The 57,671-nt window shown below is 58.1% G+C and carries 40 protein-coding genes (2 of these 40 cut by a window edge); 25 read left to right on the forward strand and 15 right to left on the reverse strand.

Annotation, left to right across the window (positions count from 1 at the left end; translation table 11 throughout):
* Both ACJ8HH_RS21220 and ACJ8HH_RS21225 read left to right on the forward strand, forming a co-directional pair.
* Positions 1–349 carry the 3' portion of a fimbrial protein gene (locus ACJ8HH_RS21220; RefSeq protein WP_086556970.1) on the forward strand. It extends 191 nt beyond the left edge of the window, so only the last 349 of its 540 coding nucleotides appear in the window; its start codon lies off the left edge, out of view; its stop codon occupies positions 347–349.
* A 109-nt stretch (positions 350–458) separates the two neighbouring features.
* The gene (locus ACJ8HH_RS21225; RefSeq protein ID WP_060452082.1) at positions 459–1,082 is read left to right on the forward strand and encodes a helix-turn-helix transcriptional regulator; all 624 of its coding nucleotides are present in this window, start codon (positions 459–461) and stop codon (positions 1,080–1,082) included.
* A gap of 663 nt (positions 1,083–1,745) precedes the next feature.
* Here ACJ8HH_RS21225 and ACJ8HH_RS21230 read toward each other — a convergent pair.
* From ACJ8HH_RS21230 to ACJ8HH_RS21265, 8 genes are all read right to left on the reverse strand, one after another.
* A complete protein-coding gene (locus ACJ8HH_RS21230) occupies positions 1,746–2,753 on the reverse strand; it encodes an HlyD family secretion protein (protein WP_033638614.1) in 1,008 nt (335 codons plus the stop codon).
* Between the two features lie 92 nt (positions 2,754–2,845).
* Positions 2,846–3,865, reverse strand: a complete 1,020-nt coding sequence (locus ACJ8HH_RS21235) for an NADP-dependent oxidoreductase (RefSeq protein WP_033636362.1) — start codon at positions 3,863–3,865, stop codon at positions 2,846–2,848.
* Positions 3,866–3,936: 71 nt separating this feature from the next.
* The gene (locus tag ACJ8HH_RS21240; RefSeq protein WP_033636363.1) at positions 3,937–4,560 is read right to left on the reverse strand and encodes a hypothetical protein; all 624 of its coding nucleotides are present in this window, start codon (positions 4,558–4,560) and stop codon (positions 3,937–3,939) included.
* Positions 4,557–6,152, reverse strand: a complete 1,596-nt coding sequence (locus tag ACJ8HH_RS21245; RefSeq protein WP_065424452.1) for an MDR family MFS transporter — start codon at positions 6,150–6,152, stop codon at positions 4,557–4,559. The genes ACJ8HH_RS21240 and ACJ8HH_RS21245 overlap by 4 nt, the downstream gene beginning before the upstream one ends.
* Positions 6,149–10,222, reverse strand: a complete 4,074-nt coding sequence (locus tag ACJ8HH_RS21250; protein WP_060452095.1) for a non-ribosomal peptide synthetase — start codon at positions 10,220–10,222, stop codon at positions 6,149–6,151. The genes ACJ8HH_RS21245 and ACJ8HH_RS21250 overlap by 4 nt, the downstream gene beginning before the upstream one ends.
* 77 nt (positions 10,223–10,299) lie before the next feature.
* A complete protein-coding gene (locus tag ACJ8HH_RS21255) occupies positions 10,300–15,795 on the reverse strand; it encodes a type I polyketide synthase (protein WP_033649367.1) in 5,496 nt (1,831 codons plus the stop codon).
* 39 nt (positions 15,796–15,834) lie between these two features.
* Positions 15,835–17,634, reverse strand: coding sequence for a non-ribosomal peptide synthetase (locus tag ACJ8HH_RS21260; protein ID WP_033649369.1), 1,800 nt, complete (start codon positions 17,632–17,634; stop codon positions 15,835–15,837).
* Positions 17,635–17,696: 62 nt separating this feature from the next.
* On the reverse strand, positions 17,697–20,771 hold the full coding sequence (locus tag ACJ8HH_RS21265) for an AMP-binding protein (protein ID WP_060452081.1): 3,075 nt from the start codon (positions 20,769–20,771) through the stop codon (positions 17,697–17,699).
* Positions 20,772–21,863: 1,092 nt separating this feature from the next.
* On the opposite strand from ACJ8HH_RS21265, the gene pdxR reads away from it, so the two are divergent.
* Positions 21,864–23,357 (forward strand): MocR-like pyridoxine biosynthesis transcription factor PdxR, encoded by a 1,494-nt coding sequence (gene pdxR, locus ACJ8HH_RS21270; protein ID WP_060452080.1) that lies wholly within the window; start codon positions 21,864–21,866, stop codon positions 23,355–23,357.
* Here pdxR and ACJ8HH_RS21275 read toward each other — a convergent pair.
* The gene (locus ACJ8HH_RS21275; protein ID WP_060452079.1) at positions 23,354–24,271 is read right to left on the reverse strand and encodes a DMT family transporter; all 918 of its coding nucleotides are present in this window, start codon (positions 24,269–24,271) and stop codon (positions 23,354–23,356) included. The two genes, pdxR and ACJ8HH_RS21275, sit on opposite strands and share 4 nt — an antisense overlap.
* 283 nt (positions 24,272–24,554) lie before the next feature.
* Between ACJ8HH_RS21275 and ACJ8HH_RS21280 the strand changes: the two genes are divergently transcribed.
* The 4 genes from ACJ8HH_RS21280 (at position 24,555) to ACJ8HH_RS21295 (ending at position 31,423) form a co-directional block, all read left to right on the forward strand.
* Positions 24,555–25,793, forward strand: coding sequence for an SrfA family protein (locus ACJ8HH_RS21280; RefSeq protein WP_033649373.1), 1,239 nt, complete (start codon positions 24,555–24,557; stop codon positions 25,791–25,793).
* Positions 25,793–28,738: a virulence factor SrfB gene (locus ACJ8HH_RS21285; RefSeq protein WP_033654509.1), complete on the forward strand. Its 2,946-nt coding sequence runs from the start codon at positions 25,793–25,795 to the stop codon at positions 28,736–28,738. Before ACJ8HH_RS21280 ends, ACJ8HH_RS21285 begins: the two co-directional genes overlap by 1 nt.
* Positions 28,735–30,915 carry a virulence factor SrfC family protein gene (locus ACJ8HH_RS21290; protein WP_033649374.1) on the forward strand — a complete coding sequence of 727 codons (2,181 nt, stop codon included), beginning with the start codon at positions 28,735–28,737 and terminating at the stop codon, positions 30,913–30,915. Before ACJ8HH_RS21285 ends, ACJ8HH_RS21290 begins: the two co-directional genes overlap by 4 nt.
* A gap of 94 nt (positions 30,916–31,009) precedes the next feature.
* Positions 31,010–31,423: a VOC family protein gene (locus tag ACJ8HH_RS21295; RefSeq protein ID WP_033649375.1), complete on the forward strand. Its 414-nt coding sequence runs from the start codon at positions 31,010–31,012 to the stop codon at positions 31,421–31,423.
* 77 nt (positions 31,424–31,500) lie between these two features.
* Here ACJ8HH_RS21295 and ACJ8HH_RS21300 read toward each other — a convergent pair whose 3' ends face one another.
* Complete coding sequence (locus ACJ8HH_RS21300) at positions 31,501–32,700, reverse strand: NAD(P)/FAD-dependent oxidoreductase (protein ID WP_033649376.1); 1,200 nt, start codon at positions 32,698–32,700, stop codon at positions 31,501–31,503.
* Positions 32,701–33,000: 300 nt separating this feature from the next.
* On the opposite strand from ACJ8HH_RS21300, the gene pitA reads away from it, so the two are divergent.
* Positions 33,001–34,503 (forward strand): inorganic phosphate transporter PitA, encoded by a 1,503-nt coding sequence (pitA, locus tag ACJ8HH_RS21305; protein ID WP_033636373.1) that lies wholly within the window; start codon positions 33,001–33,003, stop codon positions 34,501–34,503.
* A gap of 73 nt (positions 34,504–34,576) precedes the next feature.
* Here the strand turns inward: pitA and uspB are convergent, their stop codons facing one another.
* Entirely contained in the window at positions 34,577–34,912 is a 336-nt protein-coding gene (uspB, locus tag ACJ8HH_RS21310) for a universal stress protein UspB (RefSeq protein ID WP_016930435.1), read from the reverse strand.
* Between the two features lie 431 nt (positions 34,913–35,343).
* Here uspB and ACJ8HH_RS21315 point away from each other — a divergent pair, with 431 nt between their 5' ends.
* The 13 genes from ACJ8HH_RS21315 (at position 35,344) to ACJ8HH_RS21375 (ending at position 49,106) form a co-directional block, all read left to right on the forward strand.
* On the forward strand, positions 35,344–36,117 hold the full coding sequence (locus tag ACJ8HH_RS21315; RefSeq protein WP_043148361.1) for an SDR family oxidoreductase: 774 nt from the start codon (positions 35,344–35,346) through the stop codon (positions 36,115–36,117).
* A gap of 72 nt (positions 36,118–36,189) precedes the next feature.
* Positions 36,190–36,453, forward strand: a complete 264-nt coding sequence (locus ACJ8HH_RS21320; RefSeq protein WP_223182202.1) for a hypothetical protein — start codon at positions 36,190–36,192, stop codon at positions 36,451–36,453.
* A complete protein-coding gene (locus ACJ8HH_RS21325; protein WP_043148360.1) occupies positions 36,446–38,200 on the forward strand; it encodes a monovalent cation:proton antiporter-2 (CPA2) family protein in 1,755 nt (584 codons plus the stop codon). The genes ACJ8HH_RS21320 and ACJ8HH_RS21325 overlap by 8 nt, the downstream gene beginning before the upstream one ends.
* A gap of 5 nt (positions 38,201–38,205) precedes the next feature.
* The gene (locus tag ACJ8HH_RS21330; protein WP_050498749.1) at positions 38,206–38,787 is read left to right on the forward strand and encodes a DUF924 family protein; all 582 of its coding nucleotides are present in this window, start codon (positions 38,206–38,208) and stop codon (positions 38,785–38,787) included.
* Between the two features lie 58 nt (positions 38,788–38,845).
* The gene (locus ACJ8HH_RS21335; protein WP_060452078.1) at positions 38,846–39,754 is read left to right on the forward strand and encodes a LysR family transcriptional regulator; all 909 of its coding nucleotides are present in this window, start codon (positions 38,846–38,848) and stop codon (positions 39,752–39,754) included.
* A gap of 266 nt (positions 39,755–40,020) precedes the next feature.
* Complete coding sequence (gene uspA, locus ACJ8HH_RS21340) at positions 40,021–40,458, forward strand: universal stress protein UspA (RefSeq protein ID WP_004930988.1); 438 nt, start codon at positions 40,021–40,023, stop codon at positions 40,456–40,458.
* A gap of 200 nt (positions 40,459–40,658) precedes the next feature.
* On the forward strand, positions 40,659–42,002 hold the full coding sequence (gdhA, locus tag ACJ8HH_RS21345; RefSeq protein WP_033649380.1) for an NADP-specific glutamate dehydrogenase: 1,344 nt from the start codon (positions 40,659–40,661) through the stop codon (positions 42,000–42,002).
* Between the two features lie 329 nt (positions 42,003–42,331).
* Complete coding sequence (locus ACJ8HH_RS21350) at positions 42,332–43,318, forward strand: autoinducer 2 ABC transporter substrate-binding protein (protein ID WP_033649381.1); 987 nt, start codon at positions 42,332–42,334, stop codon at positions 43,316–43,318.
* Positions 43,319–43,422: 104 nt separating this feature from the next.
* Positions 43,423–44,922 carry a sugar ABC transporter ATP-binding protein gene (locus ACJ8HH_RS21355; RefSeq protein ID WP_033654478.1) on the forward strand — a complete coding sequence of 500 codons (1,500 nt, stop codon included), beginning with the start codon at positions 43,423–43,425 and terminating at the stop codon, positions 44,920–44,922.
* Positions 44,915–45,904: an ABC transporter permease gene (locus tag ACJ8HH_RS21360; protein ID WP_049213714.1), complete on the forward strand. Its 990-nt coding sequence runs from the start codon at positions 44,915–44,917 to the stop codon at positions 45,902–45,904. Before ACJ8HH_RS21355 ends, ACJ8HH_RS21360 begins: the two co-directional genes overlap by 8 nt.
* A 1-nt stretch (position 45,905) precedes the next feature.
* The gene (locus ACJ8HH_RS21365; protein WP_060452077.1) at positions 45,906–46,859 is read left to right on the forward strand and encodes an ABC transporter permease; all 954 of its coding nucleotides are present in this window, start codon (positions 45,906–45,908) and stop codon (positions 46,857–46,859) included.
* Positions 46,860–46,869: 10 nt separating this feature from the next.
* On the forward strand, positions 46,870–48,507 hold the full coding sequence (locus ACJ8HH_RS21370) for an FGGY-family carbohydrate kinase (RefSeq protein ID WP_038873847.1): 1,638 nt from the start codon (positions 46,870–46,872) through the stop codon (positions 48,505–48,507).
* Positions 48,507–49,106, forward strand: a complete 600-nt coding sequence (locus ACJ8HH_RS21375; protein ID WP_039569018.1) for a KpsF/GutQ family sugar-phosphate isomerase — start codon at positions 48,507–48,509, stop codon at positions 49,104–49,106. The genes ACJ8HH_RS21370 and ACJ8HH_RS21375 overlap by 1 nt, the downstream gene beginning before the upstream one ends.
* Before the next feature lie 28 nt (positions 49,107–49,134).
* Here ACJ8HH_RS21375 and rsmJ read toward each other — a convergent pair whose 3' ends face one another.
* The 4 genes from rsmJ to ACJ8HH_RS21395 all read right to left on the reverse strand — a co-directional run bounded on the left by rsmJ (position 49,135) and on the right by ACJ8HH_RS21395 (position 52,932).
* Complete coding sequence (rsmJ, locus tag ACJ8HH_RS21380) at positions 49,135–49,881, reverse strand: 16S rRNA (guanine(1516)-N(2))-methyltransferase RsmJ (protein WP_060452076.1); 747 nt, start codon at positions 49,879–49,881, stop codon at positions 49,135–49,137.
* A gap of 8 nt (positions 49,882–49,889) precedes the next feature.
* On the reverse strand, positions 49,890–51,932 hold the full coding sequence (gene prlC, locus ACJ8HH_RS21385) for an oligopeptidase A (RefSeq protein WP_060437069.1): 2,043 nt from the start codon (positions 51,930–51,932) through the stop codon (positions 49,890–49,892).
* A gap of 117 nt (positions 51,933–52,049) precedes the next feature.
* Positions 52,050–52,511, reverse strand: coding sequence for an HIT family protein (locus tag ACJ8HH_RS21390; RefSeq protein ID WP_033654482.1), 462 nt, complete (start codon positions 52,509–52,511; stop codon positions 52,050–52,052).
* A gap of 16 nt (positions 52,512–52,527) precedes the next feature.
* On the reverse strand, positions 52,528–52,932 hold the full coding sequence (locus ACJ8HH_RS21395) for an ASCH domain-containing protein (protein WP_060452075.1): 405 nt from the start codon (positions 52,930–52,932) through the stop codon (positions 52,528–52,530).
* Positions 52,933–53,067: 135 nt separating this feature from the next.
* On the opposite strand from ACJ8HH_RS21395, the gene ACJ8HH_RS21400 reads away from it, so the two are divergent.
* From ACJ8HH_RS21400 to ACJ8HH_RS21415, 4 genes are all read left to right on the forward strand, one after another.
* Entirely contained in the window at positions 53,068–53,910 is an 843-nt protein-coding gene (locus ACJ8HH_RS21400; protein WP_004931012.1) for a 23S rRNA (adenine(2030)-N(6))-methyltransferase RlmJ, read from the forward strand.
* 130 nt (positions 53,911–54,040) lie between these two features.
* Positions 54,041–55,393 carry a glutathione-disulfide reductase gene (gene gorA / locus ACJ8HH_RS21405; RefSeq protein WP_025304617.1) on the forward strand — a complete coding sequence of 451 codons (1,353 nt, stop codon included), beginning with the start codon at positions 54,041–54,043 and terminating at the stop codon, positions 55,391–55,393.
* Between the two features lie 156 nt (positions 55,394–55,549).
* Positions 55,550–56,044, forward strand: a complete 495-nt coding sequence (locus ACJ8HH_RS21410; protein ID WP_033636391.1) for a molybdopterin-dependent oxidoreductase — start codon at positions 55,550–55,552, stop codon at positions 56,042–56,044.
* A protein-coding gene (locus tag ACJ8HH_RS21415) for an ATP-binding response regulator (protein ID WP_033636392.1) crosses the window boundary here: on the forward strand, positions 56,041–57,671 show its 5' portion. It continues 154 nt past the right edge of the window; only the first 1,631 of its 1,785 coding nucleotides appear in the window; its start codon is at positions 56,041–56,043; its stop codon lies off the right edge, out of view. The genes ACJ8HH_RS21410 and ACJ8HH_RS21415 overlap by 4 nt, the downstream gene beginning before the upstream one ends.

Raw genomic sequence — 57,671 nt, forward strand, 5'->3', positions numbered from 1 at the left:
GTACCGCTACGGCCACACCAACCCCGTGTCATTTTCCATTCGCTTAACCGACTGTAAAACCGCCGTTTTCAAATCGGTCACCGCCACCTTTACCGGCACCGAAGATGCCGAACTGCCGGGCAAGCTGGCGATCAACAATGGCGCCAACGGCGCCGCTATCGCGCTGTTTGACGGTGCTGGCAAAGCGATTGATCTGGGCACGCCGACCGATGCGGTGACATTGCAAGACGGCCCCAACGCCCTGAGGTTCAGCGCCTATGTCCAGGCCCGGCCGAGCGCGATGAAAGATAAAAGCCTTACCGAAGGCGAATTCAGTTCCGTCGCCAATTTTGTGCTGGCGTACCAATAAGCCCCGCACCGCCCCAGGGAAATCAGTAAAACGACCGGCGCGCGAACGCCGGCGATTGGCCGTCACCGTTCGCTCCGGCGCGGCGCCGCGGCCTTTTAAGGAGCCACCCATGCCAGATATTCGCTTCACGCTGTTCGACAGCGATAACTTCTACCAGCAGGGGCTACGCCTGCTGCTGCAGGACTATCTGCACTCCCTGAACGAATGCCAACGCCTGTACCCGCAGTTCTCGCCGTTGGCGCTGCAGGCGTTGGATAACATCGAAATCGTGTTCCGCACGCCGGAAGAGCGCTGGGGCTGCGCCTGCTGCTACCGGAGCCCCTACGGCATCCCGCGCCAGCGGCAGCTGACCTTGCTGATCCTCGACGACACGGCCCAGCAACAGATGAAAAACCTGTCTCCGCTGTTCAGCATCCACCGGCGCGACTCGGTTTACGCCATTCGCCTCAAGCTGCAGATGGCGCTGGAAAAATTCATTCAGCAGCCGTGGATGGCGCTGCACGCCGCCGACATATGGAAATGCCAGGCCTGCCGCCTCGCCGCGCTGAGCCACTGTGAGAAAAAGGTGCTGGGCCTGATGAGCAGCGGCATGTCCGCCTGCAGCATCGCCGGCCTGCTGCAGCGCAGCCAGAAAACCATCAGCGCCCACAAACGTTCGGCGATGCGCAAGCTGAACGTGCGCAAAAACAGCGAGTTGAATCGGGTGCTGCTGAATCAGCGGGAGTTGAATTAAGCGGTATGCGCGATAAGCGAATGAGAATCATCGGGCTGCGCCTAAACGCAGCCCATAACAGATTAACCAGCCATTCTCTTTTCAATGAAAGAGCCTAAACGTCAGCCATAAATCAAAGATTCGTGCATTGGCCTGTAATATCACTGCGCCAGGATTTACCTTTGTCCTTAACCTTGCAGTTATGGGCATCCCGGTGGCTAAGCACCTTCCCGGAACAGTTCTTTGCGCTATAACATGTGCCTGCGGCCGCAGACGCAGTCAGAGGTAGCAGTAAGCATGAAGCGAGAGTAATAACAATCGATAGACTTTTCATAACATATATCCTTATTCGTTCATATTTAAGTTTCATCGTTGTACATATCGCAGAATAAATCTGCTTACGTCTTTCTATCCTCAACCTATTTTGTTTAATACGCCTCCTTACCTCTCTATCAAAACTTCAACAATGAACGACGCCGTTCTATCGAACAACGCCCCAGGTAAATGCATTGATAATCACGCTCGTCCAGCGGCGATAAACACGCGGCGCCTTTTTACCGATATAAGAACTACCAGCCAATGAATGAACAGGCTATGGTGATGACTATTATAACTTTGCCGTCATTCCGGCACAGACCGCGTTGCGACATCCCTTGTCGAGGCGGATTTCCATATTTCCCGGCGCTATCCCCGCGTATCTACCGTAACAGAGGCCGAAAGGCCGCTGTCTATTTGTTGCGGAGAGTCAAAAACAATTTTTACTGGGACGCGCTGGACAATTTTGGTGAAGTTCCCTGTCGCATTGTCTGGTGGTAATAAAGCAAAAGTTGCTCCTGTAGCCGGTGAGATACTATCCACCCTGGCATGAAATATTTTCCCTGGATACGCATCAACTTTCACCTCCACAGGCAATCCTTTACGCATACGTGCTTTCTGCGTTTCCTTAAAATTGGCGCTTATCCATGGGGCCGCTCCGGAGACGATACTGGCAATGGACTGCCCAGCCTGAACCATCATACCCACTTGCAAACTACGGTTGCTGATTACCCCATCAATAGGCGCAATAATCCGCGTGTAACTCAATGTCAATTTCGCCTGTTCCAGGTTTGCCTGAGCCTGTTCAACATTAGCCTGGCTTTGCTCAATTTCGCTTTGCAAGACTTGGAGTTTATCGCTTTGCGTTTTCAAGCTCGCTTGCGTTTGGTGGTATTTTGCCTCTGCGACGCGATAACTGGATGTGGCGTTATCCATGTCTCCCTTGGAAACATAATTCTTTTTCTGCAAAATTTGAAAACGGAGATACTGCTGATGCGCATACTGCAGAGTGGCTGCAGCAGAATTCACATCGCTGCGAAACTCGTCAATAGCACTTTTTTGCATTTGATAACTTGCCTGGGCATTCGTTAACGCCGCCCGACTTTGCGCCAGAGTCGCCTCTGCTTTCTGCAACGCGACAACAAACTCCCTGTCGTCCAACTGAGCCAATAAGTCGCCCTTATTCACCCGATGATTGTCCCGAATCATAGAGTTAACCACCACCGCGCTGATGCGGGCGCTGACGTTTGTAATGTCTGCTTGCACGTAAGCATTGTCGGTGGTTTGAAAGTAGCGCCAATAAAGCAACCAATAAAGAAACCCTGACAAAACCAGTAACACGAGCAGAAGGAAACCTATTTTTTTAGAATGTTTCATGATGAATTCCAACAACCTGAATGATGTACGCTTAATACCCACCATCCAGGTTGAAAATATTTTCATATTATGCGCAACAGTAGAGCCTATCGTTAGCACATCCGTATCAATTGTTTGCCGAAATGTTTTCCATTAAGTGAATCAATAAAAGCCTGAGGCGCATTTTCCAGCCCATCGACTATTGTTTCTCGGTATTTCAACACACCGTTCTCTGCCGCATTTAACAAGAATGCATCTGATTCGGCGTAGTCTTTGAACCATTCGGTTACCAAAAAGAAACGATTTAAAGGCGCATCCGGCAGGGCAGAGAAAAAGTCCGCCGGGCCGGATGCATCAACATCAGTGCCTTTATTGTAATTGGCCGCATTACCGCAGATAGGCACCCTTGCCCCCTCATTCAGCAACTTGGCGACAAACAGTGATACGCGGCCGCCCACGTTCTCAAAATAGATATCGATACCCTGGGGGCACGCGGCGCGCAAATCCCGGTTAAGGTCGGCAGTCTTGTAGTTAAGGCAACTGTCAAAACCCAGCTCCTCCACGACATACCGGCATTTATCCTCGCTGCCGGCCAATCCCACAACGCGGCATCCCGCCAGTTTACCCAATTGTCCAACGACGGAGCCAACCGAGCCCGAGGCGGCAGAAACGACCAATGTTTCACCCGGTTTTGGCTTCGCGATTTTGTTTAAACCGAAATAGGCCGATCGGCCCGGCGTCCCAACCGCACCGAGAAAAATAGAAGGTGGTAATGTTGTCTCCGGCAAACGATGAACAGTGAAGTTTTGAGCATCACCGATATAATACTTTTGCCAACCGGAGAAGGTGAATACGCGATCGCCAACGTTAAACAAAGGATTACGCGAAGCCACGATTTCCCCAATAGCCTCTCCCTGAATCACTTCCCCCAGCTTTATCGGGCTCACGTATTTGGTGCTTTTATTGAGCCGTGGCCGGAGATAGAGATCGATCGATAACCATTTGTTCTCAACCAGAAACTCTCCTGGATCCAATGGCCTCAACGAGCTGGTCTCCAATCTGAAGTTTTCCAGCGTAGCGGCGCCATCAGGGTGGCTGTTCAATACGATCGATGCATTCTCAAATTGACTCATGTTCTTCCCCCTCTTAACTACGTAGATACATGTTTACGGCATCAGCAACCGCCAGCCCTGTGGGCCAGGATTTAACGGCCTTTTTTACGCAAATGTGACGTCCAACGATATTTCGGCCAATAAAAACTGAACAACACCATCAACAAAGTCAGTGGCCAACCACAGATAAAAATAATCGTGTCAACGGGCAGATCCTCGCGCATTGACAGGCCATATACACCGACGGCTTTCAGAAGGAAAACCAAGATCCACGCCAATGATACTTCGTGCCACACTTTTGCGTATTGAGCGGTACCGTAAACGGGAATATCTTTCAACCTTGGCATCGCCTGTTCTGCCAGCGTACGTATCATTGGCTTGCCTACCAGAGAATAGAAGCCGAATACCACCACCACTGAAGATGCTCCGCTGACCGCGAGAAACACATTTTCTTTCTTGATTGCGAACGGAGCATAGCCGCGTAAATACAAATAGTGACTAACGCCTGAAACCAGAATCAATGCGATCACCGACAATGAACCGCTACGCTTGTTAAATATTTCCACTGCGCCTGAATAAATAGCCGTCAGCAGTAATGCGAAACCCGCGCCTCCCCACCAAAAGGCGATGTTATAAAGCACGATCGGGGTAATGATAGTAATGCAAGCATCGCGCGACATCAGGTAGTGCCATATCGTCATAGAGCGCTGACTCATTCCTTACCCTCTTTTTTGACATGCAAACGAAAATCGCGAGAAGAGAACATCACAAGCAACGCGGTTGCCAACATCATTCCGCCCATAATCAGAAACAGATCGTTAAATGCCATGATTTCCGACTGACGGGCGATTCTTTTGCCAAGTATCGCGAAAGCCGTACTTTTTATACTCATGACGTCAACGGCCAAACCGCGCGCGATCATCAGACTTTTAACGTCATTGAGATACCCGGCAAAGGCATTGCTGCCGGAGACCAACGACGTCTTAACGACGTCGACATGGGTATAAATGCGCGTGATGAAAAAGGTGCTTAAGATGGCAGTGCCGCAGGAGCCTCCCAGACTGCGGAATATATTGATCAACACCGCCGAAGAGGCACTGTCTTTTTGCTGAATATTGCGGGTAGCCAGCAAGGAAAGCGGCACCATGATAAAGGGCTGGCCTAATGCGCGGATCAACATGGACCAGGCCATCTGTGGGCCGGCAAAGTCGCCGTCCATCGCACAGTCCATAAAGGCACTGATGGCCAGACCAACAAACCCTATGCAAATTAGATACTTCTGGTTATATCGTTGAATAAGCAACGGGATAAAAGGCAGGATGATTAACTGAGGAAACCCCATCCAGATCACCACCGTACCGATATCAGAAGCATTGTAGTCATGTACCATCGTCAGGTAATACGGCACCAAGAATAACGTACCGTAGATAGCGACGCCCAACATGGCAAAAACCAAGATGGCGCACGAGAAATTGTAGTCCCGGAATAAGCGAATATTGATAAGCGGCTGGGCATGCGTCAATTGGGCATACATAAATATTAAGAAACTAACAGCGGAAATGACCGCCAACACGCATATCATATTCGATTCTAGCCAGTTTTCTTCACCGCCCTTTTCTAAAATCACCTCAAGCGCGCCCAAACACAGCATGACCGAAATGATGCCGACAAAGTCCCCGCGACGAATAATATTCCAGTCGATAACAGGGTGTTTTAAAGCATAGTGAATCAACCCCCAGGACAACAAAGCGGGTATCGCGTTGATATAAAATATGGCGTGCCAAGAGAAATTATCCGTCAACCAGCCTCCCAATGCCGGCCCTACCGCCGGCGCGAAAGTCCCTATAATGCTAAACAGCGACATGCCCAACGGCCGTTTTTTTAATGGCAGGATCTCAATAATCAAGCGAAATGAAATGGGAATTAGCGCCCCGCCACTGAACCCTTGAAGCGCCCTAAACACGATCATGGAACTCAGATTCCATGCGGCAGAACACAGCAGCGATGCCCCCAAAAAGCCGGCAATGCACCACAGCGCATAACGCCCGGTCCCCAGAGCCTGACAAAGCCAACCACAAAGCGGAATTGCCACTATCTCTGCGGTAAAATAAGACGTCATCAGCCAGGAACTGTCATTCAGCGTCGCAGAAAGCGCGCCTTGAATCACTTTCATGGATGAATTGGCGATTTGGATATCCAAAATCGCCATAAAACCGCCGATTAATCCTCCGAGAATAGCGCACCATTCACGCCTGGAGACCCTGGTGTCCTCGGCTGGCACCGCGGCCGTTGTCAAAACGGCGCTCATGACAATATCTTCCGCAGCTGGCTGGCCGTATGGCTTATCTGAGGCGGATTCATCATCGAGATGTGATTGCCAGGCGCGCTTATTATCGTCATCCCCCCGCGAGCCAGACGAGCCCAACCCAGTCCGGGTATCTCTTGTGCAATGCGGTCCGGCAGAATCTCCTCCGCCTCCGCAACCACGATCCTGCCGTCATATTCTTTGCCCTGATAGCTATCTGTCGCAGCGATATGCGCCTGTAGAATCGTCAGAAAATGCTGGAACTGCGTTGCGCTAATATTGTCAGGAACCAATTTTGCGCGCTTGAATTCCTGCAGGAACAACAATGAACGCTGCGCTTCGGACATCTCTGCCAGCGCAGGTGCGGCGATTGCAAATGACGCACCGGTAAAACGCTCCACCTTGCGGGCGAAATATGCAAGCCGTTCAAATTCATTCATCTGTGCGGCGCGATCAATCTGTATCTGAGGAGCAGGTTGATCGAGTATCAGCACCGTTGGCGTTCGCCCGTCGGCATGCTGCAGTTGGCGCGCCATTTCGAACGCGATTGTCGCCCCCAGGGACCATCCGCCCAGCACCAGATTTCGCCGTTGCGCAATATCCTGCGCCTGCTGCAGATAGCATGCGGCCAGCACCTCTATATCGTGGTTGTAGGCCTGATCTTCACCGAAGTTCGCCACCTGCAGGCCATAGATCGGATAGTCGGCCCCCAACTCACGCGCCAATGGGTAATAACACAAGATGTTTCCGCCTGCCGGATGAATCATCAAGAGCGTCGGTTTATCTTCCTCGACCCCGGTATTCAGCATCACCAACGGCGATAATACTTGCCGTTCAGCCTGCGTCAGAAAGGCCGACAACTCGCCGACACTGCCGTGCTCAAACAACTGCCCTAAAGACAGGGTTGTGCCAAAATGCTGATTTATTTCGATCACCAACTTCAATGCGGTAATCGAATTTCCCCCCAGCGCGAAAAAGTCATCCCGCGTATCCAATCGCTCGCGTTGCAGCACGCGGCAATAAATGGCATATAAGCGTTGTTCGACGTCCCCTTCCGGCTCTCGCACCGATTGAGGTATGGCATCGTTCATGCGCGGCAAAGCACCATAGTCCACCTTGCCACCGGCCGTTAACGGCAAGCTGTCCAGCCAAACCCACTGATCCGGCTGCATGTAATGAGGGACCTTGCTTTGCAAAAACGCACGCACTTCCGCGCTGCGAGCCTTTCCTTCGCCGCAACAATACGCCACCAGCCAGCTCTCGCCCGCACCGTTCAGCCACTGTTTTACCGCGGCTTGAGCGATCGCCGGTTGCTGCTGCAATACGTGCTCGATTTCCGCCAGTTCCACACGATAGCCCCGCACTTTCACCTGGCGATCCAAACGCCCTAAAAACTCGAGGTTTCCGTCCGGCAGCCAGCGCCCTTTGTCGCCAGTGCGATAAAGGCGTTCACCCGCCAAATAAGGATGCGGGATGAAATTCGCCCGATTCTGCTCCTCTAAGCCGATATAGCCTGCAGCCACATGCTCGCCGCCAAGATAAATCTCACCAGGAAGGCCGATAGAGACTAACTGTTGATAAGGATCCAATACCAACACGTGGCTGTCGGCCAAGGGCTTGCCGACCGGCAAATAGTCGCCCATCTCATCCGGCAAACCGTCCGGCAAGGTATAGGTCGCCACACCGACGGTACACTCCGTAGGGCCGTAGTGATTGACCACACGGCAGTCAGCCTGCAGTTGACGTATGCGTTTGACTAACGCCGTCGGGACTCTTTCTCCGCCCAAGACTAAAAGACGACGTGGCAATAGCGCACCCGCATGGGGTGACATGAGCAATGCGGTCAGGTGCGTTGGCGTGATCTTCATGCAGTCCAAGGGATGCCTCTCCAGATAGGAGAACAATGCCTGCGGATCATTAAGCTGCTGAGTGCTTATCACCTCCAGTTGTCCCTGGTAGATCAGCGCCGGGAACAGCATGGTATGCGCCAAGTCGGTAGTGAAGGCGGAAAACATGCCATATCGCGCCCCGGCAGGTTGATCCAGGACAGAGGCGATGACCTGGCAATATCGGCTTAGCTGAACATGATTGACCCTGACGCCTTTTGGCCTACCGGTGCTGCCTGAGGTATAAATGATGTAAGCGGGAGCGTCTGTCGGCATTGTCAGTAATTGGGGATTCGTGCTCAGCGCGGCGCCGTGGCACTGGTCAATCGAGATTGTCGGCTGTGAAACCGCCGGCGATCCGGCATCCACCACAACGAAGCGCGCCTGTGCGTCCCGCAGAATAAAGTCGACCTGTTCCATCGGCAAAGTGATATCGACAGGCACATAGCATCCCCCTGCTTTTAATATTGCCAGCAGAGCCACGACACAGCGTTCGCTTTTGGCCATAAACAGCGCCACTGACTGCCCCGGCAACAGGCCATGTTCCAGCAAACAGTGCGCGAGACGGTTAGCCTGCTCGTTCAGTTGTCGATAGCTCAAAAGACGGCCATCGCAACGTACAGCCACCGAATCGGCACCCAAAGCATCGGCCTGACGCTCAAACTGCCGATGAACCGCCATGGGAACGGCGTCAAGCAAGCGTCTACACCCGCTCAGCAAGTGGCGATGTTCCTCGCGAGTCACCAATGAAAGATCGCGCACGGTTATTTGAGGCCGTTCGATGAGCGTTTCCAACACCGTGCGCAGATCGCTCAACATACGCGTTATCGTACTGCGGTTAAACAAATCGGGATTGTAGTTTAAGGTAAACAGTAAACTACCGCGGCTTTCTTCAACCCACAGGTTTAGATCCAGTTTGGATACGCCATAATCGATTTTAAGCGGTTTATAGGTAAACAACGTGTTGTTATGAAAATGAGGAAATACCTGATACGTCAGCGCCGCCTGAAAAAGCGGATTAACCTGCGGATTTCGGATATGGCCAATTTCATCAAGAATATCATTGAGGGGAATAGCCTGGTGCAGCTGAGCTTGCTCACTCTCTGAGCGAACGTCGCCAATAATTTCTCGTAACGTCGCCTCTGGAACGATATCCAGTTTCAGGGGTAAGGTATTCATAAACAACCCCAGCATATTCTGAGTCTCGGGTTGGTTACGATTGGCAAAAGGACAACCGATAATGATTTGCTGCTGGTTGCTGTATTTGTGCAACAAGAGCATATAGGCCGAAAGAATCATGTGGAAAGGCGTCGCGCCCAGCTGTGCAGCCTGCATCTGCAAACGCTGGGTGAAATCCCGATCAAAAGTGTGGCTTGCCATACTGCCTTTGGTGCTCATTTTAGCTGGCCGTGGGCGATCGGTCGTTATCTCAAGCAGGCCTTGCGCGTCATCAAACTTTTTAGCCCAATACGCCAAACCCTTTTGATATTCTGCCGTGGCATACCACTGTTCTTCTGCCAATGCATAGTCGGAGAATTGCAGAAAATCGTTTGTACGCGGTGTCTCGCCATGGAGGATTTGGAAATACATCTCCATGAACTCTTTAAAGAACAAGCTGACCGTCCAGCCATCTGAGATAATATGGTGAAACGTCAGCAACAATACATATTCATGTCGATTGGTTTTAATCATGCGCCAATAGGAAAGTGGCCCACAAGTCAAATCGAAAGAACGCTGTCCTTCCTGACGCGCAACGTTTTCTACCCATTCGTCACGCTCGTACTCAGGAAGAGACAAAATATCGTCATAGTGGAAATTGAACAGGACTTCATCACTCACGCACTGGCAGAGTTCGCCCTCCACCACGTTGAATGTGGTGCGAAGAATGCCATGCTTTTTCGTCAGAAAGGTCAGCGCCTTTTTCACTACCTCCATGTCGATGTCATGCTCGACGCGGCAAGTGACGGCATAAGGATTGTTGTACGCCTTACCGTCGTCAAGGTACTGATCCAATACCCAAATACTGCGTTGTGAACCGGTCACAGGGAAGTGCCGCCTGGCCGAGTCAGCTTGTTTTCTGATGATTTTACCGGAAGCCAACACCACTTGCGTTTTCTTCTCCCTGGCAATTTTTTTCAACTCATCCAAACTCAACGATTTGAGCATGGCGCTACTGATTTTAGTCATCATCAAATCCCGCTTTTGCCTGATTGGCATGTTTGCCTACGTGGTTTCCCCCAGGCTCGCACCTGGGGGGAGCCGGGTTATTCGCCTTGCAGCAATACTTCCAACTCAGCAAGGATCAGTTTTGACAATCCTTTAACGGTCTGCTCCTGGTAAAACAGATCGACGCGAATATCAATTTCAAAAATACCTGATACCGTCGACACAACCTGAACCGCCAACAGTGAATTACCGCCGAGTTCAGTGAAATTATCGTTCACGCCAATCCCAGAAATACCGAGGATGGACTGCCAAACTTTGACGATTTCCTTCTCGATGTCGTTTTCGGGCGCCATATATTCCACAGACAACGCGGGCCGCACATGGCCATCAGCGGCTTTTTCCTCCTCATTCTCCAATAAGGTTTCATTTTGAGCCGGGATAGACTCATCGATCAGTTGCCCAAGGTCGCTGGTGACAATAACCAATTGTTCAAATTCCAAATGCGCCAGCTGGCGTTTCAGCGCATCGAGCCCTTCATTGAACAAAATATCCTTGTCCGCAAGATTGACTTTCACCGCCGCGGGCGCCGCCTTCTCGTCCGACTCCACCACCTGATTGACTTGGGTCATTTTAATCAGAGTGTAATTTTCCAACGTCAATAACGGCACGCCGGCATGTGACAGGAAGACAATATCCATCGTAATGGCATTGTCCGTATGCTGATACGGCCCCTTCAGTTTGAGGTGCGCATAGCAATCCGTTTCCAGCGGCGCGTGGTAGGTTATTTTGCCGTAACTGATCGGCAGGAAGTTTTCCTGGGTGATATAAGTCAGGCAGCGGATCGCCGTGGCGTCGATCATCGCCGGGTGGAATGGATAGCGCGCAAAATCGTCATGGAAATCGGAACCGATAACTTTATGCATCAACCATTCGTTTTCCCCTTGCAAAATGTCTTGGTGGTTGTCCCACCGCGGGCTCAGCGAAAGGAAGACATCGCCAGTATTGGCGTTGCCCAGCTCGCACTCCAGCGGCTCGTACGCCAATGCTTTCGTACAGCGCTGGCGAAGAGACTCAAGCGATGCCGGTTCATCCTCTGACTCAGCCACTTTTGAGCTGACTAAACCCAGCGCATGCTCCTGCCAGGCCAGATCCAACAGGCCTCTGCTTCGCAGGCTAAACTTGTAACCATGACTCTCTGCGGTGACCAGCAACTGCATGTTGCGCGGCCAGGCATGATGATAAATGACGGGTTGCGTCAACAGCAGATTCTTAACCTGCAATCTCTCTTGAGGTTTAAAATGGCTCATCCATTCGTACAGCATCGATAATATCGTCGCGCCGACCAATGACGGCTGATGCGTCAAGCGATGCTCATCAATGACCCAGTCTTTTTGCACCGCCAGGTTGACCCGATAACGCTCTTGCATTCCCTCACGGCCAATCAACGTCAACAAATCGCCCTCTACTTCTTCAAACTGTGCGGATTTACTATTTTTTTGCTCAATCAGATGATTGCTCCAACGCACCGCCATACCGATATCCCCCCACTTACCCCAGTTGAGAGAAACCGTATGCCCAGAACGTTGCTGGTTGCGGTAATGGGCGAAAGCGTCCATAAACGCATTGCCCGCGCAATAATCGATGCGCGCCTCATCGCCGACAATCGAAGTGATCGAAGAGAAAAGAATGAAGAAATCAGGCTGTTTATCTTTAAGCAGCTCGTCCAAAATCAAACTGCCGTTCACTTTGGGATTCAACACGCCAGCACAATCGGCGTCATTTTTCAGCGGAATAATTCCGCCGCCGGCAATCCCCGCGGTATGGAAAACGCCATCTATGCGGGTAAACCCGGCCAGCACATCGCGCATACCGGCATAATCGCAGACATCAACCTGCGCAAGATGCACGGTGTTTCCACGTTCTTCCAGCCGTAAAACCCCCGCGATTTTCTCACTCACCGAATCGTCCACCGAATGCTGCTGCAGCCACGCTTGCCATTGATCGCGCGGCGGCAGCTCAGTGCGATAAGTCAGGATCAAAGTCGCATTGCTGACCTCTGACACATGGCCCGCAACCAACATGCCCAGTCCGCCCAAACCACCGGTAATGAGGTAGACACCCTCATCCTTCAGCTCCGCAGCAATTCCCGTATCATCTTGCTTCAGATGAACGGCCTGATAATCTTCCTCCCACCGGTTGCGCCCGCGATAAGCCACCAGATTGCCATGCGTATCGATATGGCTTTCGTCAATCAATTGCTGTGCTAAATCATGGGGCGCCGTGTAGCCGAATAAATCCACATCCACAACGTGGCACCGCACTTCGGGATACTCGTGATAAAAGACGCGCGCAGGCCCAACGACCAACGCTTTTTGCGGTGAATACAGCCGTTCCTCCGTCACATTGAAAATATTGTTGGTCACAAACAAGAGGTGCAGGTTTTCCAGCAGGTTTTCACTGACCAATGCCTGCTGCAAATAAAGAGGGCTGTAAAATGCGTCGACCTGCAGCGCATAGCCATCACCATGGCACTGCGGTGCGCCGTTATCGGCAGAAAGGTTCCACATATTAATGATGCGAGTGGGACGCAGCGCCAGGTTCTTCACACTTTTCAGCAGGCGAACGTAGTCTTCGCGTTTGGAGGGATCGATAACGTAACACCCGTTCGCCGCATCCTCCTCATAGTGAGTGCCGCGCCAGACGGTCAATACGCGCTGTGCGCTTTCCGCCAGCTGCCTTTGAATATGTTCGGCGATAACCATGGCGTCCACGAACAGCAGCCAACATTCCGAGTCTGGATCGATGCGGCTACCTGCCATGAACCTGGCGGGAATGGTGCGTTTCCAGGCCGGCATGTGAAACCATTCGCCAATATCCGCTTTTTTGCGTTTGAGAGCGCTGACGGAACTGGCGCTCTGTCCTCCTTCGGCTCCTCGCTTCAGCGCCGGCAGCTTGAATTCCTTACGTTCGAAAGGATAGCCCGGCAATGGCAACCGGCGGCGATGTTCATCACCGTAAAATTGAGCCCAGGAGATTGTTACACCGCTGGCCCACAGGCATCCCAGCGAGGTAAGTAAATATTCTCCCGTCAATTCCACATCCTTCGCGGTAGGCAGCGAAGAGTAAATCAACGCGCTTTCATCCGCCTTGAAATGCTGCTTCGCGGCCGATTCAAGAGAACGGCCTGGCCCCACTTCCAGGAAGATATAATGCTGATGTTCTTCAGACATCAACGTTTTGAATGCGTGAGAGAACAGCACTGGATTGCGCACATGTCTCACCCAATAATCGCTGTCAGTAGCTAGCGCATCGGTTATCCAATCGCCACTCACCGTAGAGACGAATGGGATTTTTGGGGCGTGCAATTCAATGCCGTCGATGACCTCTTTAAAAGCTGGCAATGCCGGTTCCATCATGTATGAATGGAAGCCATGGGAGGTATCCAGATGCTTGCAAAACACATTGTTGTCTTCAAGCTGCCGTTGAAATACCTCAATCTCATCCAAATCGCCGGCGACCACGCAGAGCCCCGGGTAATTGACGGCGGCAATCTCCAATTTGTCGCCCTGTAACCGCTGACGCAGCGACTCTTCATCCATCAGCACGGCAAGCATTGCGCCAGCCGGCAGCGCTTGTACCAGTTTGCCGCGTAACGCCACCGCGCGCAGCGCATCTTCCAGGGAGAACACGCCGGCAATACACGCTGCGACATATTCGCCAACGCTGTGGCCTATCATGGCATCGGGTTTGATCCCCCACGACATCCATAATTGCGCCAGACTGTATTCGACAATAAATAGCGCAGGCTGCGTAAACTGGGTTTCATTAATACGGTTTTTTCTTAATCCTTCGTCGCCTTGGAAAATTATCGACAATAAATTTACGCCCAAGATCGGGTCCAAATAGCGACAGCAGCGATCCATCACTTCGCGGAATTTCGGGTAAGTGGCGTACAGCTCACGGGCCATATTGATGTATTGGTTGCCCTGGCCGGGGAACATAAACACCACGGCCTTATCGCCTTTCGTCAACGTTGAAATATTGGCGGACGGCTGGTTCAATTTCTCCAGTAACGTTTCACGATCCTGCCCTACGACGACCGTGCTGTGCGCAAACGGCTGGCGGCCCACCTGTAGCGTGTAGGCGACATCGCCAAGATTGACGTCCTTGTTTTCAACCAAGAAATCGTGCATACGTTGTTTCATCGCTTCCAACGCAGTTCGGCTCTTCGCCGAGAATGGCAGCATAACCAAGCCATCATGGCGAGTGCTTGGCTCCGTTCGCGGCGGAGCCTCAAGAATGACACAGGCGTTCGTCCCCCCTACGCCAAACGAATTCACCAATGCACGATGCGGTTCGTCAGAACTCGCCAGTTTGCTCAATTCGGTATTCATCACAAACGGGCTGGTTTCAAATGCAATATTGGGATTTGGCGAAATATAATGCAGTGAAGCAGGAAGGTCCCCTTTCTCCAATGCCAATGACGCCTTAATTAAGCTCGCCATGCCGGAAGCAGCATCCGTATGCCCGATATTCGTTTTTACCGAACCCAGCCGGCAATATTGTTTTCTGTCGGTAAATTCACTGAACGTCTGGCTGAGCGAAGTGAACTCGATAGGATCCCCCAACGCAGTCGCGGTGCCATGCGCCTCGACGAAACTGATGGTATCCGGATGAACCTGCGCGTTGTCGAACGCCTGTTTCGCCACCGAAATCTGGCCTTCGATACTTGGCGCGGTATAGCCCGCCTTCAGATTGCCGTCATTATTAATCGCCCCGCCTTTCAATACCGCATAGACATGGTCGCCATCACGCAATGCGTCACTCAAGCGCTTCAATATGACAACGCCGGCTCCGCGACTGAATACGGTGCCATTGGCACGAGAATCAAAAGCATAACAACGCCCATCCGCGGACTCCATTCCGCCTTGCATGTATTGGTAGCCACGGCGTTCAGGGGTATCGAGGGAAACGCCACCGGCGACTATCAGATCGCTTTCCCCATTCAACAGACTATTAATACCCATCACCACGGCGACCATCGCGGTAGAACACGCCGTTTGCACATTAACGCTGGGCCCTTTTAAATTCAGCTTGTACGACACCCTGGTGGTAACATAATCCTTATCGTTATTGGTCACCACTGAAGCACCGCTCACGTACTTTTGCACATCAGGATGCGTATTGACTTTATTCAAATGCCACGCAGTACCGGTTCCGCCAAAGACGCCGACTTTACCGGGATAGGTACTGGGTACATAACCCGCATCTTCAAATGCATGCCAGCTGCATTCCAAAAATACCCGATGTTGAGGATCCATAATTTCCGCATCACGAGGTGTGATATCGAAGAAATTGGCGTCAAAATATTGCGCATTACCCAAGATGCCTCTGCGACGAATATAGTTTGACGAGGCGATCATTTCCTCTTCAATGCCGCTGGCTCTAAGCTCCTCTTCAGTGAACGTACTGATCGTTTCTACACCATCTAGCAGATTTTTCCAGAACATTGCCTTATCTTCTGCACCCGGGAAGCGCGCAGACATTCCCACGATAGCGATATCCCTATCACGGCACGTTGTTTGATATTTCATCTTTACCTCACCATGTGTAGCACAATTAAAATTAATAAATTATTTGTTTTTTCCTAATAGCTCAGCATTTTTCTCTGCAATGCGTTGACTTAGCATCTGTACGGTTGGGTATTGGAATAAATCCATAATGGTAATGGGCGTGGAAAACTTATCTTTTATTTCCCTGTGTACTTTAGACATCAATAACGAATTACCTCCAGCGTCAAAGAAATTATCTTTCGTTGACAGCTCCTTGTTTTTTAAAATCGTTCTCCATACAGAAATGATTTGCGCTTCTATATCAGAACTCATCTTGCTTTTTATATCAACCATCTCTCTCTCTCCTTTATTTTCATGCGAACTAAGGTTAGATTTATCGACTTTGCCATTTGGATGAATCGGCATCTTATCCAATGAAATAAATCTGGAAGGCAGCATAAAGAAGGGCAGAGACTTCGCCAAAGCGCTCTTTACCTCCTGAACATTAATAGGCTGTTGATGACGAGAAACATAAAATGCAGATAGCGTTGGTATTTTATTATTTTGGTTGAACTCTACAATAACGGCGGCATGCGATATCTGGGGCAAAGCCTGCAAATGCATTTCGATTTCAGCCAGTTCAATCCGATGCCCACGAACTTTTACCTGATCATCAACCCTGCCGATAAATTCCAAGACATTGTCATCAAGGCATTTGACCAAGTCGCCGGTTCGGTACATTTTATGATTTTCGCCCGGGATAAAAGGATCTTTGACGAAACGCTCGAGGGTCAACGTTTCAGCATGCAGGTACCCCTTGGCCAGAATGTCGCCGCCCAAATAAAGCTCACCGCAGTTTCCGGGCTGAACAGGTTTAAGCGCGTTGTCCAACACATAGGCGCGCGCATGGGGAATCGGCCGTCCTATGGGAACCATGCCCTCTCCCTGCTCTGGCAAGCACGGCCAATGGCAGGCAAAAATAGTCGCTTCCGTCGGCCCATACAGATTGTGGATCTGCCCGGAGAACTGACGGCTCAAATCGTCGACCAAACTCTGCGGCAGCGCTTCGCCACCGGCGAAAATATGCGTTAAAGTTCGACAATCGCCCACCACATCGGCATCAACGATAATGCGTAACGCAGTGGGTACAAATTGGGCAACGGTAACCCGGTGGCGGCGAATGAAATTTGCCATTAGCAGGGGATCATATTTCATTTCCTCATCGATCAGCGCGCAGCTTGCGCCAGTCATCAAAGGCCAAAATATTTCCCAGACAGAAACATCGAAACTGAAGCTGGATTGGTTCAGTACCACATCATGCTGGCACAGATTGAACGCAGCCTGCATCCATTTCAAATACTGTACAACCGTGCGATGACTGACCATCACCCCCTTCGGCTTACCGGTTGATCCGGACGTATACATGACATAACAGAGATTGGACCCACTGACTTTCGGCAAAGCCGATGCCAAAGGTAAAGTGAGGTCCAGGCGCGTGATGTCCAACCATTCGCAACGCTGGGAGGCGTCTTTCAACGCCTGATCCAGAACACCGCTCGTAATGACCAGTCTCGTACCAGCATGGTCAATCATGTATGCCAGACGGTTAACAGGATAATATGGGTCCAATGGCAAATAGCAGGCGCCTGCCTTGAGTATTCCTAATAAACTGATAACCAGATCCATTCCCTTATTAAGGTAAACGCCGACGATATCCCCTGGTTTTATCCCATGACTAATTAATCGCTCCGCCAATGCATCCGTATATTGGTCCAGTTTTTGATAGGTCAGCGCGTTATTATCACATCGCAACGCCACCAAATCCGGCGTAGCATTACTCTGCCATTTAAATCTAGCATGAATAATATCTTCAGATACCATGATCTGAACCTCTAATTTATATTGTATTGTTTGAAAGTAGATTTCTTAAAAAACAGGATGCATCAAAGAGTCATTCTTTCAATTATCCCGATATATTCTTTTGACAGCCGTATCACTTCATCTTTTTTTAGCGCTGCCATATGATAGTTAAAGCAAACATTTAGACATTCTCCTTCATGAATAGACAATGTCATATCGACTTTTGCGAAGTCGCTTTCTACCGCTTTGACGTCAATATCAACTCCACCACAATTGACCGGTGATGGCATCGCACTTAAATAGTTAAAACAGACCGGCGCATACAAGAGATCCATCCAGCCATGCGCGCGAATGTCACTATTCAAAATATCATAAGGTATCGTTTGATTTTCCAATAACCCATACACTCTTTTTCGACAACGATCTAAAAGCGATCCGATATCATCTTCAGGACTGTACTTATCGTAATAAGTCACTCTATTTACGAAACAACCCAACAGCGAGGTTTCTTCATAAAGCATGCGATTGGAGACAGGGATGCCAATTGGCACATGGCGATAACGCGTAAAAGTATTTAGCAACACATTGAATGCCGTCAGCATACAAACAAAAACTGTGGTTTGGTGGCTTCTCGCAAAGGCCATGAGCGATTGCGTCAACGCTTTCGAGATCGTAAACCACACATTTTTTCCCTCCAACGTATCTCGGGGGGAGAACAGGGAAGCATCTGCGCCGGTATGTACGTAATGAGCAAAAGTTTCCAGCCAAAATTCTCTTTCCTGCGGGTAGCGCGTCGGCTGGATGCACTGCTGTTGCCAGCAACGATAGTGCTGATACCCCTTGCCTTGGCCTAGCTCAAAGCCACGATCGCCCGCGCGGTAGGCCTGAAAATAAGCAATGAATTGCTTGAAGAATAAACCGATAGAGTCATGGTCAAAAACGGTGTGGTGGACCTGTAGCAAGAGAATGTGCCAGCTCGCCGGTAGGGACATGAACCGGATATGAATGAGCGGCATGAGTTCAAGATCCATCTCGGGTACGCCGGCGGCGGCCAACAGCCCTTCGTCGCTCAGCTCATCGAAAGTGCAGATCTCCGCCGCGCACTCCTGGCGCACGATCTTCAAATCCGACGCGGGATAGTCTCCCTCACTGCAACTAACGTTGTTTAGATTAAAGCGACTGCGCAATACTGGATTATTCTTCAAGATCTGCTGAATACTCCACTCCATGGCGGAAATATCCAGCGGCCCACCGAAGGCCAACCTAAACGCAATCTGATAAGCGCCAGGCGCCGGGCTGATTTGATCTAAAGTTAAAAAATAGCGCTGTTCACTAGAGATAGACGGGAGCCTAAAATCATTTTCAAGCACAACCGGGTCAGTATCATTGACATAGTAAGGCACGATAAACGATAGCAGATGAGGCGTTGCATTATCGAAAAACAAGGTGTAATCAATATCGCTAAATAATCGGCGCTTAATTAATTGCCTTATCTGAATCACCTGCAACGAACCGCCACCCAGATCAAAGAAATTATCATCTGCGCCTAAGTCACAGAAACCTAATGCCTCCTGGAATATATCAATGAGTTCTTGTTCCAATTCGTTGGCGGCGGGACGAAAAGCATAACTCAGCGCAGGGCGTGATGGAACGGGTTGGGGCAATCGCTGGAGGTCCAGTTTTCCGTTAGGAAGTTTTGGCATGGTTTCGACAAAAATAAAGTGCGAAGGAATCATGGCTGCCGGTAACGTCAAACGCAAAAAATTCCTGATTTCGTTTGCCGAAATAGTCCCCTCAGATTCCGGAACCAGGTAAGCGATCAATCGTATGCCCCCCGTGCTTTCCTCTGTCTTCCGCACCAAGGCGTGTCTAATTCTGTGATCTTCACGTAAGGCGATTTCAATCTCTTCCGGATCGATTCGCACTCCATTTATCTTGATCTGGCGGTCGATGCGACCCAGATAGACAATCTCGCCATGCGAATTGAATTTTCCCAAATCACCGGTTCGATGGCCACGATAGCACGCATGATCGATTTCCTGCGTAAAGAAACGTTGGTGAGTTAATGTATCGCGATTGAGGTAACCGCGCGCCACGCCTTTCCCAACAATACAGATTTCCCCACACCGATCGCCGCTGACAGGTGAACAGTCATCATCAACAATCAGTATTTTACTGCCTCGCAATGCCTTACCCAGAGTGACCGCCTTCCCTTTTTCCAAACGAGCGAAAGAGCCGTTTGCCGTCGTTTCCGTAGGGCCGTATAGGTTATACACCGTTGCGTCTGGACATTGCGCAAAGGTTCGCTCTTTTAGATCAAAGGGAACCGGCTCACCGGAAAGAAATACGGTTGTTGGTAAACGCGACGCGCCGTCTGCTTGACGATCGTAGCGCAGCAACGCATCCCATACCGTCGGCACACAATAAAGCGCTCCTGAAGGATGTTGTTCGTACCAAGTCAGCAATTTTTCAGGCTCATGCAAAATATTGGCAGGTAAAATATGCAACGTATCGCCACGCAGCAAAGGGGCATAAAGTTGCGTAACCGCAGCAGCAAAACTCAAGGTTGAAGTCAGCGGTAATACTGCCTGAGTTTCAGGCCAAAGTGCTTGGTTGAACCAATCCAGGTAATAACTCAAATTCCCGTGCTCAATGACAACCCCTTTTGGTAACCCGGTAGAGCCTGAGGTATACAGCACATAAGCGATATCCGTTTTCTGTACCACGGGCAGGCTTATCGTAGCCGGCATATCTGCATAGGCGATATCCTCTAACGCCAGCGTAGAAGGGAAATTTTTTCCTATCCCCGTTTTACGCATGATGGAAACCGTGGTCAGCAACAAAAAGGCTGCAGCGTCATCGAGAATTTTTAATACTCTCTCGTTAGGCAAAAAATCTGATAAGGGAATATAGGTGTAGCCCGCTTTGAGAATTGCCAACAGCACCACAGGCATCATTAGACCTGGCTCCAGATAGACAGCAATTCTTCCTCGTGGATGCATCGGATATTTTGATAATAAATAGCGCGCTAGTAGATTGGACTGGTATTCAAGCTGGGCATAACTCAACGTTTGCTCGCCAAAAACGACTGCACGCTTAGCCGGTCGTTGGGTTGACCACGTCGAAATGGGTTCAAAAATAGGCTTTCTGTCATTCATAACAGCTCCTTCCATATTTTCCGCCTAAACTCAACAGTAAAATCCAAAGAAACTCAGGTTCAAACCTCGGTATGTTTTTTGATCAAAAAAATGCCCGAAGGTTGGCCATCAGATTCTTAATAAAGCTGGCGTTTTTTTTGCAATCAAAAGACAGTCATTACGACAACTGACATATGCAGAGGAAAGCATGATCGCGCAGTCTTGCCACGATTCATCTGAAATTTAAAATAACCTAGCCTATTTAATATCTCTAAATAGTTATAATTATGGATAATTCCTACTGAATGATTACGTCAAGTAATTAGTTAGGAATAATAATACCATGAGAATGATACTCAAAGACCAAAATGATTCAATTTGTAAAATATAAAAATTTTCGCATGCTTTATCTGATTAAAATTTAACCGATATAACCGCAATAAGTTGATTTTAAAAAAAATAAAAAAACAACTTAATCAGAAAGCATTTGTTACACATGATATTTACTTTTGATTTTTTTGGCATTTGACAGAAGATAAAGTTAAACAAACTTAAACAAATTGCGGTATGAAACTCACTTTTAGAATAGGGGTATAAATATAAAACCGTGATGCAATCGACATTTTATCAAATCGTCTAAACAATTATTTTTGTAATTATTAACATATCAATATCTGGGTATCGAGATAAAATCGTCGCATATATTCTCACTGTTAATGCATAACCATGTTACTGACGGGTGATAATTCAACGTTCCCTTTGTATTACCCCTTTCCTTGTCGCTACATGATCAATCCTGCTTCAATGCTCACTTCACAGGACGTGACAGCGTTTGCGCTCAAAACCACCCCACGGATGGCCATGCCCTTATGGCCGCTAATGCTTACTTATTCCCGCAGGAGATTCCCGTTATTTACTCCGTATATTACGAATAAATATCCAAAATCTGGCGGCAGGTTTTAAAACATTTTAGAACGTTTCATCACGCTCATTCAGGTGTAGCCAACGCTGAACTTAACAACAGCGAACAAATGATAAAAGATATCCGCTATTAACACCGAAAATGGTCTACTCTGAGCGTTAATTTTCCCTATAGATTGCGAGCCGGAATGCATGCCCAGAACAGCCAAAGCCGTTGACGTCCCCGCCCTCGGCGAGCTCGATCGTCAGGCGGGTCAACTTAGCCACCAGCTGGCGCAGGCCCTGCGCCAGGCCATCCACCGGGGCGATCTGAAAGCGGGCGATCTGCTGCCCTCGACGCGCCGGCTGTCGGCGGCGCTGAATCTGGCGCGCGGCACGGTATTGGAGGCGTTCGCTCAGCTAACGGCGGAAGGTTTTCTCGAACCGCAGCCCGGCTCCGGCACCCGGGTCGCCCACTATCAGGCGTCGCGTCGCACGCCACACGCCACGGTGCAGGCCGCTCCGTCCACAGCCGTGCCGCTTTCCGCACAGGCGCAGCATCTGGCGCGCTTTGCCGCCCAGGCGCGGGCGTTGCCGCCGGTGCCGTTCACCGTCTCGGTGCCGATCGGCGATACCGCGCCCGACGATATCTGGCGGCGGCTCGGCAACCGCATCCGGGCGCGCGGCCCCGGCGCCCCGTCAGGCTACGGCGATCCGCTGGGCGCGTTGCCGCTGCGCGAAGCCATCTGCGACTATGTGCGCCGTTCCCGCTCGGTAAACTGCACGCCGCAGCAAATCCTCATCACCTCCGGCACGCAACAAGGGCTCTATTTGGCCGCACAGATCCTGCTGGACGCCGGCGACAGCGCCTGGGTGGAAGACCCCGCCTACGCCGGCATCACCGCCATTTTCGACAGCCTGTTTCGCGATCGGCGCATGATTAGGGTGCCCGTCGCCGCCGACGGCATCGACGTCGCCGCCGGTATCCGCCTGGCCGCCGACGCCCGCGCCGCCTTTGTCACGCCGTCGCATCAATATCCGCTGGGCATGCCGATGAGCATGGCGAAAAGAAGCGCCCTGTTGGGCTGGGCCAAAGAGCGGCAGGCCTGGATCGTGGAAGACGACTACGACAGCGAGATGCGCTACGCCGGCCACCCGTTCCCTTCGCTGCAGGGGCTGGCGCCCGAGCGAACGCTCTATCTCGGCACCTTCAGCAAGGTGCTGTTCCCTTCGCTGCGGCTGGGTTACGCCATCGTGCCGCCACCGCTGGTCGACGCCTTTTGCGGCGCCAGGATCCTGATGGATCGCCATCCGCCCAGCGCGGATCAACACGTGCTGGCCGCCTTTATCGCCGAAGGGTATCTCGACCGGCATATCCGCAAAATGCGCGGCGTCTACGCCGAGAAACGCCGGGTGCTGATCGAGGCGATCAACACGCACATCCCCGCTGAGCTGGCGATAGTGCAGCCCTGCGATCAGGGCATGCACATGGTGCTGTGGCTGAGGAAAGATCTCGATGACGTGCGGGTCGCCCAATGCGCCAACGAAGCCGGATTGGCGCTGCGGGCGGTGTCGCCGATGTATGCGCCCGGCCACGGTGAGCCGGGTCTGGTGCTGGGATTGGGCGGTTACGCCGACCGCCAGGTGCAACAGGCGGTGGAACGGCTCGGCGAGGTGATCCTGGCCTGCGCCGGCAACGGCGCCTAGCGGGAAAAGCGCTTGGCGCCGAACACGCAAACCACCACGCCGGCCATCACGGCGATCATCATCGGCTGGACGGTTTCCTGCAGCAGCCAGCCCGCCAGCGCCAGGCCGAAGAACGGCTGCAGCAGCTGCAGCTGCCCGACGGCGGCGATGCCGCCCTGCGCCAGGCCGCGATACCAGAAAATAAACCCAATCCACATGCTGAACACCGAGACGTAAACCAGCGACAGCCAGGCGGCGCCGCTGACGGCAGGCCAACCGGCCGGCGCCGCCAGCCAAGTGGCCGCCAGCGTCAACGGCAACGCCGCCACCAGCGCCCAGGAGATCACCTGCCAGCCGCCGATCCGGCGCGACAGCACCGCCCCTTCGGCATAACCCAGGCCGCACAGCAGCACCGCACCGATCATCAGCGCATCCCCCTGCCAGCCGCCGCCGCTCCCCTGGCTTAGCGCGAAAGCGCCCACCAGCACGGCACCGACGCCTGAAAAAGCCCAAAAAGCGGGCTTGGGCCGTTCTCCGCCGCGCAAAACGCCAAAACCGGCGGTCGCCAGCGGCAGCAGGCCGATGTACACCAGCGAATGCGCCGAGGTGGTGTGCTGCAGCGCCAGCGCCGTCAGCAGCGGAAAACCGATGACCACGCCGAGCGCCACAAACAGCAGCGGCGGCAAATCGGCCCGCGTCGGCCGCGCCTGGCGGGTGATCAGCAGCGCACACAGCGCCAGCAAGGCGGCGATCGCCGCCCTGACCGCCGTCAGAAACAGCGGATCGAGCTCCAGCACCGCCACCCGCGTGGCGGGCAGCGAGCCGCTGAAAATAATCATGCCGAGGAAGCCGTTCATCCAGCCCTGGGGCGAATGCCCGGCGGCGGGATGCGCAGGGGGAACAACGAGAGTTTTTTCAGACTGACTGTCCGTCATGTGAACGCTCCGCACGCCTGAGGCATACCGAAATCGGCAACCCGCGAGGCGATGTCATAGTGAAAGAGAACATCGTTCCCCGGCGTCACTTGCCGGGGCCAGGTTCTATTTTTCAGATAAAGCGGTTCACGGACAGGTCCGGATAGCGAGATTTTCACTGTGCCGGTTCCGCTAACGCCAAAGAAGGGCGTTTTTCGGGCTGTCCTTGGCCGTTTGGCGGCTCTGCCTGCGGGGTATCATGGACTTTTATGCGTTTTTGCAGAACAGGACAAGGTGCGGTGCCGTGGTGAAACCCTTCTTACGCAGTGGCAGTTTGGATGATGTGCTGGCTTTAGGCGAAAACGGGCAACCGATCTACGCCTGCGCGCAGCAGCTGCGGGAAACCCTGCGTCTTCGCCGGCAGCAGCAGGCCGCCGACTGTCTGGCGATCCCCCAGCCGAACGAAAGCGGCACCCGCATCGACTGGTATGCGCCCTTCCCCGGCAAGGTCACCTCCTGGCTGGCGGCGAGCGATGCCCAGCGCGCGCAGGCGGTGCGCCACCTGGAACACTGCCTGACGATCTTCCGCAGCCTGACGGAACAGGCCCAGGCGACCGATCACCCCAGCCATCGCCTGTTCGGCGCGCTGCTGGCCAAAGCGATGCACATGCCCGACCCCAACCACGTTTACCTGGTGGACGATCGGCCGGTGCTGACCTTCTGGGGCTTTATCAAGCCGCAGGCGCAGAGCCCGGACGATCCGCTGGCCTGCCTGCGCCCGATCGAATCGGAAGTGGAAAAACCGGCACCGATCGCCGCCGCACCGCGCAAGACGGCCGTTGTCGAACCGGTAAAACCGGCCCCGGCCGCCGAGCCTGAACCGGCGCCCGCCCCGGCAGCGCCTATCGAATCCTCTGCCGCCGTTCGCCCGCGCCGGCGCTACGCTCTCTGGCTGTTGCCCGTACTGTTGCTGGGCAGTGCGGCGCTGGCCGCCTGGCTGCACCGCTCGCCGCCGCCGCAACCGGCGATGCCGGCGGAGGTCCAGCATCCGGCGCCGCCGGAAAAAACCGCCGCGCCGTTGCCCAAGCTGCGCTTACCGCTGGCGCACGCGACGCTGATGCCGCCGCCCCCGGCGCCGGTCATCCCGCCGCCGCTGGACAAACATGCGCTGGTGCTGCCGCCCGAGGCGGTGAAGGCCGGCTCCACCCGTTTCCTTAATGGCAAATGGCGCGCCACCGTGGCGCTGAAAGACCCGATTACCGGCAAGCGCCCCAGCCTGCAATATCGTCTGAACGGCGGCAAAGGCATCGCCGTCATCGCCTACGGCGACGGCGTCAGCTGCCGGGTGGCGGTCGAAGCCGGGCTGATGCAGTCCGGCAATCTGGTGATCAACAGCCGCACCAAGGCACGCTGCAGCGACGGCAGCCGCTACCAGATCCCGGAGATCGTCTGCCGCCAGGGCGACACCGGCGCGGCGGAGTGCACCGGCCGCTACGATGCGGACACCACCTATCCCATGACGTTCAAGCGCGAGAGTAAATGATGCTGGCACCCCTTACGGACTACAAACACGGCATTACGCTGATTCAGGACAGCGGCATTCAGTTTCTGGACTTTGCCCTGACGCCGCTGCTGGACGCCGAGTTTCCCGGCAAATTCGTGCGCAAGACCGCCAGCGGCCCGCTGCTGCGCCTGCAATGGGAGGCCGAGAGCGGCAAATACCAGCTGCCGGCCGTGGGCGACCAGGCCGCCGAAGTGGTGCGGCCGGAGTTCAGCTATCCGCTGCAGCAGTCGCTGCACCTGCTGGATAAGCTCTGGTTGCCGCTGCCCTGCTTGCGCCACACCCCGGCGGGCCTGTTCTTGTCGGGCCCGGACAACTGGGCGCGCCTGCAGGTGGTGCAGTTGGATGAACCGGATCAGGACGGCAACCTGCTGCGCGTGGTGCTGGCCTTCGACACCCGCGCCGCGGCGCCCGGCCAGGAGGCGCTGGCGCCGGGCGAAAGCGATCTCGGCACCGATCTCCGTTTCGCGCTGGCGCACCGCAACCACGAGCTGGGCGAGTTCCTCGATCTGACCTGGGTGGACGGCTGGCTGCGCGAGGCGTTCAGCCAGCGCGCCGCCGAGCGGGAGCAGCGTGCCGAAGTAGAGATCAACGCCGGGCTGAAAACCTTCGAGTATCAGGCGCACTACCTCAATTTGTTGCACATGCTTGGCCATCAGCTGGCGGTGCCGCAGATAAAGATGGTGGCGGCGACGCTGCAGCAACCGGCGATCGACGTCGATCTGGTGCTGGACGTCGGCAACTCGCACACCTGCGGCGTGCTGGTCGAGGATCATCCGGAGGAGAGCAACGGCCTGAAGCAAACCTACGAACTGCAGCTGCGTTCGCTGTCCGAGCCGCACCGCGTCTACAACGAACTGTTCGAGAGCCGGGTGGAGTTTTCTCGGGCCGGCTTCGGCAAGCCGCATCTGTCGTTCCAGAGCGGGCGCGACGACGCCTTCCAGTGGCCGTCCATCACCCGCGTCGGCCGCGAAGCCGCACAGCTGGCGCAGCGGCGAACGGGCCATGAAGGCACTACCGGCATTTCCAGCCCGCGCCGCTACCTGTGGGACGAGGAGCGCTATGCGCCCGGCTGGCGCTTCAACGAGCAGCACGAGCCGATGGCCGCCGCCGCGCCGTTGACCACCCTGATCAACGACGAAGGCGTGCCGCTGTCCGCCCTGCCGACGGCGCAACGGCTGCCGGTGTTCGCCGCCCATTACAGCCGCAGCGCGGTGATGACGCTGATGCTGAGCGAGCTGCTGGCGCAGGCGCTGATGCAGATCAACAGCATCGCCCAGCGCAGCCGCATGCCGAACGCCGCCGCGCCGCGCCGTTTGCGCGCCATCATTCTGACGCTGCCTTCGGCGATGCCGAAACCGGAGCGCGAGATCTTCCGCCGCCGCATGCAGGAGGCGATCGGGCTGGTGTGGAAGGCCCTCGACTGGCACCCGCAGGATGCGCCGTTCGACGGCGCGCACGCCCGCTTCCCGGCGCCGCAGGTGCAGATGGAGTGGGACGAGGCCACCTGCGGCCAGATGGTCTATCTGTACAATGAAACCCAGGTGAACTTCGCCGGCCGCACCGACGCCTTTTTCGCCGCCATGGCCCGGCCCGACCGGCCGCTGGCGCCGGATGAGCAGGCGGGCAAAACGCTGCGCATCGCCTCCATCGACATCGGCGGCGGCACCACCGATCTGGCGATCACGCACTATTCGCTCGACGACGGCGTGGGCAACAACATCAAAATCAACCCGCGCCTGCTGTTCCGCGAGGGCTTTAAAGTCGCCGGCGACGATATCCTGCTGGACGCCATCCAGCAGTTTATCCTGCCCGCCGTGCAGCAGGCGTTCGAAGCCGCCGGCGTAAGCGCCGCCCCGGCGTTGATGGACAGGCTGTTCGGCAACGAAGGGCGTATGGACGGGCTTTCCACCCTGCGCCAGCAGGCCGCGCTGCAGATTTTCATGCCCGCCGGGCGCGCGCTGCTCGGCGCCTATGAAGAATACGACCCGCTGGACAGCCGGGCGGAAATCGCCGCCAGCCTGGGCGATTTGCTGCCGCAGCCGCCGACGCCGCAGGTGCTGGCGTTTATCAACGGCGAGGTGCAGCGCGAAGCCGACAGCGACGCCTTCGAGATTCTGCACACCCCGCTGGTGATCCGCCTGGCCGATCTGCACGCCGCCTTCTTGTCCGATCGCATCGGCATCGGTCGCTGCCTACGCCTGCTGGCCGAGGTGGTGGCGCTGTATACCTGCGACGTGCTGCTGTTGACCGGCCGCCCGGCGCGTTTCCCCGGCGTGCAGGCGCTGCTGCGCCACCTGCAGCCGCTGCCTGCCAGCCGCATTCTGCCGCTCGAGGGCTACCACACCCGCAGCTGGTACCCGTTCAACAAACGCGGCCGCATCGACAACCCGAAATCCACCGCCGCGGTGGGCGCCATGTTGTGCCTGTTAGCGATCGACCTGCGGCTGGAGAGCTTTTACTTCAACGTCGGCGATTTCCAGCCTTACTCCACCATTCGCCACCTGGGCATGCTGGACGGCAACAACATGCTGGCGGACGATAACGTCTATTACCGCGACATCGATCTGGATCGCGCCGACTTCGCGCTCGACCCCGCCGGCAGCTTCCAGCTGCGCGGCCCGCTGCGCCTGGGCTTCCGCCAACTGGACAACGAACGCTGGCCGGCCTCGCCGCTCTATACGCTGACCATCAATGACGCCCAGCTGGCGCGCAAACTGGCCGGCGACGCGGTGATCACCCTGCGGCTGGCCATTACCGCCAGCGCCGAACAGGGCGCGGAAAGCGTCAGGATCGCGCAGGCGTTGCTGGCCGACGGCAGCCCCGTCCCGGCGCACCATCTGCAACTGAAACTCAATACCCTGGCTGCCAGCGCCTCCGGCGCGACCCACTACTGGATAGACAGCGGGAGCATTTACCCACGATGAAAGCTATCACTACCGCCCAATCGGCCCCGAACCACGCACTCAGCGCCGGCATTCTGCAGGCGATCGCCTGGGTGAGCGCCGCGCGCCGGCAGTCCGCCCGTTTGGAACGGGAAGCCGATCGCCTGACGCTGCGCCTGCGCCGTTGCCATAACCGCGCACTGCAATTGGCGAAGGCGCAACCTGAGCAGGTCGCTATCGGCCTGTACGGCCACAACGCCGCCGCCAAGGCCCACCTACTGGCGGCGCTGGCCCCCGGCGCAGAAAGGCTGCACGGCGACGCCGCGCTGGCGGTGCGTTACTGCGCCACCGCGCCGACGCCGTCCACCGAGTATCCTCTCGCCCTCACGCTGCTCGATGAAGCGCAGTGGCTGGCCATCACGCTCGATGCCGCCGCGATGGGCGGCTTCCGGCTGGACTGGGACGCCCGCGCGATCGCCGGCCATCTGCAAGCGTTGGCGCGTCACCGCCAAGCCGTCGCCCTCGACGGCCTCAGCGACAGCGATGTGCTGGCGCTGTGGGATAGCCAACGCCGCCACGGCGACAAGGGGCAACAGACGCTGGACAGGCATTTCTGGCCGCAGGCCGTGGCGCTGGCGCCGCAGCTGAGCATCGACGATCGCGCGCGCCTGTTTGCGCCGCTGTGGGGAGAGGAAACGACGCTGACAGCGCATTATCGCCAGCTGGCGCACACGCTGCATGCCCTCGGTGGCAGCCGACAGGTTCATGCTCCGCACCGCGCCTTACCGCTGCTGACCGCGAGCGCCGCAGCGGAAAACGCCGCGATCGTCGTGATGGCCGAACACGGCGGTGAACGGAAGATCGCGTTGAGCGATCTGACCTGGCTGACCGCCGAAGTCACCACCGTTCTGCCGCAGACGGCGCAGGCGGGCCTGCCCGCCGACGTGGCGCTGGTCGACCTGCCCGGCAGCCGCGCCTGCCCGCAGGCGGAACCGACGCAGCGGCTGCAACAGGCGAAACGCGCCCATTTGCTGACCCGCTGCGCAGACGGCCTGCACGCCAACCTGCTGCTGGTGGCCGATGCCGCCGCCACGCCGCAGGACGCCGCCCGCGTCGGCCAGGCGCTCGCCAACTGGGTCAACCAGACTCAGGGAGAAACCCCGGCGCTGCGCCAGCGCCGCAAACCCGGCCTGATCTGGGCGATCACGCCGTTCGATCAACGCGGGGAAGGCAAAGCGCGCCCCGACGACGCCGTACAGCGCCAGGTCGGCGAGCCCGGCGACAGCTGGGCCACGCTGCTGGCGCTGGATGAACAGGATTGCCGCCGCATGGTAAGTTACCTGGCCACCCAGGCGCGCCCGGCCCAGAAGCAAGCGCGCCTGCTCGAACAGCGCGAAGAGTTGCAGCGTGAGCTGACGGAAAGCCTGCTCGGCAACTGGCTCACCGCCGCCGCTCCGCACGCGGCGCAGCAACGCGGCCAACAGCTGCTGCGCGCGCTGCAGGCGCAGGCCGGCCGCCACGGCGAACTGCTGGAACGGCTGTTGCCGCAGCGCGATACGTTGCGCCAGCTTTATCAGCAACAGCAGCACGCCGCGCCGGCCCCGACGACGACGCCTGTACCGTTCGGGCTCGACATCGATCTGTTCGGCGCGCCGGAAACCCCGGCATCCGGCGAGCCCTCCGCGTCGCCCTTTGCCGCGCGGGTATTCGCGGATTGGATCAACCATCTGCGCAGCCTGCCGGACAGCCGCCGGTTGCTGGAGCTGCTCGGCGTCGAAAAGCCGCATCTGGAACTGCTGGTCGATGCGCTGATCGGCGCCGCCTGTCGCCTGCGGCTCGATGATGAGCTGGAACGCGCGCTGTGCGCCGGGGGCCTGCCGGAACAGAGTGAAGATCGGCAAATCAGCCAGGCGCTGGCGATACTGGGCGACTTCGTCGCCTGGCTCGGCTTCCAGCGGCGCGATGCGGCAACGCGCCCCGAGAGCCGCGTCAACCCCGGCCAGCCGATCTTTACCCCGCCGCCGCAGCCGGCGGTGGACTGGAGCAGCCAGCAGCGGTTAACCCGGCTGGCGCCGACGCCGACCAAAAACACCGCGTTTTATATCTATGACTGGCTGATCGGCCTGCAAACCCTGCTGGCGGAGAATGCGGCGACGGAAAGCGCGCTCGGCGAGGCGCAGCGCGCGGCGTTGGAAGAGATCGTGGCGACTCTGCGATAAGCGGCGGCTCTGGCAGCAATAGGGGGCGAAAACAGGATAAATCGGGCGTTGCCGATTATGCTGATGAGTAACGCAGCGATTCTGGGAGAAAATCATGCCCCCTTTCAGCCTGAAGACTATCGATCATGTGGTTCTGCGCGTGCGCGATGCGGAAAAAAGCCTGCGGTTCTATACCCAGACGCTGGGTTGCGACATCGCCAAACGGCGGCCCGATTTGGGGCTGGTGCACCTGCGCGCCGGAACGGCCATGATTGATCTGGTCGACGTGAACGGCCAGCTTGGAAAAAAAGGCGGCGACGCGCCCGATCCTCACCGGCAAAATGTCGATCACCTCTGCCTGCGCATCGATCCTTTCAACGAAGACGAACTGCTGGCCTATCTGCGATCGCAGGGGATCGCCGTCGAGCCCGCTGAATCGCGCTACGGCGCGGAAGGCGACGGGCCATCGGTTTACTTTAGCGATCCGGACGGCAATCGCATAGAGCTTAAGGGGCCGGCGGCCGATTAAATCACGGTGTGTTCCGGATGTCGGATAATCATAAAATAGCCTTCTAAATCGGCCTAGCCCCTTCACGCTGCTGAACGTTAACGCCCCTGCGCCGCCAACGCCTGGGCGCAGGCCCAGGCCGAGCTCCACGCCCACTGGAAGTTGTAGCCGCCCAACCACCCGGTCACGTCCACCACTTCGCCGATAAAATAGAGCCCCGGCGCCTTGTGGGCTTCCATCGTCTTGGAGGAAAGTTCGTTGGTGTCGACGCCGCCGAGCGTCACTTCCGCCGTGCGGTAGCCTTCGGTGCCGTTCGGCTGCACGCGCCAGTTCTGCAACAGCTCCACCAGCGCCGCCTGCTGCGGCGCATTCAGCTGCTTCAGCGTGGCCTCCGGCAGTTGTCCCAGGGTTTGCAAGCACTCCACCAACCGCTTCGGCAATTGCAGCGCCAGGGTGTTTTTCAGGCTTTGGTTCGGGTGCTGGCGGCGTTGATCATCCAGGAAGGCCGCCAAATCCAGCTCAGGAAGTAAGTTAACGCTCACATACTCACCCGGTTGCCAGTAGCTGGACAGCTGCAGCACCGCCGGGCCGGACAGGCCGCGATGGGTAAACAGGATGCTTTCACGGAAGCTGACGCCGTTCTCGGCGGTGATCACCGCCGGCACCGAGACGCCGGACAGCGTCTGCACATGCTCCAGCAGCGGCTTATGCAGGGTAAAAGGCACCAGCCCGGCGCGCGTCGGCAGCACCCTGAGGCCGAACTGCTCCGCCAGCTTGTAACCGAACGGCGAAGCGCCCAGCCCCGGCATGGACAAACCGCCGCTGGCCACCACAAGTGAGCGAGCACTCACTTTTTCACCATTCAGCGCCAGCACGTAACCATGTTCGGTTTTCTCCACGCCCAGCACTTCGCTGCGCAGGCGCACCGTCACCTGGCCCAGCTCGCACTCTTTGACCAGCAGATCCACCACCTGCTGCGCCGAGTCGTCGCAGAACAGCTGCCCCAGCGTTTTTTCATGGTAGGCGATGCCGTAGCGGTTGATCAGATCGATGAAGTCCCACTGGGTGTAGCGCGCCAGCGCCGACTTGCAAAAGTGCGGGTTGTTCGACAGGTAGGCCGCCGGTTCGGCGTACATGTTGGTAAAGTTGCAGCGCCCGCCGCCGGACATCAGGATCTTGCGGCCCGGTTTTTTGCCGTTGTCGAGCAGCAACACGCGGCAACCGAGTTGCCCCGCCTGCGCGGCGCAAAACATGCCGGCGGCGCCCGCCCCAATCACTACGACATCAAACTGTTCCACCTGAGCCTCTCTTATCAAAACCACAATCGCGACAAAAGGGCGCCATATTACGCTGTTTCGCCGCCGGTCACCGCCAAATTCACGGCTGCAGATTGTAAAGCCCCGGCGCCGCCAACGCCATAGTAAGAAAATATTACAGAGGTCAGAGGAGAATAACGCATTGATATTCCATATTTTTGTTATAGGCGCGTCATCGTTTCGTCATGTCCAAATCAAAAAAACGTCATATTTTCCTTTTCCCCGGCCCCGGTTGTCACTGATAATGCGCGGCGTTCATGTCCACAAACTGGCGTAACGCTTATGCTGCATTTGTTCGCTGGCCTGGATTTCCATACCGGCCTGATGTTAATTCTCGCATTGTTGTTCGTGTTGTTTTATGAAGCCATCAACGGTTTTCATGATACGGCCAATGCGGTCGCTACAGTTATTTATACCCGCGCCATGCGCTCGCAACTTGCGGTCGTGATGGCAGGTTTGTTCAACTTTCTTGGCGTAATGCTCGGCGGTTTGAGTGTTGCTTACGCCATCGTCCACTTGCTGCCTACCGATCTGTTGTTGAACGTCAGTTCAGCACACGGATTAGCCATGGTCTTCTCCATGCTGTTGGCGGCAATCATCTGGAACCTCGGCACCTGGTATTTCGGTCTGCCGGCCTCCAGTTCCCATACGCTGATAGGCGCAATCATCGGTGTCGGTTTAACCAACGCCCTGATGACCCACACTTCGGTGGTGGATGCGCTTAACGTCCCGAAAATGATTGGCATTTTCCTTTCTCTGCTGTTCTCGCCGCTGGTCGGCATGATGGTGGCGGGAGTGATGGTGTTCGCCTTGCGCCGCTATTGGAGTGGCACCAAGAAACGCCAGCGTATCCACATGACCCCTGCGGAACGTGAAAAGGTCGACGGCAAACGCAAGCCGCCGTTCTGGACCCGTATCGCGCTGATCCTGTCGGCGATTGGCGTCAGCTTCTCGCACGGCGCCAACGACGGGCAGAAAGGCATCGGCCTTATCATGCTGGTGCTGATCGGCGTTGCGCCGGCCGGCTTCGTGGTCAATATGAATGCAACCGGTTATGACATCACCCGTACGCGTGACGCCGTGACCCACCTGCAGCAATATTACCAGCAGCACGGCGACGCGCTATCGCATGCGGTGTCGTTGACGCCGCTGGTGCCAAGCCCGGATGACGAAGCTGCGCCGAACAAGCCGGCCGAGTTCCACTGCGACAGTTCGCGCGCCATGCCGGCGATCGAGCTGGCTCAGGGCATGCTGACCAACCTGCAAAGCTACGATCAGCTGACGGTTGAGCAGCGCAGCCACCTGCGCCGCCTGCTGATGTGCGTGACCGACACGGCGGATAAAGTCGCCAAGCTGCCGGAAACCTCATCCGCCGACCAGCGCTTCCTGAAGAACCTGCGTCAGGATCTGCTGCAGACCGTCGAGTACGCGCCGATGTGGATCATCGTCGCCGTCGCGCTGGCACTGTCGCTCGGCACCATGGTGGGCTGGAAACGCGTGGCCACCACCATCGGCGAGAAGATCGGCAAGAAAGGCATGACCTACGCCCAGGGCGTATCGGCCCAGATGACCGCGGCGCTGTCTATCGGCGTGGCGAGTTATACCGGCATGCCGGTCTCCACCACCCACGTCCTCTCTTCGGCGGTTGCCGGGACGATGATCGTGGACGGCGGCGGCGTGCAGAGCAAAACCGTGAAGAACATCCTGTTGGCCTGGGTACTGACCCTGCCAATCTCGATTCTGCTTTCCGGTGCGCTGTATTGGGTTGCGTTGAAGCTGATCTAAGCGATAAGCATCATGAGGAAGGCGGCCGCAGGGCCGCCTTTTTTTTGCCTGCATCAAGGGAAACAGGAAGGCATTAATACCAGATCATCAGCGCTATCAGGCTGATGACCACCAGGCCGCACAGGGCCGAGGTCAGCATGAACTGCCCGCGCACCCGTTCGCAGCGGCGAATAAACTCCGGATCGTGGTGCTCGACATAGCGTTGCGCAAAGATATAGCGCACCAGCCTCAGCTGCTTGCTGGGTTGCCCGTGGGCGGTGAAGAAACCGCCGCCATCGACGTATTGGTACAGCAGCGGATCGCAGCCGCGCAATACCACCAGCAATGCGCGCAGAGAAGAGTAATACCGCACCATGTTTACCACACACACCACACATAAGGCCCAAAACAGCGCGACGGTACTGATCATGATTACCCCCTCAAGGCGTTGTTATCCGCGGCCATCCGCCGGGTCCAACCGCCCTACCTCATTACCCGATACTCTGCTGGAGCTTACCGCTCTCATCCCCTTTTTGCCTGCACGGGCCATGCCCATAACCCACCGCCTCCAGAGACGTTACCGCACCGCACAGAGAGATTTGCACGGCGTGATTCCACTCAGAGGGGAAATGGTGAGGCCCATATTCATCATTGTAGGTTAATGAAACGCAAACTGGCCTGATCAGTGGATAAAATTTACCGCCACGCGCCGAAACGCCCCCGCCGGGGCGTTATAAGTGATAACCGTTCGTCTGCAATTAGTCGTTTTTCCTGGATAGTCTATCCCGCCCCACGCCGCTGATCTTTCCCCCCACGCTGGCTAGACTCAGGTTTCCGTTACGCTCATCCAAGGAAACTGTTATGGCAAACCATTCAATCAAGGGAAAAACCGTCCTGATCGCCGGCGGCGCCAAAAATCTCGGCGGGCTTATCGCGCGCGATTTGGCTGAACAAGGCGCCAAAGCGGTAGTGATCCACTACAACAGCGCCGCCTCCAAAGCCGAAGCGGATAAGACCGTCGCCGCCATCCAGGCCGCCGGGGCGCAAGGCGTCGCGCTGCAGGCCGATTTGACCACCGCGGGCGCGGTCGAGAAGCTGTTCGCCGATGCGGTCGCCGCCGTCGGCAAGCCGGATATCGCCATCAATACCGTCGGCAAAGTGCTGAAAAAGCCGATGATCGACATCAGCGAGGCCGAGTACGACGAGATGACCGCGGTCAACGCCAAAACCGCGTTCTTCTTCCTGAAAGAGGCGGGCAAACACCTCAACGACAACGGTAAAATCTGCACGCTGGTCACCTCGCTGCTCGGCGCCTTCACGCCGTTCTATGCCGCTTACGCCGGCACCAAGGCGCCGGTGGAGCACTTCACCCGCGCCGCCGCCAAGGAGTTCGGCGAGCGCGGCATCTCCGTGACGGCGGTCGGCCCCGGCCCGATGGACACCCCGTTCTTCTATCCGGCCGAAGGCGCCGATGCGGTGGCGTATCACCAAAGCGCGGCGGCGCTGTCGCCGTTCAGCAAAACCGGCCTCACCGATATCGAAGACGTGGTGCCGTTCATCCGCCACCTGGTCAGCGACGGCTGGTGGGTTACCGGCCAAACTATCCTGATCAACGGCGGCTATACTACCAAGTAACGCCGCATGGGGGGCGCGCGTCTGGCGTCCGCCCCCGCCAGGAGGCGCAGCGTAGAGGATATTGCAATGCACATGCTAATGGTCATTGGCGGAGGCGTGGTTCTCCTGGGATTGTTTGTGCTGTTCGGCTGGCTCTGGGGCGCCAGTGCGGCGGGCATGGCGCTGGCGGCAAAAATTTTCGTCCCGGCCTGGTTGCTGATCGCGGCGGTCAATATGTGGGTGGGCGTCGCCCACGCGGGCTACAGCCTGCGGGCGGAGTTGCCGATCCTGCTGCTGGTGTTCGCGATCCCCGCCGCCATCGCCGCGTTCGTATTCTGGCGCCTCGCCCATGTCTGAAAGCGCCGGCGACCTGCTCAACGTGGTGACGCTACTGGGCGCCGCCGTGGTGGCCGTGCCGCTGTTCAAGCGCTTGGGGCTGGGCTCGGTGCTGGGTTATCTGGCAGCCGGTTTGGCGATTGGGCCGTTCGGCTTTGGTTTGTTCAACGATGCGCAGACCATCCTGCACACCGCCGAGCTTGGGGTGGTGATGTTTCTCTTCATCATCGGCCTGGAGATGCGGCCTTCTCATCTGTGGAACATGCGGCGCGATATTTTCGGCCTGGGCAGCCTGCAGGTATTGAGCTGCGGGCTGCTGCTCACCGCCATCGGCATGGCCTTCGGCTTTTCATTGGCCATCTCCTTCATCTGCGGCATGGGATTCGTGCTGACGTCTACCGCCATCGTCATGCAACTGTTGGGCGAACGCGGCGACATCGCCAGCCCGCGCGGTCAGAAAATCGTCGCCGTATTGCTGTTTGAAGATCTGATGATTGTCCCGCTGCTGGCGCTGGTGGCGTTCATCGCGCCGGCCGGTTCATCGACGCCGGTATCCGGTTCCGCCTGGGGCGGCATCGCCATCGCCGCCGGTGCGCTGGCCGCGCTGGTGGCGGCCGGCATCTGGCTGCTGAACCCGCTGTTTCGCATTCTGGCGCACGCCAAAGCGCGCGAAGTGATGACCGCAGCCGCGCTGCTGGTGGTGCTCGGCGCCGCTTTGCTGATGCAGCTGGGTGGCCTCTCCATGGCCATGGGCGCCTTTTTGGCCGGCGTGCTGCTGTCGGAATCGACGTTCCGCCATCAGCTCGAAGCCGACATCGAGCCCTTTCGCGGTCTGCTTTTGGGGCTGTTCTTCCTCGGCGTCGGTATGTCTCTCGATCTGGCCGTGGTGGCGCGCAACTGGCCGCTGATCGTCAGCGGCGTGCTGGCGATGATGTTCATCAAAGGCCTGTGTATTTACTGCGTGGCCCGGTTGACGAAAAGCTCGCACGGTGATGCTCTCGACCGCGCCGTACTCATGGCGCAAGGGGGAGAATTTGCGTTTGTGCTGTTCGCCGCTGCGCTGGCCAATCAGGTGCTGCCTGCGGAAGCCAACGCCAACATGACCGCCGTCGTGGTGCTGTCGATGGCTTTGACACCGCTGGCGGTGTTGATCCACCAACGCCTGCGCGCCTCGTCCGACGCCTCGTTGGACGGCACGGAACAGCCCACCGGCTTGACCAACAGCGTGCTGATCGTCGGGTTCGGCCGTTTTGGTCAGATCGTCAGCCAGCACGTTTTGGCGATGGGCGCCGATATCACCATTATCGACCGCGAACCCCAGGTTGCCCGCGACGCGCAAGACTTCGGCTTCAAAGTTTACTATGGCGACGGTGCGCGCATGGATGTGCTGCATGCGGCGGGCGCCGGCCACGCCCGCGCCATCTTGGTCTGCATTGACGATCCGCAAGCCGCCACGCAGATTGTCGAACACGCCAAAACCCACTTCCCGCAGGCCCGCGTGCTGGCTCGCGCTCATGACCGCGAACATGCCATCGCGCTGATCAAGGCCAATGTGGATTACCAAATTCGCGTCACCTTAGAGTCCGCCATGTCTTTCGGGCATGAAGCTATGTTGGCGTTGGGCTCCGATCCGGAAACCGCGGCGGATTTGATGGCCGAGCTGCGGCGCAAGGATGCCGAACGGTTGGCGATGGAGGTGTCCGGCGGCATTTACGCCGGTACATCGATGATTTTGGGCAATGCGCCGACCAAGGCGAAGAAGGAATGACGGGCATGCCGACCCTTTTCCGCCGGCGCAGCGATGCGCTCGCGGCCGATAATCAAACGGCCGATGAGGTGGTGCGGTTTTGGCGAGACGCCGGCGCAGAGCAATGGTTCCGGCAGGATCCGCACTTCGACCAACGCTTTCGCGCGCGCTTTTTGGGCCTGCATCTGGCGGCGGCCCGGCGTGAACGCGACGACTGGCTTAAGACGCCGGAAAGCGCGCTGGCGCTGATGATCCTGCTCGACCAATTTCCGCGCAACGCTTTTCGCAACACCGCCCACATGTACGCCACCGATCCGCTGGCGCGCCGCTTCGCCCGCATCGCCATTGCGGCGAACTACATGCAGGCCGTCGAGCCTTCGCTGCGCCTGTTTTTTTGCCTGCCGTTCGCCCACTCGGAAAATCTCGCCGATCAGGATCTTTCCGTGGCGCTAAACGCTCAACTGGGGCCGGCTGAACGCGCGCACGCCGAGGGACACCGCGATATCATCCGCCGTTTCGGTCGTTTCCCACATCGCAATCAGCTGCTGTTGCGCGATACTACCACGCAGGAGCAAGCCTTCCTGGAGCAAGGAGGGTTTGCCGGATAACGCCGCAGAATGCTTTAAGCGGCAATAATCAATAATAAGGACAATAACGGGCGCATCGATGGACAGATTCAATCAATACCGCGTATTCGTGCAGGTGGCGGAGATGGGCAGCTTTATCCGCGCAGCCCATGTGCTGGAGGTGCCGCGCGCCTCGGTGTCCGCCGCCGTGCAACAGCTGGAAACGCAGCTGGGCGTGCGCCTGCTGCACCGCACCACGCGGCAGGTGCGGCTGACCGCCGACGGCGAACAGCTGCTCGAGCGGCTGCGCCCGCTGCTGGCCGAGGTGGAGGATATCGATCAGTCGTTTCAGGCCAGCCAGCGCCAGGCCTCCGGGCGGCTCAGCGTCGACGTGCCGAGCCGCATCGCCCGCCGGCTGATCGCGCCGGCGCTGCCCAGCCTGCTGCGGCGCCATCCCCACCTGCAGCTGGTGCTCGGCTCCGCCGATCGCGCCATCGATCTGGTGCAGGAAGGGGTCGACTGCGCGGTGCGCGTCGGCGATCTGCACGACAGCAGCCTGGTGATGCGCCCGCTCGGCCATATCGCGCTGATCAACTGCGCCAGCCCCGCCTACCTGAGCGAATACGGGCATCCCACTCACCCCGCAGATCTCGTCACCGGCCACTGGCACATCGGTTACGCCTCGCCCAAAACCGGCCGCGAATCCCCTTGGGAATACCTGACCGAAGGCGGCCACACCCAGCGGCTCGAACTGCCCAGCCGGGTGGTGGTCAACAACGCCGAGAGCTATATCGCCTGCTGCCGCGCCGGGCTGGGGCTGATGCAAATCCCGCGCTACGACGTGCAACACCTGCTCGACGCCGGTGAACTGGTGGAAGTCCTGCCCGCTTACCGCGCCGCCTCCATGCCGATCGCCCTGATCTATCCCCATCGTCGCCAGCGCTCACGCCGCCTGGCGGTGTTTCACGAGTGGTTTGAAAGCCTGCTGCAGCCGCATCTGGAGCGCTGATTGCGCATTTAGCGCTATACTTTGTTTAATAACGCTTATAATTCAAGCGGTCAGACCGGCAGCATCCGCATAATCAATAGGCTTTTACGCCGCGCGGGTGTACAACGAAAGGTATCGGGCGGAGAGATTTTCGATGCGGCGCAGTGTGATCGCCCCAACATATCATTGCGTTATCCGAATGATACTATGGAACCAAAAGCGCAAGGCGGGTAAACGGAACGCCTGCTAACCCTTTTAATCGGCATGTTTATGGAAGGAGTATTCTTATGGCTTACAAACACATACTGATCGCGGTGGACCTATCCCCGGAAAGCAAGATCCTGGTAGAAAAAGCCGTCTCGATGGCGCGGCCGTACAACGCTAAAGTTTCTCTGATCCACGTCGATGTCAACTATTCCGACCTCTATACCGGCCTGATCGACGTCAATCTCGGCGACATGCAAAAACGCATCTCCGAGGAAACCCATCAGGCGCTGACCGAGCTGTCGCAAAACGCCGGCTACCCGATCACCGAGACCCTGAGCGGCAGCGGCGATCTGGCGCAGGTATTGGTCGATGCCATCAAGAAATATGACATGGATCTGGTACTGTGCGGCCACCACCAGGATTTCTGGAGCAAGCTGATGTCTTCCGCTCGCCAGCTGATCAATACCGTGCACATCGATATGCTGATCGTGCCGCTGCGCGATGAAGAAGACGAATAAAGTAAGCACTTGCTAACTTAACTGCCCAACGCCCGCGCCCTGCGGGCGTTTTTCATGCCGCCACGCCGATTAATCGCTTGATAATCAACCGCCCTCCGATGATATAGTCGCTAAAGACACAACATCCTCCCCCGGGCATCGCCTATACCCATATCTATAAGAAATAGCGGGGGAAAACTTAATGCTAAAAGGAGTTATCCATGGAATATGCCGTATCGGTAGAGTCTTTCCTGTCCTCGTTACAGCGCCATAACCCCCACCAGCCGGAATATCTGCAGGCGGTGCGCGAAGTGTTCACCTCGCTGTGGCCGTTTATCGAACGCAACCCGCGCTATCGCGAACAGGCCCTGCTGGAGCGCCTGGTGGAGCCTGAGCGCGTTATCCAATTCCGCGTCAGCTGGGTGGACGATCGCGGCCAGGTGCAGGTCAACCGCGCCTTCCGCGTGCAGTTCAACTCGGCCATCGGCCCCTACAAGGGCGGCATGCGCTTCCATCCGTCGGTAAACCTGTCGATCCTGAAATTCCTCGGTTTTGAGCAGACCTTCAAGAACGCGTTGACCACCCTGCCGATGGGCGGCGGCAAAGGCGGCTCCGATTTCGATCCCAAGGGCAAAAGCCAGGGCGAGATCATGCGCTTCTGCCAGGCGCTGATGACCGAGCTGTATCGCCATCTGGGGCCGGACACCGACGTGCCGGCCGGCGACATCGGCGTCGGCGGCCGTGAAGTCGGCTTTATGGCCGGCATGATGAAGAAACTGTCCAACAACACCGCCTGCGTGTTTACCGGCAAGGGTCTCTCCTTCGGCGGCAGCCTGATCCGCCCCGAGGCGACCGGCTACGGCCTGGTGTACTTCACCGACGCCATGCTGCAGCGCCACGGCCTGGGCTTTGAAGGCATGCGGGTGGCGGTGTCCGGCTCCGGCAATGTGGCGCAGTACACCATCGAGAAAGCGCTGGAGCTGGATGCGCGCGTGATCACTGTGTCGGATTCCGGCGGCACCCTGGTGGACGAGGACGGCTTCACCACCGAGAAGCTGGCGCACCTGGCGGAGATCAAAAACCAACGCTACGGCCGGGTGGCGGACTATGCCCGCGAACGCGGCCTGACCTATCTGGCCGGCCAGCAGCCGTGGAACGTGCCGGTGGATATCGCCCTGCCGTGCGCCACCCAGAACGAACTGGATCTCGAGGCGGCGCAGACGCTGATCCGCAACGGGGTGAAGGCGGTAGCGGAAGGCGCCAACATGCCGACCACCATCCAGGCCACCGACGCCTTCCTCGACGCCGGCGTGCTGTTCGCGCCGGGCAAGGCGGCTAACGCCGGCGGCGTGGCCACCTCGGGGCTGGAGATGGCGCAAAACGCCGCGCGCATCGGCTGGCGGGCAGAGAAAGTGGATGTACGTTTACAACATATCATGGCCGATATTCACCACGCCTGCGTGGAATACGGCGGCGAAGGCAAGCAAACCCACTACGTACACGGCGCGAATATCGCCGGTTTCGTCAAGGTCGCGGACGCCATGCTGGCGCAGGGCGTGCTGTAATCCGCCTTAAAGGTGATCTTGTTCACACATCGATTAAATGCTTCAATGCCGGCCTCTGCGCCGGCATTTTTTTATGCTTTCTCACCATCCAAATGATGCCAATTGGTTAAATAAAAGTTAACAAGAAGTTATTTATCGCTTCTTAATCGGTAGTAAATTTACCACCACAAAATAATTAAACATTTATTTAACACTAAATACGCCATTATTTTACTTAACTGTGCGCAGATCACATTTCGTTAACTTCAGCTACGCCCCCTCTTCCATTCCTTTGTAATCTGCAGCGGTGGAAAAACCGCCACCCCTACAGATAAAAAAAGGTACAGCTAATGAAATTTAACCTCGCATTATTAAATGCATGTGTGGTTTCTGCGTGCATGTTATCGACAACACCTGTGTTCGCCGCTGATAAATATGAGATTGCCGTGGTCGCCAAAGTGACCGGCATTCCGTGGTTCAACCGCATGGAAGTGGGCGTCAACGAAGCGGCAAAAAAACTCGACGTCAACGCCTACCAGACCGGCCCTTCTACCCCGGATCCGGCCGCGCAGGTCAAGGTAATTGAGGATCTGATCGCCAAGAACGTCAACGCCATCATCGTGGTGCCGAACGACGCCAAGGTGCTGGAGCCGGTGCTGAAAAAAGCGCGCGACAAAGGCATCGTGGTGCTGACCCATGAATCCCCGGACCAGCAGATCGGCCAGTGGGACATCGAGACCATCGACAGCGAGAAATATGCGCAGGCCAACGTCGATGAGCTGGCGAAAGACATGGGCGGCAAAGGCGGCTATGCGATCTACGTCGGCTCGCTGACCGTGCCGCTGCACAACGCCTGGGCCGATTCCGCCATCAAATACCAGAAAGAAAAATACCCGGACATGTTTGAAGTCACCTCGCGCTTGCCGGTGGCGGAAAGCATCGACAAATCCTACGCCACCACGCTGGATCTGATGAAAACCTATCCGCAGATGAAGGGCATCATCGGCTTCGGCTCGCTCGGCCCGATCGGCGCCGGCCAGGCGGTGGCCAAGAAACGCGCCAAGGACAAAATCGCGGTGGTGGGCATCGCCATGCCGGCGCAGGCCGCCCCTTACCTGATGCGCGGCGACATCAAAAAAGCGCTGCTGTGGGATCCGAAAGACGCCGGCTATGCGCTGGTGACGGTGGCCGACCAGCTGCTGCAGGGCAAGGAAGTGAACAAGGATCTGGCGATCGAGGGCCTCGGCAAGGCCGACGTCGACATGGAACACAAAGTGATTCGGTTTAATAAGATTTTGGAAGTCACCAAAGACAACGCCCAATCGCTTGGATTCTGATTTTTCGCGTAATTTCGCCACACCGGGAAAGTAGTTAAACCCTCGTAGGGGCGCAGCTTGCTGCGCCCAGGGCTTCGGCCGCTACGCAAGCACAGGTTAACGTTATGACAGCCTCCCCCGCATTTATCACCCTGGAGAATATCAGCAAGCGATTCCCAGGCGTGCTGGCATTAGACCAGATCAACCTGACGCTCAATATTGGCGAAGTGCACTGCCTGGCCGGGCAAAACGGCTGCGGCAAAAGCACCATCATTAAAATCATCTCCGGCGTCTATCAGCCGGAAAAAGGCGCCAACATTTCGCTTGAAGGCAAACTCTTCCACGCCCTGACGCCGCAGCTGTCCGGTTATTACGGCATACAGGTTATCTACCAGGACCTGTCGCTGTTCCCCAACCTGACGGTGGCGGAGAACATCGCCATCCACCGTTACCTGCCCGGCGGCCATTTCTGGGTACGCAAGCGGGTGATGCGCCAGACGGCGCTCGACGCCATGGCGCGGGTCGGCGTACGCATCGATCCCGATAAAAAGGTGGAAAAACTGTCGATCGCCGATCGGCAGCTGGTGGCGATTTGCCGCGCCATCGCCGCCGAGGCGCGGTTGGTTATCATGGACGAACCGACCGCCTCGCTGACCCGCCAGGAGGTCGACGGCCTGCTGCGGGTGGTCAACGAGCTGAAGGCGGCCGGCATCTGCGTGGTATTCGTCAGCCACAGATTGGATGAAGTGATGGAAGTCGCCGATCGCATCAGCGTGATGCGCGACGGCAAGCTGGTGGGCACCTGGCCGGCCAGCGAACTGGACAGCCACGAACTGGCGTTCCTGATGACCGGCCAACGCTTCCACTACAGCCCGCTGCCGCCGCTGCCGCCGGCCGAACAGGCGCCGCTGCTCGAAGTGCGCAACCTCAGCCGCGGCGAGAAATACCGCAACGTCAATCTGGCGCTGCGCGGCGGCGAGATCGTCTCGATCGTCGGCCTGCTCGGCGCCGGCCGCACCGAACTGTGCCTCAGCCTGTTCGGCATGACGCGGCCGGACAGCGGCGAGATCCGCATCGAGGGCCAGGCGGTGCAGCTGCACAACAACCGCGAAGCGGTGCGCCACGGCATCGGCTATGTGTCGGAGGATCGTCTGACGCAGGGGTTGATCATGGAGCAATCGATCTACGACAACACCATCGTCACCGTCTTCGATCGGCTGCATACCTCGCTCGGGCTGCTGGATCACGCCAAAGCGACCGAGCTGGTCAACCGGCTGATCCGCGATCTGAACATCAAGGTGTCCGACAGCGCGCTGCCGGTGAAAACCCTGTCCGGCGGCAACGCCCAGCGCATCGCCATCGCCAAGTGGGTGGCGACCCAGCCGAAGATCCTGATCCTCGACTCGCCCACCGTCGGCGTGGACATCGCCAACAAAGAGGGGATCTACCAGATCGCCCGCGATCTGGCGCAGCTGGGCATGGCGGTGCTGATGATCTGCGACGAGATCCCGGAAGCCTATTACAACAGCCATCGGGTGATGGTGATGCGCAAGGGCGAGCTGATCGCCGAGTTTGCGCCGCACCAGAGTACCGAGCAACAGATCGCCGAGGTGGTGAATGGATAAGTCATTATTGGCCCGCCTGGCCGGGCGGCACGAGTTTTATCTCGGCCTGTTGGTGCTGCTGCTGGCGATCGGCCTGAGCGCCGGCACCGACGAGTTTCTGACGCTCGGCAACCTGACCGACGTCGCCACCAGCTACGCCATTCTCGGCATCCTGGCCTGCGGGCTGTTCGTGGTGCTGATCGCCGGCGGCATCGACATTTCGTTCCCGGCGGTCACCGCCATCGCCCAATACGTGATGGCCAGCTGGGTGATCCAGCACGGCGGCAGCTTCCCGCTGGCGTTCGCCCTGGCGATTGGCGTTGGCCTGCTGCTCGGGCTGGTGAACGGCTTTCTGGTGTACTGGCTGAAGGTGCCGGCAATCATCATCACCATCGCCACCCTCAACCTGTTCTACGGCCTGCTGGTGTACTCCACCAACGGTACCTGGCTGTACGGCTTCCCGGACTGGTTCATGAACGGCATCAACTGGTTCTCGTTCCAGGGCGCCGACGGCTACGACTACGGCCTGACGCTGCCGCTGCTGTGCCTGCTGGCGACCATCGTCGTCACCGGCGTGCTGATGAACCGCACCCGGCTGGGGCGCCAGATCTACGCCATGGGCGGCAACCGCGACGCGGCGTCGCGCCTGGGGTTGAACCTGCTGCGGCTGCATTTTTGCGTCTACGGCTACATGGGCATTCTGGCCGGCGTCGCGGCGGTGGTGCAGGCGCAGATCACCCAGTCGGTGGCCCCCAACTCGCTGCTCGGCTTCGAGCTGACGGTATTGGCGGCGGTGGTGCTGGGTGGCACCAGCATGAGCGGCGGCCGCGGCTCGTTGACCGGCACCCTGCTCGGCGTGGTGCTGCTGGCCTTCCTGCAAAACGGGCTGACGCTGCTCAGCGTCTCGGCCTATTGGCACCAGGTGTTCAGCGGCGCGATCATTTTGATCAGCATCAGCACCACCGCCTGGAACGAAAAACGCAAGCTGCTCAAGGAGATCTGACATGACGCAGTTAACTCGGTTGATCCCAAGCGATCGGATCATTCGCCTGCAGGGCGCGATCATCATCGCGGTGGCGCTGCTGTTCGCCGGGCTGCTCGGATCGCGCTTCTTCAGCCTCGGCAACTTCCAGTCGATCGCCTCGCAGCTGCCGATCCTCGGCCTGCTGGCGCTCGGCATGGGCATCACCATGCTGACCGGCGGCATCAACCTGTCGATTATCGCCGGCGCCAACGCCTGTTCGCTGGTGATGGCGGCAATCATCGTCAGCCACCCTGACCAGCCGCTGTTCCTGGCGCTGGCGCTGGTGGCCGGCCTGCTGGTGGCGGTGGCGATCGGCGCGCTCAACGGCGCGCTGGTGGCCTGGATCGGCGTCTCGCCCATCCTCGCCTCGCTCGGCACCATGACCCTGATCACCGGCCTGAATATTCTGCTGTCCAACGGCGCGGTGATCTCCGGCTTCCCGGCGGCGATTCAATTTCTCGGCAGCGGCGCCGTGCTCGGCGTGCCGGTGGCACTGATCCTGTTCCTGCTGGTGGCGGCCGGGCTGTGGCTGCTGCTGGAGCACACCACGCTGGGGCGCAGCCTGTACCTGATCGGCTCCAACGAGCAGGCCACCCGCTTCAGCGGCGTGAACACCGCGCGGGTGCAGGTAGCGGTGTATATCCTGTCGGCGCTGCTCGGCTGGGGCGCCGCCCTGCTGATGATGGCCAAGTTCAACTCGGCCAAGGCCGGCTACGGCGAATCTTATCTGCTGGTGACCATTCTGGCCTCGGTGCTGGGCGGCATTAACCCGGACGGTGGCTTCGGCCGTATTCTGGGGCTGGTGCTGGCGCTGATCGTGCTGCAAATGTTGGAAAGCGGCCTCAATTTGCTGGGGGTTAGCAGCTACCTGACCATGGCCCTGTGGGGCGGCGTGCTGATCCTGTTTATCGCGTTACAGAATCGAAAAGCCTGAGGAGAAAATAATGGCGAGCTATTTTATTGGCGTAGATGTGGGCACCGGAAGCGCGCGCGCGGGCGTATTTGATCTCAATGGCCGCATGGTCGGCCAGGCCAGCCGGGCCATCGATCTGTACCGGCCGAAGGCGGATTTCGTCGAGCAGTCGTCGGATAACATCTGGCAGGCGGTGTGCAATGCGGTGCGCGACGCGGTCAACCAGGCCGACATCAACCCGATCCAGGTCAAGGGGTTGGGCTTCGACGCCACCTGTTCGCTGGTGGTGCTGGATAAAGAGGGCAAGCCGCTGACCGTCAGCCCCTCCGGCCGCACCGAACAGAACATCATCGTGTGGATGGATCACCGGGCGATCGCCCAGGCCGAGCGCATCAACGCCACCAAACACCGGGTGCTGGACTTCGTCGGCGGCATTATCTCGCCGGAGATGCAGACGCCGAAACTGCTGTGGCTGAAACAGCACATGCCCACCACCTGGGCCAACGCCGGCTACCTGTTCGATCTGCCGGACTTCCTCACCTGGCGCGCCACCCAGGACGCCACCCGCTCGCTGTGTTCGACGGTATGCAAGTGGACCTATCTCGGCCACGAACAGCGCTGGGACAAGAGCTACTTCCAGCAGATCGGGCTGGAAGACGTGCTGGAACATGACGCGGCCAAGATCGGCAGCGACGTCAAAATGATGGGCGAGCCGCTGGGCCACGGCCTGACCCAGCGCGCCGCCAGCGAGATGGGGCTGATCGCCGGCACGGCGGTGAGCGTGTCGATCATCGACGCCCACGCCGGCACCCTCGGCACGCTGGGCGCCACCGGCGTCTCCGGCGAGGTGGCCGACTTCAACCGCCGCGTCGCGCTGATCGGCGGCACCTCCACCGGCCATATGGCGATGTCGCGCACCGCGCGCTTTATCGGCGGCGTCTGGGGGCCGTATTACTCGGCGATCCTGCCGGAATACTGGCTGAACGAGGGCGGCCAGTCCGCCACCGGCGCGCTGATCGACCACGTCATCCAGTCGCACCCGTGCTACCCGGAGCTGCTGGCGCAGGCGAAAACTCAGGGGCAGACCATCTATGAGGTGTTGAACGCCATTCTGCGCCGCATGGCCGGCGAGCCGGAGAATATCGCCTTCCTGACGCAGGACATTCACATGCTGCCGTACTTCCACGGCAACCGCTCGCCGCGCGCTAACCCGACGCTGACCGGCATCCTGACCGGGCTGAAGCTGTCGCGCACACCGGAGGACATGGCGCTGCACTACCTGGCCACCATTCAGGCCATCGCGCTCGGCACCCGCCACATCATCGAAACCATGAACCACAGCGGCTACAGCATCGACACCATTATGGCCAGCGGCGGCGGCACCAAGAACCCGATCTTCGTGCAGGAGCACGCCAACGCCACCGGCTGCGCCATGCTGCTGCCGGAGGAGAGCGAAGCGATGCTGCTCGGCGGCGCGATGATGGGCACCGTGGCGGCGGGCGTGTTCGACACCCTGCCGGAGGCGATGAGCGCCATGAGCCGCATCGGCAAGACGGTCACGCCGCAGACCAACCAGATAAAAAGCTACTACGACCGCAAATACCGGGTATTCCACGAGCTGTACAACGACCACATGAAATACCGCCGGTTGATGCAGGAGGAGGCGTGATGCAGCAGGAATGGCGGCAGGCGGTGCAAGGTTGGCAAACCTACAGTCAGGAGCTGGCGCAGCTGGGCGAGCGCCTCGACGCGCGCACCTGGCAGCGGCTGCTGACGCTGCTGGCCGACTGCCGCGGTAAAATCGCCGTCACCGGCGTCGGCACCTCGGGGATTGCGGCGCGCAAGATAGCCCACATGCTGGCCTGCGTGGAACGGCCGGCGGTCTACCTCGACGCCACCGGCGCGGCGCACGGCGATCTGGGTTTTCTGCGCGCCGACGATCTGCTGATCCTGATCTCGCGCGGCGGCAATTCCGACGAGCTGACCCGCCTGCTGCCGACGCTGCAGGCCAAGGGCGTGACGATGATCGCGGTGACGGAAAACCCGCATTCCGCCATCGCACAGGCGGCGCAGTTGACGATCGCCACCGGGGTGCAAAAGGAGATAGATCCGCTGAACATGCTGGCCACCACCTCAATTGTGCTGGTGCTGGCGATCTTCGACGCCGCCTGCGCCTGCCTGATGGCGCGCAGCGGTTACGACAAGGACGCCTTGCTGGCGGTGCATCCGGGCGGCGGCGTGGGGAAAAGCTTGCGGGAGGAAAACTGAGGGCCCGACACGGCGGGCCCGGCAGACATTACAGCGGCATGTAGATATCGAAACGGTGGCTTTTGGTCAGCGTGGCGGCGTGCGCCGGCACGTCGGCCAGCGGCGGCGCGTAGTCCGGGCGTTTCACCACCACGCGCTTGGTCGCCAAACGGCGCGCCGGCTCCAGCAGGCCGTCGGCGTCATCGTCGCTGCCCACCAGCGATTGAAACACCCGCATCTCTTTCTTCACCAGCGCGCTTTTCTGCTTGTGCGGGAACATCGGATCGAGATACACCACTTCGGGGCGCGGGCTGAGATCCGCCAGCGCCGTCAGGCTGGAGGCGTGCAGCAGCGTCAGGCGCTCGCGCAGCCACGGGCCGATTTCCGCATCCTGATAACCGCGCTGCAGGCCGTCGTCCAGCAACGCCGCCACCACCGGATTGCGCTCCAGCATCCGCACCCGACAGCCCAGCGCCGCCAGCACGAAGGCGTCGCGCCCCAGCCCGGCGGTAGCATCCACCACGTCCGGCAGATAGCTGCCCTTGATGCCGACCGCTTTGGCCACCGCCTCGCCGCGGCCGCCGCCGAAGCGGCGCCGGTGCGCCATGGTGCCAGAGACGAAATCGACGTAGATTCCGCCGAGCTTCGGCTCGTCGCGCTTGCGCAGCTCCAGCCGCTGCGGGGTCAGTACCAGCGCTATCGGCGCGTCGTCGTCGGACGTCAGCCGCCAGCGCTGCGCCAAAACAGACAAGGCGCCGGGATCGGCGCCTGCTTCACACAATAAACACACGCTCACGTGTCGGGTTATCCTTTAATGCCGTAATGGCGCAGCATAGCATCCAGCTGCGGCTCGCGGCCACGGAAGCGTTTGAACAGCGCCATCGGCTCTTCTGAACCGCCGCGCGACAGGATGTTGTCGAGGAAGGATTTGCCGGTTTCGGCGTTGAAGATCCCCTCTTCTTCGAAGCGCGAGTAGGCGTCGGCCGACAGCACTTCCGCCCACAGGTAGCTGTAGTAACCCGCCGCATAGCCGCCGGCGAAGATGTGGCTGAAGGCGTGCGGGAAGCGGCCCCAGCTTGGCGAAGGCACCACCGCCACCATTTTCTTCACTTCCGCCAGCGTCGGCAGGATCTGCGCCCCTTTTTCCGGGCTGTATTCGAAGTGCATGCGGAAATCGAACAGGCCGAACTCCAGCTGGCGCAGGATGAACAGCGCCGCCTGGTAATTCTTGGCCGCCAGCAGCTTGTCGAGCATGGCCTTCGGCAGCGGCTCGCCGCTCTGGTAATGGCCGGAGACAAACGCCAGCGCTTCCGGCTCCCAGCACCAGTTTTCCATAAACTGGCTCGGCAGCTCGACCGCATCCCACGGCACCCCGTTGATGCCGGAGACGCCGGCGGTATCGATCTGCGTCAGCATGTGGTGCAGACCGTGGCCGAACTCGTGGAACAGCGTGGTCACTTCGTTATGGGTGAACAGCGCCGGCTGGTCGCCCAGCGGGCGGTTGAAGTTGCAGGTCAGGTAAGCGACCGGCTTTTGCAGCGTGCCGTCGGCCTTGCGCAGGCTGCCGACGCAGTCGTCCATCCAGGCGCCGCCGCGTTTGTTTTCGCGGGCGTACAAATCGAGGTAGAAGCTGCCGCGCAGCTCGCCGTCGGCGGCGAACAGATCGAAGAAGCGCACGTCCGGATGCCAAGTCTCCACGTCTTTACGCTCTTTGGCGGTGATGCCGTAGATGCGTTTCACCACTTCGAACAGCCCTTCCACCACCCGCTGCTCCGGGAAGTACGGGCGCAGCTGCTCGTCGCTGATGGAGAACAGGTGCTGCTTCTGTTTTTCGCCGTAATAGGTGATGTCCCAGGCTTCGAGCTCGTCCACGTCATAGTGCTGTTTGGCGAAGGCGCGCAGCTGCGCCAGCTCTTGCTCGGCCTGCGGGCGGGCGCGCTTGGCCAGATCGCTCAGGAAGCCGATCACCTGCTCCGGGCTCTCCGCCATTTTGGTCGCCAGCGACTTGTCGGCGTAGGTGTCGAAGCCCAGCAGCTGAGCCAGCTCGTGGCGCAGCGCCAGCGTTTCCGCCATCACTTCGCTGTTGTCCCATTTGCCGGCGTTCGGCCCCTGATCGGAGGCGCGGGTGGCGAAGGCGCGGTACATCTCTTCGCGCAGCGCGCGGTTGTCGGCGTAGGTCAGCACCGGCAGGTAGCTCGGCATGTCCAGCGTCAGCAACCAACCGTCCTGCTCTTTGGCCTGCGCCATCGCCTGTGCCTGCGCCAGGGCGCTCTCCGGCAGGCCGCTCAGCTCGGCTTCGTCGGTAATCAGTTTGCTCCAGCCCATGGTGGCGTCGAGCACGTTGTTGCTGTAGGTGGAACCCAGTTCGGACAGGCGCGCGACGATCTCGCCGTAGCGCTGCTGTTTATCCGCCGACAGGCCGATGCCCGACAGTTCGAAATCGCGCAGCGCGTTGTCCACCGCCTTGCGCTGCGGCACGCTCAGCGCCTCAAACGCCGCGCCCTCTTTCAGGCTGCGGTAGGCCTGGTACAGCCCTTCGTGCTGGCCGACCCAGGTGCCGTACTCGGACAGCAGCGGCAGCGCCTGCTCATAGGCGGCGCGCAGCTCCGGGCTGTTTTTCACCGAGTTCAGGTGCCCGATCGGCGACCAGATGCGCGACAGCCGATCGTCCGACTCCGCCAGCGGCTGACACAGATTGTCCCAAGTGAACGGCCCCGGCTGCGCAACCACGCGCTCTACCGCGGCGCGGCAGTCCGCCAGCGCGGATTGCACCGCAGGCACGATATCTTCAGGGCGGATCGCCGAGAACGGCGGCAGGGAAAACGGGGTCAGCAACGGATTTGTCATAGGGCAGTCCTGATTAGCGTTGGGGCCCGCCGTGGGGCGAGCCTTAAAATGCGTATGAATCTCTAACATGGAGCCAGACAACAGGAAAATCAATGCCCGGCGTTGATCGTTGGTGCCTTAAACGGCGCTTTGGCGGATGCGGGCGGCCAGCGCCGCCAGCTGCTCGTCGTCGGCGCGCGCGGCGTCGTGGGAGGAGATATAGCCCTCGTAACGCGCGAAAAACTTCGGCGAGGTCGATTCGATCGGCCGCCACTGCTCCAGCGACGCGGTGCCGTGCAGCGGGATCAGTTTGGCGTGCACGTGGTCGACGCCGTAACCTTCGAACACCATGCCGCAGCGGCCGACGTCGTCGAACGCGCGATCCAGCTGCTTCGCCACCCGCTTGGTCGCCAGCATCAACGCGCTCAATACCTCGTCCGGCAGGTCAAAGGCGTAGCTCGGGTGGTGTGCCTTGGGGATCACCACGCTGAAACCGTCGGTGTTGGGAAAGATGGACAGGAACGCCAGATGGTCGTCGTCTTCCCAGATTTTATGGCACGGCGCCTTGCCCGCCACGATGTCGCAAAAAATGCAGCTCATCCTTTCTCCTTGTGATTCACAGCGTTTCAACCCGTTCGAATTCTTCGAATACCAGCCACATGTCCGGCGCAAAGCTCCCCTCGCGGGTAAAGAATGCCTGATGCCCCTCGAGCCAAAATGCCAGGCTTTTGTCGCCTTCGCCCTCTTTGGCCGCCATCTCGGCGGTCACCTGGTCGTAGCGCACCAGGCGCAGCGCCAGGGTCCTGATCACGCAGGCCGGTTCGCCGCGGCCATCAAGAACGATGCTGTAATCGCCGATCCTCGGGGTTTGTTCCCGACGATAGCTCGCATAGGAACTGCAGGTGGCGGTTTTATCCCCGCTCAGCACCAATCCCAGCAGTTCGTCGGCTAACGCGGGGCCGTCGCCGAACGCCCAGCGCGCCGCGTCGGGGTAATTCGCCAAAATCGCCTGTTTGCTCATCGTCCTGTCCCTTTCTGTTAACGTCTGCGGCAACGGAGTCCGGTTTTTCCCGGCCAGACAGTTTATACTGTGCAGATTATAAGCCTTATTGCATTGAATGCTCCGCCTGCGGAGCACAAGGAACCGCCACCCGTCATGTTAAGTTATCGTCACAGTTTCCACGCCGGCAACCACGCCGACGTGCTCAAGCACACCGTTCAGAGCCTGATCATCGAGTCGCTGAAGGAAAAAGAGAAGCCGTTCCTGTATCTGGATACCCACTCGGGCGCGGGCCGTTATCAGCTCAGCGGCGAACACGCCGAGCGCACCGGCGAATACCTGGAAGGCATCGGCCTGCTGTGGCAGCGCGACGATCTGCCGGAAGAGCTGGCGGCCTACATGAGCGTGGTGCACAACTTCAACCGTTCCGGCACGCTGCGCTACTACCCCGGTTCGCCGCTGATCGCCCGCCAGCTGCTGCGCCCGCAGGACAAAATTCACCTGACCGAGCTGCACCCGAGCGACTACCCGCTGCTGCGCAGCGAGTTCCAGAAAGACGAGCGCGCCAAAGTGCAGCGCGCCGACGGCTATCAGCAGCTGAAATCCCAGCTACCGCCCCTGTCGCGCCGCGGCCTGATCCTGATGGACCCGCCGTATGAAATGAAGACCGATTACCAGGACGTGGTCAAAGGCATTCAGGAAGGCTACAAGCGTTTCGCCACCGGCACCTACGCGCTGTGGTACCCGGTGGTGATGCGCCAGCAGATCAAACGCATGCTGCGCGATCTGGAAGCCACCGGCATTCGCCGCATTCTGCAGATCGAACTGGCGGTGAAACCCGACAGCGATCAGCGCGGCATGACCGCCTCCGGCATGATCGTCATCAACCCGCCGTGGAAACTGGAACAGCAGATGAAAAACGTGCTGCCGTGGCTGCACAAGGTGCTGGTGCCGTCGGGCATCGGCCACCATCTGGTGAACTGGGTGGTACCGGAGTAATCCCCGGCAGGGCGCGGTTCGCCGCGCCCTGCGTCCACCTATCGCAGCCATCGACGCAATCTTTGCGACAAACCCCGGTCAGGCGTTAAACTCTTACCCTCTTCAAATTCACAACTCATGGAAATCCCAGATGACGAAACATTACGATTATCTAGCAATTGGCGGCGGCAGCGGCGGTATCGCATCGATCAACCGGGCAGCCATGTACGGCCAAAAGTGTGCGCTGATTGAAGCCAAAGAGCTGGGCGGCACCTGTGTAAACGTGGGTTGTGTACCGAAAAAAGTCATGTGGCACGCGGCACAGATCGCCGAGGCCATCCATCAGTACGGCCCGGACTACGGCTTCGACACCACCGTCAACGCCTTCGACTGGAAGAAGCTGGTCGCCAACCGCACCGCCTATATCGACCGTATCCACAACTCCTACGACAACGTGCTGGGCAAGAACAAGGTCGACGTGATCAAAGGCTTCGCGCGCTTCGTGGATGCGCACACCGTGGAAGTGAACGGCGAGACCATCACCGCCGACCACATCCTGATCGCCACCGGCGGCCGCCCGAGCCACCCGGCGATTCCGGGTGCGGAATACGGCATCGACTCCGACGGCTTCTTTGAGCTGGACGCCATGCCGAAGCGCGTCGCCGTAGTCGGCGCCGGCTATATCGCCGTGGAGATCGCCGGCGTGCTGAACGCGCTGGGCGCGGAAACGCACCTGTTCGTGCGCAAGCACGCGCCGCTGCGCAGCTTCGATCCGATGATCGTCGAAACCCTGGTGGAAGTGATGAACACCGAAGGGCCGAGCCTGCATACCGAATCGGTGCCGAAAGCGATCGTCAAGAACGCCGACGGCAGCCTGACGCTGCAGCTGGAAAACGGCAAGGCATTCACCGTCGACTGCCTGATCTGGGCCATCGGCCGCGAACCGGCGACCGACAACCTAAACCTCGGCGTTACCGGGGTGAAGACCAACGAGCAAGGCTATATTGACGTCGATAAGTTCCAGAACACCAACGTCAAAGGCATCTACGCGGTGGGCGACAACACCGGCGCGGTAGAGCTGACCCCGGTCGCCGTGGCCGCCGGCCGCCGCCTGTCCGAGCGCCTGTTCAACAACAAGCCGGATGAGCACCTGGATTACAGCAACATCGCCACCGTGGTGTTCAGCCACCCGCCGATCGGCACCGTCGGCCTGACCGAACCGGAAGCTATCGAGAAGTTCGGCGCGGACAACGTGAAGGTGTACAAATCCTCCTTCACCGCCATGTACAGCGCCGTGACGCAGCACCGCCAGCCGTGCCGCATGAAGCTGGTGTGCGCGGGTAAAGAAGAGAAGATCGTCGGCCTGCACGGCATCGGCTTCGGCATGGATGAAATCCTGCAGGGCTTCGCGGTAGCGGTGAAGATGGGCGCCACCAAGAAGGACTTCGACAACACCGTGGCGATCCACCCGACCGCGGCGGAAGAGTTCGTTACCATGCGCTAACCGCTGCGGTTAGCCCATTCTCAGGCCGGTAAACACCGGCCTGTTCTTTTTGTGCGGTTTACTATTCCCTTCGCGCCCGCCTGCTTTTTCTGCCATTATTCTGCCTGATAAATTAGCGGGACTGATACAACCTCCCCGCGCCTCTGGAGAACACCGATGCTGTTCAAACTATGCAAAACCCTCGCGATGGCCTGCGTGGCCCTGATTATCGCCCAGAGCAGCGCGCTCAGCTTTACCCTGGAAGTGGCGGGCAAGATCGACAACGTGACCGACCCGGTCAACAAAAGCTATCTGTTCACCGATAAGCAGCTGTTGGCGATGCCGGTGCGCAGCATCACCACCTCCACTTCCTGGACGCCGCAGAGAAAATTCGAAGGGATTTCGGTGGCCGATATCCTGGAGCGCGTCGGCGCCAAGGGCGAGACGCTGACCTTCTATGCGCTGAACGACTATTACATCGACGTGCCGCTGTCCGACGTCAAAAAGTACAACATGATCCTGGCCTATAAGATGGACGGGGAGATGCTGAAACTCAGAAACTTCGGCCCGCTGTTCCTGGTTTACCCGCGCGACGCCGCCGGGCCTGAACTGAACTCGCCGTTGTACAACTCGCGCTTTATCTGGCAAGTGGACAGGATCGTGATCAAATGAAGCTGACGACCTTTAAGAACGGCAGCAGGCTGGCGATCCCGGCCATTTTCGCCGCGCTGTTTTTAGTGGCTTCGACCGTCACGCTCTATTACTACAGCGCCACCCTGTCGAAGAAAGGGCTGTATGCCATCGCCGGCACGCAGGAGAACTACTCCTGGTCAATCGCCAAGTTCTCCATCAAGCTGGCGGAGTTCGACACGCTGGTCGAGCAGCAAAGCCACGCCGCGCAGGTGGACAACGACAACCTGCGGCTGCGGTTCGAAATCCTCTATTCGCGTTTTTACGTGCTGGAAACCGTCTCCGAATCGACCCAGCCGCTGTACGCCGAGCCGGGCTACCCGGAAGTGGTCAAACAGATGCGCCTGCAGATGGATCGCATCGATAAGCTGCTGAGCAGTCGGAAAATCGACTTCGGCCAGGTTTCCGCGGCCATGAGGGCCATCAAGCCTTACGCTATCGAAATGGCCAACCTGACCGACCACGCCGAGGTGAAGCAGCGCACCGCCGCCTATGAGGATTACATCGAGAAACGGCACATTATTTTCTATGGGCTGGTGATCGTCATGTTCTCGGTGATCGCACTGATCGCCATCACCCTGATCGTGTTCCGTCAGCAGCGGCTGACCATTCGCCAGCAGGCCAAGGCCATCGAGGCGGAGAAAGCGACGCGCACCAAAAACGCCTTCCTCGGCGCCATCGGCCACGAGCTGCGCACCTCATTGCAGAGCGTGATGTCGGCCATCGACGTGCTGGTGAATACCCGGGTGTCGGCTGAGCATGCGGACACCTTCCAGCGGCTGGAGACCGCCGCGCAGCAAATCGAAAGCCAGATGAAAGATCTGACCGACTACGCGCACCTCGACAGCGGCATGATGGAATTGCGCATCGTGCCGTTCGACGCGCAGAAGCTGATCGCGGAGACCGCCAACGAAATCGCCACCCTGACCCGCAAAGAGCAGGTCAAACTGAGCTGTGAAGTGGAATGCAGCCACCTGCTGGTGCACTCCGATCCACTGCGCATCCGGCAGATTATCGTCAACCTGCTGACCAACGCCTACAAGTACACCGAAAGCGGCAGCATTACGCTGCACAGCTGCCTGCGCCGCCAGCCGGGCGGCAGTTCGTTGATTATCGAAGTGACCGACACCGGCATCGGTATCGAAAAAGACCAGCTCGATCAGATCTTCAAGCCCTTTACCCAGTTGGATCAGTCGCATACCAAGCAGTATGCCGGCGTCGGGATGGGGCTGGCGATCGTGCACGGCCTGGTGACATTGCTCGACGGCACCATCACGGTGTACAGCGAAATCAAGAAGGGCAGCACCTTTATCGTCAGCATTCCGGTGCAGATCAGTGAAGACGAACGCGCCGACGCGCCCGCCGCCGCCAATGCCTCTCTGCAGCAGAAGCCACAGCAGGTGCTGGTGGTGGATGACAACAAGTCGGTGGGTGACGCCTTTGCGGCGCTATTGGACAAGCTGGGCTACCAGCACGAACTGTGCGACTCGCCGGAGCGCGCGCTGCAGAAGCTGCTCAGACGCCCTTACGACGCGCTGTTGCTGGATCTGCAGATGCCGGGCATCGACGGCGCCGCCCTGGCCAGGCAGCTGCGCAACCGCCGCGGCCC

It is taken from the genome of Serratia sp. CY32780 (assembly GCF_052169135.1).
GTDB classification, from domain to species: Bacteria; Pseudomonadota; Gammaproteobacteria; order Enterobacterales; family Enterobacteriaceae; genus Serratia; species Serratia sarumanii.

What these genes read in the sequence shown, in the direction of transcription:
- ACJ8HH_RS21225 (WP_060452082.1), top strand. Translation starts at nt 459, where the DNA reads ATGCCAGATATTCGCTTCACGCTGTTCGACAGCGATAACTTCTACCAG.
- ACJ8HH_RS21370 (WP_038873847.1), top strand. Translation starts at nt 46,870, where the DNA reads ATGGCGAGCTATTTTATTGGCGTAGATGTGGGCACCGGAAGCGCGCGC.
- ACJ8HH_RS21320 (WP_223182202.1), top strand. Translation starts at nt 36,190, where the DNA reads ATGCTAATGGTCATTGGCGGAGGCGTGGTTCTCCTGGGATTGTTTGTG.
- ACJ8HH_RS21375 (WP_039569018.1), top strand. Translation starts at nt 48,507, where the DNA reads ATGCAGCAGGAATGGCGGCAGGCGGTGCAAGGTTGGCAAACCTACAGT.
- ACJ8HH_RS21255 (WP_033649367.1), bottom strand. Translation starts at nt 15,795, where the DNA reads ATGAAATATCAAACAACGTGCCGTGATAGGGATATCGCTATCGTGGGA.
- gdhA (WP_033649380.1), top strand. Translation starts at nt 40,659, where the DNA reads ATGGAATATGCCGTATCGGTAGAGTCTTTCCTGTCCTCGTTACAGCGC.
- pdxR (WP_060452080.1), top strand. Translation starts at nt 21,864, where the DNA reads ATGCCCAGAACAGCCAAAGCCGTTGACGTCCCCGCCCTCGGCGAGCTC.
- ACJ8HH_RS21390 (WP_033654482.1), bottom strand. Translation starts at nt 52,511, where the DNA reads ATGAGCTGCATTTTTTGCGACATCGTGGCGGGCAAGGCGCCGTGCCAT.
- gorA (WP_025304617.1), top strand. Translation starts at nt 54,041, where the DNA reads ATGACGAAACATTACGATTATCTAGCAATTGGCGGCGGCAGCGGCGGT.
- ACJ8HH_RS21410 (WP_033636391.1), top strand. Translation starts at nt 55,550, where the DNA reads ATGCTGTTCAAACTATGCAAAACCCTCGCGATGGCCTGCGTGGCCCTG.
- ACJ8HH_RS21285 (WP_033654509.1), top strand. Translation starts at nt 25,793, where the DNA reads ATGCTGGCACCCCTTACGGACTACAAACACGGCATTACGCTGATTCAG.
- ACJ8HH_RS21365 (WP_060452077.1), top strand. Translation starts at nt 45,906, where the DNA reads ATGACGCAGTTAACTCGGTTGATCCCAAGCGATCGGATCATTCGCCTG.
- pitA (WP_033636373.1), top strand. Translation starts at nt 33,001, where the DNA reads ATGCTGCATTTGTTCGCTGGCCTGGATTTCCATACCGGCCTGATGTTA.
- ACJ8HH_RS21360 (WP_049213714.1), top strand. Translation starts at nt 44,915, where the DNA reads ATGGATAAGTCATTATTGGCCCGCCTGGCCGGGCGGCACGAGTTTTAT.
- ACJ8HH_RS21230 (WP_033638614.1), bottom strand. Translation starts at nt 2,753, where the DNA reads ATGAAACATTCTAAAAAAATAGGTTTCCTTCTGCTCGTGTTACTGGTT.
- ACJ8HH_RS21240 (WP_033636363.1), bottom strand. Translation starts at nt 4,560, where the DNA reads ATGAGTCAGCGCTCTATGACGATATGGCACTACCTGATGTCGCGCGAT.
- ACJ8HH_RS21235 (WP_033636362.1), bottom strand. Translation starts at nt 3,865, where the DNA reads ATGAGTCAATTTGAGAATGCATCGATCGTATTGAACAGCCACCCTGAT.
- ACJ8HH_RS21395 (WP_060452075.1), bottom strand. Translation starts at nt 52,932, where the DNA reads ATGAGCAAACAGGCGATTTTGGCGAATTACCCCGACGCGGCGCGCTGG.
- prlC (WP_060437069.1), bottom strand. Translation starts at nt 51,932, where the DNA reads ATGACAAATCCGTTGCTGACCCCGTTTTCCCTGCCGCCGTTCTCGGCG.
- uspB (WP_016930435.1), bottom strand. Translation starts at nt 34,912, where the DNA reads ATGATCAGTACCGTCGCGCTGTTTTGGGCCTTATGTGTGGTGTGTGTG.
- ACJ8HH_RS21275 (WP_060452079.1), bottom strand. Translation starts at nt 24,271, where the DNA reads ATGACGGACAGTCAGTCTGAAAAAACTCTCGTTGTTCCCCCTGCGCAT.
- ACJ8HH_RS21245 (WP_065424452.1), bottom strand. Translation starts at nt 6,152, where the DNA reads ATGAGCGCCGTTTTGACAACGGCCGCGGTGCCAGCCGAGGACACCAGG.
- ACJ8HH_RS21400 (WP_004931012.1), top strand. Translation starts at nt 53,068, where the DNA reads ATGTTAAGTTATCGTCACAGTTTCCACGCCGGCAACCACGCCGACGTG.
- ACJ8HH_RS21265 (WP_060452081.1), bottom strand. Translation starts at nt 20,771, where the DNA reads ATGAATGACAGAAAGCCTATTTTTGAACCCATTTCGACGTGGTCAACC.
- uspA (WP_004930988.1), top strand. Translation starts at nt 40,021, where the DNA reads ATGGCTTACAAACACATACTGATCGCGGTGGACCTATCCCCGGAAAGC.
- ACJ8HH_RS21355 (WP_033654478.1), top strand. Translation starts at nt 43,423, where the DNA reads ATGACAGCCTCCCCCGCATTTATCACCCTGGAGAATATCAGCAAGCGA.
- ACJ8HH_RS21350 (WP_033649381.1), top strand. Translation starts at nt 42,332, where the DNA reads ATGAAATTTAACCTCGCATTATTAAATGCATGTGTGGTTTCTGCGTGC.
- ACJ8HH_RS21325 (WP_043148360.1), top strand. Translation starts at nt 36,446, where the DNA reads ATGTCTGAAAGCGCCGGCGACCTGCTCAACGTGGTGACGCTACTGGGC.
- ACJ8HH_RS21250 (WP_060452095.1), bottom strand. Translation starts at nt 10,222, where the DNA reads ATGACTAAAATCAGTAGCGCCATGCTCAAATCGTTGAGTTTGGATGAG.
- ACJ8HH_RS21290 (WP_033649374.1), top strand. Translation starts at nt 28,735, where the DNA reads ATGAAAGCTATCACTACCGCCCAATCGGCCCCGAACCACGCACTCAGC.
- ACJ8HH_RS21335 (WP_060452078.1), top strand. Translation starts at nt 38,846, where the DNA reads ATGGACAGATTCAATCAATACCGCGTATTCGTGCAGGTGGCGGAGATG.
- ACJ8HH_RS21315 (WP_043148361.1), top strand. Translation starts at nt 35,344, where the DNA reads ATGGCAAACCATTCAATCAAGGGAAAAACCGTCCTGATCGCCGGCGGC.
- ACJ8HH_RS21260 (WP_033649369.1), bottom strand. Translation starts at nt 17,634, where the DNA reads ATGGTATCTGAAGATATTATTCATGCTAGATTTAAATGGCAGAGTAAT.
- ACJ8HH_RS21330 (WP_050498749.1), top strand. Translation starts at nt 38,206, where the DNA reads ATGCCGACCCTTTTCCGCCGGCGCAGCGATGCGCTCGCGGCCGATAAT.
- ACJ8HH_RS21295 (WP_033649375.1), top strand. Translation starts at nt 31,010, where the DNA reads ATGCCCCCTTTCAGCCTGAAGACTATCGATCATGTGGTTCTGCGCGTG.